Source organism: Micromonospora sp. LOL_013, assembly GCF_048060315.1.
Taxonomy (GTDB): domain Bacteria; phylum Actinomycetota; class Actinomycetes; order Mycobacteriales; family Micromonosporaceae; genus Micromonospora_E.
In genome coordinates, this window is the sequence record NZ_JBHMIQ010000037.1 from 1 (window position 1) to 57,671 (window position 57,671).

At 72.0% G+C, this 57,671-nt stretch carries 42 protein-coding genes (1 of these 42 running past the window's edge); 19 read left to right on the forward strand and 23 right to left on the reverse strand.

The genetic code is table 11. From position 1 onward, the window contains the following. Window positions 1–55: 55 nt before the first annotated feature. Genes ACFHWS_RS22380 through ACFHWS_RS22415 form a run of 8 tightly spaced genes read right to left on the reverse strand, consistent with a single transcriptional unit; the run spans window position 56 to window position 9,716 of the window. Complete coding sequence (locus ACFHWS_RS22380; RefSeq protein ID WP_416568951.1) at window positions 56–1,297, reverse strand: DUF1501 domain-containing protein; 1,242 nt, start codon at window positions 1,295–1,297, stop codon at window positions 56–58. Window position 1,298: 1 nt separating this feature from the next. After that, the gene (locus ACFHWS_RS22385) at window positions 1,299–2,570 is read right to left on the reverse strand and encodes a DUF1800 domain-containing protein (protein ID WP_416568952.1); all 1,272 of its coding nucleotides are present in this window, start codon (window positions 2,568–2,570) and stop codon (window positions 1,299–1,301) included. A gap of 41 nt (window positions 2,571–2,611) precedes the next feature. Continuing rightward, entirely contained in the window at window positions 2,612–4,048 is a 1,437-nt protein-coding gene (locus ACFHWS_RS22390; protein ID WP_416568953.1) for a Wzz/FepE/Etk N-terminal domain-containing protein, read from the reverse strand. Window positions 4,049–4,106: 58 nt separating this feature from the next. Next, entirely contained in the window at window positions 4,107–5,492 is a 1,386-nt protein-coding gene (locus ACFHWS_RS22395; RefSeq protein WP_416568954.1) for an O-antigen ligase family protein, read from the reverse strand. Beyond that, window positions 5,492–6,676: a glycosyltransferase gene (locus ACFHWS_RS22400; RefSeq protein ID WP_416568955.1), complete on the reverse strand. Its 1,185-nt coding sequence runs from the start codon at window positions 6,674–6,676 to the stop codon at window positions 5,492–5,494. Before ACFHWS_RS22400 ends, ACFHWS_RS22395 begins: the two co-directional genes overlap by 1 nt. 1 nt (window position 6,677) lies before the next feature. Continuing rightward, window positions 6,678–7,583: a glycosyltransferase family 2 protein gene (locus ACFHWS_RS22405; RefSeq protein WP_416557175.1), complete on the reverse strand. Its 906-nt coding sequence runs from the start codon at window positions 7,581–7,583 to the stop codon at window positions 6,678–6,680. Then, entirely contained in the window at window positions 7,576–8,835 is a 1,260-nt protein-coding gene (locus ACFHWS_RS22410) for a hypothetical protein (protein ID WP_416557174.1), read from the reverse strand. Before ACFHWS_RS22410 ends, ACFHWS_RS22405 begins: the two co-directional genes overlap by 8 nt. Then, entirely contained in the window at window positions 8,832–9,716 is an 885-nt protein-coding gene (locus tag ACFHWS_RS22415) for a hypothetical protein (RefSeq protein ID WP_416557173.1), read from the reverse strand. Before ACFHWS_RS22415 ends, ACFHWS_RS22410 begins: the two co-directional genes overlap by 4 nt. A gap of 460 nt (window positions 9,717–10,176) precedes the next feature. Here ACFHWS_RS22415 and eccB point away from each other — a divergent pair, with 460 nt between their 5' ends. Then, window positions 10,177–11,586 (forward strand): type VII secretion protein EccB, encoded by a 1,410-nt coding sequence (gene eccB / locus ACFHWS_RS22420; RefSeq protein ID WP_416568956.1) that lies wholly within the window; start codon window positions 10,177–10,179, stop codon window positions 11,584–11,586. Between the two features lie 130 nt (window positions 11,587–11,716). On the opposite strand, the gene ACFHWS_RS22425 is transcribed toward eccB, so the two are convergent. From ACFHWS_RS22425 to ACFHWS_RS22440, 4 genes are all read right to left on the reverse strand, one after another. Then, on the reverse strand, window positions 11,717–12,433 hold the full coding sequence (locus ACFHWS_RS22425; protein WP_416568957.1) for a hypothetical protein: 717 nt from the start codon (window positions 12,431–12,433) through the stop codon (window positions 11,717–11,719). Further along, window positions 12,418–12,624 carry an FCD domain-containing protein gene (locus ACFHWS_RS22430; RefSeq protein WP_416557170.1) on the reverse strand — a complete coding sequence of 69 codons (207 nt, stop codon included), beginning with the start codon at window positions 12,622–12,624 and terminating at the stop codon, window positions 12,418–12,420. Before ACFHWS_RS22430 ends, ACFHWS_RS22425 begins: the two co-directional genes overlap by 16 nt. Before the next feature lie 86 nt (window positions 12,625–12,710). Continuing rightward, window positions 12,711–12,905: a hypothetical protein gene (locus tag ACFHWS_RS22435; RefSeq protein ID WP_416557169.1), complete on the reverse strand. Its 195-nt coding sequence runs from the start codon at window positions 12,903–12,905 to the stop codon at window positions 12,711–12,713. A gap of 220 nt (window positions 12,906–13,125) precedes the next feature. Next, window positions 13,126–13,290 carry a hypothetical protein gene (locus ACFHWS_RS22440; RefSeq protein ID WP_416557168.1) on the reverse strand — a complete coding sequence of 55 codons (165 nt, stop codon included), beginning with the start codon at window positions 13,288–13,290 and terminating at the stop codon, window positions 13,126–13,128. 258 nt (window positions 13,291–13,548) lie between these two features. Between ACFHWS_RS22440 and ACFHWS_RS22445 the strand changes: the two genes are divergently transcribed. Continuing rightward, window positions 13,549–14,379 carry a siderophore-interacting protein gene (locus ACFHWS_RS22445; protein WP_416557167.1) on the forward strand — a complete coding sequence of 277 codons (831 nt, stop codon included), beginning with the start codon at window positions 13,549–13,551 and terminating at the stop codon, window positions 14,377–14,379. Between the two features lie 19 nt (window positions 14,380–14,398). On the opposite strand, the gene ACFHWS_RS22450 is transcribed toward ACFHWS_RS22445, so the two are convergent. From ACFHWS_RS22450 to ACFHWS_RS22460, 3 genes are all read right to left on the reverse strand, one after another. After that, window positions 14,399–15,394, reverse strand: coding sequence for a DNA polymerase domain-containing protein (locus ACFHWS_RS22450; protein ID WP_416557166.1), 996 nt, complete (start codon window positions 15,392–15,394; stop codon window positions 14,399–14,401). Window positions 15,395–15,563: 169 nt separating this feature from the next. After that, window positions 15,564–15,923 (reverse strand): hypothetical protein, encoded by a 360-nt coding sequence (locus tag ACFHWS_RS22455; RefSeq protein WP_416557165.1) that lies wholly within the window; start codon window positions 15,921–15,923, stop codon window positions 15,564–15,566. A 76-nt stretch (window positions 15,924–15,999) separates the two neighbouring features. Further along, a complete protein-coding gene (locus ACFHWS_RS22460; RefSeq protein WP_416568958.1) occupies window positions 16,000–16,701 on the reverse strand; it encodes a TetR/AcrR family transcriptional regulator in 702 nt (233 codons plus the stop codon). Window positions 16,702–16,968: 267 nt separating this feature from the next. On the opposite strand from ACFHWS_RS22460, the gene ACFHWS_RS22465 reads away from it, so the two are divergent. Both ACFHWS_RS22465 and ACFHWS_RS22470 read left to right on the forward strand, forming a co-directional pair. Next, window positions 16,969–18,528, forward strand: coding sequence for an MFS transporter (locus ACFHWS_RS22465; RefSeq protein WP_416568959.1), 1,560 nt, complete (start codon window positions 16,969–16,971; stop codon window positions 18,526–18,528). Window positions 18,529–18,673: 145 nt separating this feature from the next. Then, window positions 18,674–19,699, forward strand: coding sequence for a ketoacyl-ACP synthase III family protein (locus tag ACFHWS_RS22470; RefSeq protein WP_416568960.1), 1,026 nt, complete (start codon window positions 18,674–18,676; stop codon window positions 19,697–19,699). Window positions 19,700–19,778: 79 nt separating this feature from the next. Here the strand turns inward: ACFHWS_RS22470 and ACFHWS_RS22475 are convergent, their stop codons facing one another. From ACFHWS_RS22475 to ACFHWS_RS22490, 4 genes are all read right to left on the reverse strand, one after another. Continuing rightward, a complete protein-coding gene (locus tag ACFHWS_RS22475; protein ID WP_416568961.1) occupies window positions 19,779–20,402 on the reverse strand; it encodes a response regulator transcription factor in 624 nt (207 codons plus the stop codon). A 313-nt stretch (window positions 20,403–20,715) separates the two neighbouring features. After that, window positions 20,716–21,513 (reverse strand): AfsR/SARP family transcriptional regulator, encoded by a 798-nt coding sequence (locus ACFHWS_RS22480; RefSeq protein WP_416568962.1) that lies wholly within the window; start codon window positions 21,511–21,513, stop codon window positions 20,716–20,718. Window positions 21,514–21,597: 84 nt separating this feature from the next. Next, complete coding sequence (locus ACFHWS_RS22485) at window positions 21,598–22,392, reverse strand: thioesterase II family protein (protein ID WP_416568963.1); 795 nt, start codon at window positions 22,390–22,392, stop codon at window positions 21,598–21,600. After that, complete coding sequence (locus tag ACFHWS_RS22490) at window positions 22,389–24,836, reverse strand: beta-ketoacyl synthase N-terminal-like domain-containing protein (protein ID WP_416568964.1); 2,448 nt, start codon at window positions 24,834–24,836, stop codon at window positions 22,389–22,391. The genes ACFHWS_RS22485 and ACFHWS_RS22490 overlap by 4 nt, the downstream gene beginning before the upstream one ends. A gap of 274 nt (window positions 24,837–25,110) precedes the next feature. Here ACFHWS_RS22490 and sbnA point away from each other — a divergent pair, with 274 nt between their 5' ends. The 13 genes from sbnA to ACFHWS_RS22555 all read left to right on the forward strand — a co-directional run bounded on the left by sbnA (window position 25,111) and on the right by ACFHWS_RS22555 (window position 51,891). Beyond that, on the forward strand, window positions 25,111–26,097 hold the full coding sequence (sbnA, locus tag ACFHWS_RS22495) for a 2,3-diaminopropionate biosynthesis protein SbnA (protein WP_416568989.1): 987 nt from the start codon (window positions 25,111–25,113) through the stop codon (window positions 26,095–26,097). Window positions 26,098–26,114: 17 nt separating this feature from the next. Next, window positions 26,115–27,071, forward strand: coding sequence for a TauD/TfdA family dioxygenase (locus ACFHWS_RS22500; RefSeq protein ID WP_416568965.1), 957 nt, complete (start codon window positions 26,115–26,117; stop codon window positions 27,069–27,071). A 5-nt stretch (window positions 27,072–27,076) separates the two neighbouring features. Beyond that, on the forward strand, window positions 27,077–27,592 hold the full coding sequence (locus ACFHWS_RS22505; RefSeq protein ID WP_416568966.1) for a GNAT family N-acetyltransferase: 516 nt from the start codon (window positions 27,077–27,079) through the stop codon (window positions 27,590–27,592). Window positions 27,593–27,594: 2 nt separating this feature from the next. Continuing rightward, the gene (locus ACFHWS_RS22510) at window positions 27,595–28,125 is read left to right on the forward strand and encodes a hypothetical protein (protein ID WP_416568967.1); all 531 of its coding nucleotides are present in this window, start codon (window positions 27,595–27,597) and stop codon (window positions 28,123–28,125) included. Further along, window positions 28,122–29,966, forward strand: coding sequence for a non-ribosomal peptide synthetase (locus ACFHWS_RS22515; protein WP_416568968.1), 1,845 nt, complete (start codon window positions 28,122–28,124; stop codon window positions 29,964–29,966). The genes ACFHWS_RS22510 and ACFHWS_RS22515 overlap by 4 nt, the downstream gene beginning before the upstream one ends. Beyond that, window positions 29,963–30,175, forward strand: a complete 213-nt coding sequence (locus tag ACFHWS_RS22520; RefSeq protein ID WP_416568969.1) for an MbtH family protein — start codon at window positions 29,963–29,965, stop codon at window positions 30,173–30,175. The genes ACFHWS_RS22515 and ACFHWS_RS22520 overlap by 4 nt, the downstream gene beginning before the upstream one ends. A 101-nt stretch (window positions 30,176–30,276) precedes the next feature. Further along, the gene (gene sbnB, locus ACFHWS_RS22525) at window positions 30,277–31,302 is read left to right on the forward strand and encodes a 2,3-diaminopropionate biosynthesis protein SbnB (protein ID WP_416568970.1); all 1,026 of its coding nucleotides are present in this window, start codon (window positions 30,277–30,279) and stop codon (window positions 31,300–31,302) included. Between the two features lie 91 nt (window positions 31,303–31,393). Continuing rightward, entirely contained in the window at window positions 31,394–32,464 is a 1,071-nt protein-coding gene (locus ACFHWS_RS22530; protein ID WP_416568971.1) for a 3-oxoacyl-ACP synthase III family protein, read from the forward strand. After that, complete coding sequence (locus tag ACFHWS_RS22535) at window positions 32,454–34,481, forward strand: HAD-IIIC family phosphatase (RefSeq protein WP_416568972.1); 2,028 nt, start codon at window positions 32,454–32,456, stop codon at window positions 34,479–34,481. The genes ACFHWS_RS22530 and ACFHWS_RS22535 overlap by 11 nt, the downstream gene beginning before the upstream one ends. After that, entirely contained in the window at window positions 34,471–34,740 is a 270-nt protein-coding gene (locus tag ACFHWS_RS22540) for an acyl carrier protein (protein WP_416568973.1), read from the forward strand. The genes ACFHWS_RS22535 and ACFHWS_RS22540 overlap by 11 nt, the downstream gene beginning before the upstream one ends. Then, a complete protein-coding gene (locus tag ACFHWS_RS22545; protein ID WP_416568974.1) occupies window positions 34,737–35,999 on the forward strand; it encodes an FAD-dependent monooxygenase in 1,263 nt (420 codons plus the stop codon). Before ACFHWS_RS22540 ends, ACFHWS_RS22545 begins: the two co-directional genes overlap by 4 nt. A gap of 76 nt (window positions 36,000–36,075) precedes the next feature. After that, the gene (locus tag ACFHWS_RS22550) at window positions 36,076–42,444 is read left to right on the forward strand and encodes an SDR family NAD(P)-dependent oxidoreductase (protein ID WP_416568975.1); all 6,369 of its coding nucleotides are present in this window, start codon (window positions 36,076–36,078) and stop codon (window positions 42,442–42,444) included. A gap of 27 nt (window positions 42,445–42,471) precedes the next feature. Then, complete coding sequence (locus tag ACFHWS_RS22555; protein ID WP_416568976.1) at window positions 42,472–51,891, forward strand: SDR family NAD(P)-dependent oxidoreductase; 9,420 nt, start codon at window positions 42,472–42,474, stop codon at window positions 51,889–51,891. Between the two features lie 155 nt (window positions 51,892–52,046). Here ACFHWS_RS22555 and ACFHWS_RS22560 read toward each other — a convergent pair whose 3' ends face one another. Then, window positions 52,047–52,970 (reverse strand): alpha/beta fold hydrolase, encoded by a 924-nt coding sequence (locus ACFHWS_RS22560; RefSeq protein WP_416568977.1) that lies wholly within the window; start codon window positions 52,968–52,970, stop codon window positions 52,047–52,049. A 209-nt stretch (window positions 52,971–53,179) separates the two neighbouring features. On the opposite strand from ACFHWS_RS22560, the gene ACFHWS_RS22565 reads away from it, so the two are divergent. Beyond that, the gene (locus ACFHWS_RS22565) at window positions 53,180–53,428 is read left to right on the forward strand and encodes a DUF5988 family protein (protein ID WP_416568978.1); all 249 of its coding nucleotides are present in this window, start codon (window positions 53,180–53,182) and stop codon (window positions 53,426–53,428) included. Window positions 53,429–53,499: 71 nt separating this feature from the next. On the opposite strand, the gene ACFHWS_RS22570 is transcribed toward ACFHWS_RS22565, so the two are convergent. After that, window positions 53,500–54,648 (reverse strand): sensor histidine kinase, encoded by a 1,149-nt coding sequence (locus tag ACFHWS_RS22570; protein WP_416568979.1) that lies wholly within the window; start codon window positions 54,646–54,648, stop codon window positions 53,500–53,502. Between the two features lie 179 nt (window positions 54,649–54,827). After that, window positions 54,828–56,003, reverse strand: coding sequence for an FAD-dependent oxidoreductase (locus tag ACFHWS_RS22575; protein ID WP_416568980.1), 1,176 nt, complete (start codon window positions 56,001–56,003; stop codon window positions 54,828–54,830). A gap of 268 nt (window positions 56,004–56,271) precedes the next feature. On the opposite strand from ACFHWS_RS22575, the gene ACFHWS_RS22580 reads away from it, so the two are divergent. Next, window positions 56,272–57,333, forward strand: a complete 1,062-nt coding sequence (locus ACFHWS_RS22580) for a YihY/virulence factor BrkB family protein (RefSeq protein ID WP_416557161.1) — start codon at window positions 56,272–56,274, stop codon at window positions 57,331–57,333. A gap of 28 nt (window positions 57,334–57,361) precedes the next feature. Here ACFHWS_RS22580 and ACFHWS_RS22585 read toward each other — a convergent pair whose 3' ends face one another. Continuing rightward, window positions 57,362–57,671, reverse strand: partial view of a Clp protease N-terminal domain-containing protein gene (locus ACFHWS_RS22585; protein WP_416568981.1) — the 3' portion only. It continues 425 nt past the right edge of the window; 310 of the gene's 735 nt are visible here — the last part of the coding sequence; its start codon lies off the right edge, out of view; the stop codon is at window positions 57,362–57,364.

The following is a 57,671-nucleotide window of genomic DNA, read 5'->3' on the forward strand; positions in this document are numbered from 1 at the left end:
GCGCGTGTCACGCGCGGCGTGGCTGGAATCGCCGCCGATTAGGGCGGCGAGGATGTCAAAGCGCGAGCAGGGACAGTGGCTTCGGCTGGTACCCCTCCAGGTAGCGGGCCGGATCGGCGTGCAGTACGGAGGCGAGCAGTGTGCCGAAGACGTCCCGGAAGTCGGTCGTCGCCTTCAGGTCGCCGTCGTCGAGGTCGGTGAGGCTGGGCTGTTCGCCGTGAAAGCCCCCGACGACTCGGGGACCGAGTACGAAGACCGGTCCGGCGGTCCCGTGGTCGGTGCCGTCGGAGGCATTGGCGCGCACCCGGCGGCCGAACTCACTGTAGACAACGATTGTGACGTTGCGCCCGGCCGGGCTCGTCGCCAACCGGTCCATGAACAGTGTCAGCGCCCCGTCGACCTCCTTGAGCAGCCGCTCCTGCGCGGGCCGTTCGTCGGCGTGCGTGTCGAAGCCGCCCAGGCTGACCGAGTAGACCCGGGTGGGTACGCCTGCCTCGATGCACCGGTGCACGAGCGCGAGTTGGGTGGCCAGTGACGTCTCACCGCCCGTGCCGGTGGCCGGCAGGTGACCAGGCTCGCCGGCCCCGAACGGCTGATCGGACTCCCGTACCCGTCGGATCAGGCCGTCCACCCGCAGGAAATCGTGCAGCGCGGTCGCCGCCCGCGCCTGCAGGACGTCCTCGCCCCGCTGTTCGCGCCCGAGCGCGCGGACCATCTCCGCGCTGATCCCGGCGGGCAGTTGGGGTGCGCCGAGCGTGACGCTCGCTCCCGCCCGCGTCTCGCCCGCCAGCAGTGGCGGAAGCACCGGCTCGAAGCTGACAGCCGCTTCCGGCGATGCCTGGATCCCGTCGAGCCAGCGCCCCACCCAGCCGGATCGGACCGGTGCGTCGGGCGACGCCGTCTGCCAGATGTCCATCGACCGGAAGTGGCTGCGGTCCGGCCGGGGGTATCCGACGCCGAGGACGACTGCCAACCGCTTGTCGTCCCAGAGCCGCTTCAGTCCGCCCAGCGCGGGGTTGAGGCCGAGCACGCCGTCGAGGTGCAGTACCTCCTCGGGGGCGTAGGCAAGCTCCGGCCGGGCGGAGTGGTAGGCCGGGTCGGCGTACGGGATGACGGTGTTCAGCCCGTCGTTGCCTCCGTACAGCGTCACGATCACCAGCGTGTCGGCCGGTCCGGGCTCAGCGCCCTTGTCGCCTTTGGCGAGCAGCTCGGCGATGCCCAGGCCGGCTGCGGCGAGCGCACCGCCGCCGACCGCGCCGGAGGCCAGCAGGAACGTGCGTCGGGTCAGCGGATCCATGCTAGTTCACCAGGTACTCCGGGCTGGCCAGGCCAAGCGTGATCAGCTCTTGCGGTGTCGTCGCCTGTTTCAACGCCGCGTACGTGCGGTTGGTCCAGGTCGGAACCACGAGTACGTCGGCCAACCGCTCCACCGTGATCCAGGCACCACCGGCCAACTCGGCGAGTACGCCGGCGAGGCCCAGCCTTACCTGGGCTGCCGAGGAGGTCAGCCAGGCGGTCCCGCTCGGCCAGCCGGCTACACTCGGCGGCGCGAACGGCACCTGTCCAAGACCTTTGAGCCCGCTGACGACAGTGTGGAAGGCCTCGCCGGAGAGTCGCGCCGGGCGGATGCCGAGCTGCCGCATTGCCCCGATCAGCCACTCCATCGGCTGTTTCACCATCCGGTAGCGCCCCGAGCGGAACTGGTCGTCTTCGACCAGGGCGCGCAGCATCGAGATGCCCACCGGGAACGCCGCGACCATCTCCCCCCGGGTGGACTCCGGGATCGGTTCGGTGGCGGACGCGTACCGGAACCACAGCCGGTCCGCGATGAACCGGGGGCAGGCCGGCCGGGCGGCGAGGTGGTCCACCAGCGAAAGCGCGTCGAACTTCGCGGTGGCGCCGAGGATGGTCTTGGGCCTGGCATCGTGGTCCTTGGGCACGAAGATCGCCGTCGCAGGCACGCTCAGGTCGGTCTTCCAGCCGGTCAGTGCCCGGCCGGCCGCCTTGACGTCACGTTCGCTGTACTGCCCGATGCCGAGCATGAACAGTTCCATCAGCTCTCGGGCAAGATTCTCGTTCGGCGCCCGTCTGGTGTTCGTGTGCCCGTCGAGCCAGTAGACCAGCGCCGGGTCGGTGACCAGTTTGCGGGCCATTGTGGTGAACGCCGGCGAGCTCCGCATCTTCTGGTGTTGCGCCAGCATGAACTGCGGACTTCCGACCTTCCGTATCGAAGTCGCCCAGTGCCCGTGCCAGAAGAACAGCAGCTTCTCAGTGGCCTGGTGGTCGGCGACGGTCAGCCGGTCGAGCCACCACCGGATGATCGTGTCGGTCTGCTGGCGGCGGAGCGCCTCCGCGGCGGCGCGCCGCTCGGCGCCCGGGTCGGGCAGATCGTCGAACGCGTCGGGGCCAAGCTCCGGCATCGGCGCCGCCGCAGCACCCCGGTCCTGCTCTCCGGGATCCATCAGACGCGCCACGGTGGCCGCGTACCCGGCCTTCGACGCGGCGGCCAACTCGGACGAGGTCGGACCGAACCCCACACGTCGCAGGAGCAGTGCGACGCTATCGCTCATGTGGATTAACGTACGCGACTGTGCCGGCGACCGGGTACCGCCTAGCGCCCGCGCCGCATCGCCACCCCGCGCCGCGTCGCCACCAGGCCCACCAGGTTGACAGGTAGGGCACGCAGCACGTCGGCGGCGGCGGCCAGCTGATCAGCGCGGGTGGAGCCGACCCGGGCCACCAGCAGCGTCGCGTCGGTCGCGCCCGCCAGCAGCAGCGTCTCCGCATCGGACAGTAGCGACGGCGCGTCGACCACAACGAACCGGCCGCTGAGCCGCATCGACTCCAGCGCCGGGGCCAGCGCGTCCGAGGCCAGCAGTTGCTCGCTCGGCCCCGGCCCGGCCGGGCCGGCCGGCAGGACGTACAGCGGCAGGTCCGGGTGCCGGTGCGTGGCCTGTTCGGCCGCGACCTCGCCGCGCAGCACGCTGGTCAGGCCGACCGTGTTCGGCACGTCGAAGAGCCGGTGTACGCCGGGGTTCCGTACGTCCGCGTCGATCAGCACGACCGGCTCGCCGGCCCGGGCGAACGCGATGGCGATGTTCGCCGCAGTAGCCGTTCTTTCTTCCCCCGACACCGAGCCGGTGACCGTGAGGCTGGCGAACCGGCGCCCGGCCGCGCGCAGCCGCAGGTTGGCCCGGATCTGCCGGAACACCTCGACGCGCGGCTCCGTGTCGTCGCCGGTCGCCAGCGGCGGTCTCCCCCCGCCGGCGGCGACGGCACCGAGCAGGACGGTGCCGGCGACCTCGGCCGCGTGGCTCTCGTCGCGTACGGTGCGGTCACGCGCGTAGCGGACCACTGCGACGAGGACTCCGATCGCCAGGCCCCCGGCCGCGCCGAGCCCGGTGTCGGCCGCGACCTGCGGCGTGGCCGGGGCCGAGGGCGTCGTCGCCGGCCGGGTCACCGAGACCTTGACCGGTGACTCGTCGATGCCGGTCGGCTTCTCCAGGCGCGCGACGTATGCGGGAAACTCCGCCGCGATCGCGTTGGCGATGTCGCGGGCGCGTACCGGATCCGGGTCACGGACCTCGACGGTGAGCACCGCCGTGCCGGCCGCGCCGGTCACCGTGACCCGCTGCGTCAACTCCGAAGGCTGGTACGGCAGTCCGAGTCGCCGTACGACGGCTTCGGCCACCTCGGGGCTGTTGCCCACCTCGGCATACGAGCGCACCCGCTGCAGGATGTAGTTGCCGCCCTCGTTGAGTTGGCCGATGTCGCGGGTGGTGAAGTTCGGCGCGAAGAACAGTTGGGCGTCCGCCCGGTACATGGGTTCCTGCTGGGCGGACGCGAGACCCGCGCCCGCGCCGCCGAGCAGCACCAGCGCCAGCACCAGCCACCGCTGCGACCACACGGCTCGCAGATGGCGCTCGAGCGTGAGCTGCTGCCACTGCTGGTGCCACTGCTGGTGTACGGATGGCGCGCCGTCGCCCGGCCCGTCGGAGGCAGGCCGACTGAGCAGCCGAGCCGGGGCGAACCGCCCGGAAAGCTTCACGCTGAACCTCACACCCCGCCGGAATAGCGGCGCAATGTTAGCAGCAGGTCCGCTCCGCTCATCGTCGCAAGGCCGTCAGCGCCGGGTCGGGGAGCCTACAATCGACGGGTCGCAGCGACTCGGCGGCGCCGATGCCGACGGCGAGCAGCAGCACCCCTGCGGCGCCCGGCCACAGGTAGAAATCGAAGAACCAGATCTGTACGGCGAACCCGACGATGAGCATCCGTGCCGTCAGCGACCTGAGCTTGACCAGCACGACCGCCAGGATGGACACGAACACCAGCAGCGCGAGCACGCCGAAGTCGTACCAGAGGGTGAGGTAGCTGTTGTCGAACGCCTGTGCCTGCCCGTCGGAGATGCCGATCTGCTGGAAGAACCGCACGTGCGCCTCCGGGCCGAGGCCGAACAGTGCGCTGCCGGCACCGTCCGTGATGCCGGACCACGCCTCTTCCGTACGGCGGTAGCGCGCCGTCGCCGAACTCGACCCGCTGACGTTGGTGAGGCGGGCCCGGACGAGGTCCGTCAGGTCCCGCACCGGCTTGGGACCGACGGCCACCAGTACGGTGCCGGCGGCGGCGAACGCCGCGACCAAACCGACGCCGCGCCGGGTGAACTTGCGCGGCTGGGCCAGATACCAGATGCCGAGCGCGCAGGCCGTGCCGATCCACGCGCTGCGCGACCCGGACAGCAGCAGGCCGACCGCCCCTGCGGCGAACGGCACCTGCCAGAGCCGACCGCGCAGGCCAACGGCCACGCAGATCGCCAGCATGCCGTACGTGCCGTAGACGATCGGATGTCCCATGGTGCCGGCCGACCTGCCGGCTCCCGCCTGTGCCGTGAACGCGTTGCTGATGGCCAACTGGTCGAGAATCGGCCAGGTGCCGGACATCCGCTGGTAGACGGCCAGCAGGGTGACGGGTACGGCGACCCAGGCGAACGCCCGCGCCAGGCGGACCACCGGCGCACCGGCCCGCGCCTCGGCCACGACATGCCAGCCGACCAGCGCGTAGCAGGCCAGCGGCGCGACGGCGATCACAATGTCCTTCGGGCCGGTCCACCACATCAGGCCGGTGAGCACGCAGACCGCCGGGACCGCGAATCCCAGCATCCCGACGGACGGCAGCGGCGCGTACGGCTGGAAGCGCTGGATCCGGCCGAGCGCGGCGATTGCCGTCGCCGCCAGCAGCACTATCCATACCGGATCGACCGGGTATCCCGGATCGGCGGTGACCGGGACGAGCAGCAGGACCGCGAACAGCGTGTAGTTGAGCCGATCCGGGGTCCACAGCCCCCAGGCGAGCAGGCCGACCACGGCCACGGCGGCGAGCGCGACCGGCTGCCGGGCCGCCACCACCCCGACCGCGACGGCAGCCACCCCGGCGACGACCGCCACGGCCGGGTCCACCGGCCGGGACGCGCCGCGCAGCGTGGGCAGGTGCGACATCAGCTGACCGCGCCCAGCTCATCGAGGTACGCGACGAAGCGTGCGGCCGGGGACGGTTCGGTGGCGAGCTCCCGCCCGCGCCGTGACGCCTCGGCCGCGAGCCGCCCGAACGCTTCCTGGTCGGCGGCCAGATTCAGCAACGCCGAGGCGAGCGCACCGGCGTCGGGATCCACCAGCAGTCCGCCACCACCGGCGAGGATCTCTGTCGTGGCGCCCGCCCGGTAGCCGATCACCGGGGTGCCGGAGCGGAGCGACTCAAACGTCACCCGGCCGTAGGCCTCGTTGCGGGACAGCATCAGCGTCGCGTCCGCCCGCGCGTACAACGCGGCCGGGTCGTCCGTCCACGCGACGGTTTCGAGCTGCGTCTCGACGCCGTACCGGCGGGCCAGGTCGGCGAGGCCCCGCTGCGCTTCACCGTCGCCGACCCCGGCCAACGTAAGGGTGAACGCGCGGCCCTGGCGCGCGCAGATCGCCAGCGCCTCCACCGCGTCAACCTGGCCCTTCTCGGCGCTGTGCCGGCCCAGCAGCAGCAGCCGCTCCAGTGCGACCGGACGGTCCGCACCCGGCCCGGAAACACCGTCCGGCCCGGATACACCGTCCGGCCCGGACGGAGCGTCCGTGTCCGGCCCGGATTCGACCGGCGGCGGGATCACCCGCAGCTTCGTCCGCGCCGTCGGCACGGCGCTGGTGACCTGACCGGCGACGTACGCGGAAACCGCCACGACGCCGTCCGAGAGGCGCGCGATGAGCCGGGTGATCGCGGCCCGGGGCAGCACGGACCGCAGGCTCGGGTTACTGAGCAGGCTCTCCCGCACCACCCAGACGTGCGGCACCTGGGACATCCGCGCGGCGATCGCCCCGGCTGGTACCACCGCCGAGTTGGTGACCACCACGTCCGGCCGCGTTCGGTGCAGCAGACGCCGGTATCGGGGAACCGAGGCGAGCGCCTGGAGCAGCCGGACCGCGCCGACCGCAGGGCCGTACCGCCGGCCCATCCACAGCCGGGTCGGCAGCACGACCACGTCGGCGCCGGCCGCGGCGAGCTGCGCGCGCAGCGGCCCGTCCCCGGGCACCGTGACGGTCACCTGGTGCCCGCGCGCCCGCACCGCCTCGCCGACCAGGGCGAGCAACGAACGCTCCGCGCCCATGAGATCGGCGGAGTGGCTGACGAACAGGACGTGCACGCTAGAACCTCTCCGTCGGGCCGTGCACTCCACGCAGCCCGTCCCAGTAGCCGGCGAGGACGGCGATCGCCCGGTGCCGGTCGTTGCGGCCTCCGGCGACGAGGCGGAGCACCGACCTGGCCAGGTTCTTGTAGTGAACCGGCTCCCCGATCAGGATCCGCCGCAGCGGACGGGGGTAGTGCTTGCGTACATAGAGGATCTCGTTGCGGTGATGGTAGTACTGCGCGCGAGGACTCGAACCGGCCAGGCTGCCGCCCCGCCGGTGCCACACCTGCGAGGCGCATACCAGGCCGATCCGGCCACCCGCCGCGGCAATCCGCCGTACCAGGTCGAACTCCTCCTTGTAGTGGAAGAACCGCTCGTCGAACAGGCCGACCCGGACGGCCCAACCGACGCCGAGGAGGATGGCCGCGCCGGTCACCACGTCCACATCGTGCGCACCGACCTCGCACCCGGCGCAGCGCAACGGCCGTACCCGGCCGCCCGGCAGCGTCGCGGCGACGACGTACGGCTCCGGCCGGGGGTCGTCCGGTCGCGCGGACGTCGTCTGAGCCGATGTGGACACCGCGTACCGGTCCGCATGCGCCAACAGCGCCGACAACGTGTCCGGCCGGGGTACGCAGTCCGCGTTCAGCAGCCAGACGAAGGCCGCGTCGCGGTCGTGCGCGACCCTGATGCCGGCGTTCATCCCGCCGGCGTAGCCGAGGTTGGCGTCGAGCCGCACCAGCGTCACCGCGTCACCGAGCGCGCGCAGCTTGGCGATGGAGTCGTCGGTGGAGCCGTTGTCGACGACGACCACCTCCGGCACGACGCCGCCGGCGGCGACCGCCCGGACGCAGCGGATCGTGTCGTCCGCGCAGTTCCAGTTGAGCACCACCGCGACGACGCGGGTTCCGTCGCTATCCACGCCCACTGACCCTGTCCCCCGCCACCCGATGACCGGCCCCGGACCGGACGGCGAGGCCCAGCACCGTGCTGTGCGCGGCGAACAGAGCCACCGACAGCGCGGCGACGCCCCACGCCCCGTACGGCGCGGCGACGAGAGGATAGCCGACCACCGCGGCCAGCGCGGTACCGAGCGCGATCACGGCGGTGGTGCGCTCGCCGCCGAGGTTGACCAGGCGCGCGCTGAGGACCTTACCGACCGACACCGCGACGCTGCGCGGCACCAGCAGCGCGCCGAGCAGCACCGCCGCCGCGTACCCGCTGGTCAGCACCCCGATGCCGGCCAGCCCGACGAGCACCAGCACTCCCATGCCGACCGCCAGGTAGACGGCCCGGCGCAGCACCCTGCGCAGCCGGTCGGCCGAGCCTTCCTCGTGGTCGCGCAGCGTCCGCTGGGCTGCGACGACCGCGCCGGCCTGGGAGAATTCGATCGCCGCTACCGCCAGGGAGTAGATCGCCAGTGCGTCCGCGCCCTGGTAGCGGGCCAGCGCGAGTTGGTCGAAGCGGTACGTGAAGATCTGTGCCACCGCGCCGGTGTGGGTCAGGCCCAGCCGGGCGAGGCGTTCGGGCTCCGCCGAGGTGCGCCGCGCCATCGCGCCCAATGGTGCCCCGTGCGCCGCCCACATCGCGACGGCCATCACCGCCTGGCAGCCAAGCCAGGCCAGCAGCCAGACCGTCGCGTCGTCGACCGAGGCGAGGATGAGCACGAGGTAGAGCAGGGGCGCGGTGGCGGCGAACAGCGCGCGTTGGCGGTAGACGGCGACGAACCGTCCGAGGGTCAGGCCCGCCGCCGCGGGCATGGTGCCGGCCGCGACGCACGCCGCCCCAGCTGCCGCGAGTGCCGGCGCAGCCGCCTCCGCGTACCAGGCGAAGACCCAGCCCAGCGTGGCCGACAGCGGCACCGTGGCGGCGTAGACGGCGAGGCTGCGCCGCCCGGACCGCTCCCGTAGCCAGTCGCTGCCCTGCGCGAGCATGAACGTCTCCAGTGACAGGCCGCCGACCGCGACGCCGACGGTCGCGCTGGTCGTCGTCGCGACCAGCAGGCCGCGCTCTGCCGGCGGCAGCGCGACGCTCAGCAGGATGGCAAAACCGGACATGGCCAGCGCGGCCACGTACATCACCGTCGCGCTGCCGACCGCGCGCCGGATCGCGTACGCCGCTGGCCTGGGCCGGCCCGGACTGGACCGGCCCGGCCCCAGCTCTTGGCTCGTCATGCCCGCAGCCCGGCGACGGTGCCCCGGATGACGGCGGTCGCCGCGTCGGGGCGGCGGGCGAGCAGCGCCTTCGCGGCGTAGCCGAGCCGGGCCGCGGCGGCGAACGGCACCCGGTGCCGGTAGTGCTTGCGGAAGAAGACCATGCAGCTGCGGCTGGCGTGAAAGTACGCCGTGGTCGACTTGACCGTCATGTCCGCCGTCGCCCCGGTCGCCACGCCGCCGGTGTGCTCGACGGCCAGGTCCGGGACCGCTGTGGTCGGGATGACCAACCGGGCCGCGCGTAGCGCCATGTCAGCCTCCTCGTAGAACAGGAAGAAGTCCTCGGAGAACCCGCCCAGATCCTGCCACGCGCGGCGGGTGACGAGCAGCGAGTGGCCGGCCGCGTAGACCAGTTTGCTCGACCCTGCCACCCCGCTGGCGGGCGGTCGTCCGCTCTGGCCGGTCCACAGGTCGACCATGCCGAGGTCCGGCCCGCCGCCCGGCGCGGCGCTGGCCGTCGCGCCGATCGCGCGGTCGCCGGCGCGCAGCACGTCGAGGGCCGAGGCGAGCACGCCGCCCACGATCCGGGTGTCCGGGTTGAGCACCCAGATGACGTCGGCGCCCTCGGCCAGCAGCCAGGTGGCAGCGAGGTTGTTGCCGGCGGCGTACCCGACGTTGCCGTGCCCGGCGATCACCCGGACCGCCACGCCGGCACGCTCGGCGGACCCGGCGATCTCTGACAGTTCGGCGGCCTGGTCGCTGTTGTCGACTATCGCGATCGCGACGCGCGGACCGGTGGCCTGCGGACCGGCGGCCCGGCCGGCCACGATGGAACGGATGAGGCCGGCGGTGTCGGCCGCACTGCGGTAGTTGACGATCGAGATGCCGAGCAGACCACTCACCGTGCCCCCACCGCACCATCGCCCGCCGCACGCCCAGGACAGGAGTACGAAACAGCCTCCCGATCGACCTGTCAAGTGGCCTCGGAACCGACTCCTTCCTGGACCTGGTCGACCAACTCATCTGAATCATGCCGGCTCCACCGAACCCGACTCACTAATTTGGAGCAGGCGCATCTTGTCGGGCACGACTGGAGTCTTCGGGGTGATGGACGCGGGCAGTCACTCGCTACGATTCTCCAGCAAGGGGTACGGGGAGGAATCGATGGCGCGCGTACTTGTCGTCTCGACGCAGCGTTCGGGGCCTACCCGAGCATCCGCGATGCTCTGGAGGTCGCGGCCGGTGAGGCCGGCTCCGTGACGATCGACGCGAGCGACGGCACCGGACAGCAGCCAGAAGATGATCGGCCTACGCGGCCTGGTTCGCGTGTCGGCGCCCGCCCCGACGGGGGGTGACCCAGACATGGCCACGCGACGCGACCAACTCCACTCGTACCAGTTCCTCACCCAACGGGTCATCTCTGCCTTCGTGATGCGCGAGCCCGACCCGCAGCAGTCCCCGCTGCGCCGCGGTGTCGGCGCAATCTTCGGCGGCCTGATGATCGCCGTCCTGGTCGCCGCCGGGTTCGGCATCTACGGCATCATGACCAAGGCCGACAGCGACAGGTGGCAGGCCGACGGCGCGGTCGTGATCGAGAAGGAGACCGGCGCCAGCTTCATCTACCTCCAGGGCAAACTGCACCCGACGCTCAACTACGCGTCGGCGGTGCTGGCCTCCGGCCGCCCCGACGCGCCCGTGTTCCGGGTGCCTGGCAACTCGCTGGCCAGCACGCCCCGCGGCGTCACGATCGGTATTCCGGGCGCGCCCAACTCTCTGGCACCGGCCAGTAGGAACCTTGGCCTACCTTGGACGATCTGCTCGGCGCCCAGCGGGGATGACACCGGCCGAACCGTCGAAACCGTCTCCCTGGTCGTGTCTCGGGCACCGGTCGGCGGGCGGTCGCTGGCGGAGGAGGGCGTGCTGGTCCGCGACTCCCGGCAGGACACGACGCACCTCGTCTGGCACGGCCGCCGGTTCCTGATCCGCGACGCCCGCAACGTCGTACCCGCCCTCTTCGGAGAGGTCGACGCCGCACCGGTCGGCGCGGCGTGGCTCAACGCGCTGCCCGCCGGCAACGCCATCGAACGGGTCGCGTTCAGCGGCCGCAACCAGCCGTCCGGCGAAGTGGACGGCTGGGCGATCGGCGACGTGCTGGCCACGCAGACCGGCTCGGGGCCGCAGTACTACCTCGTCCTCGACGACGGGCTCGCTCCGATCACCGAGCTGCAGCAGAACATCCTGCGCGCCGAGTTCACCGTGGAGCCGGTCGAGATACCTGTGTCCCAGGCCACGTCGGCACCGATCAGCAGCCAGGTACGGCCAGCGGCCGGAGACAGTGCGCCGCCCGCGACGCCGCCCACGCTGATCCGACCGGCCACCGGCGACGCGCTGTGCGCGGTCACCAGCGACGCACGCGCCGTACCGACGATCACCTCTGTCGGCGGTACGGTGGCCGGCCTCGACGAGGCCGTACCGACCGGCTCGGTCACCCGCGCCGGCGTGATCCTCGCCGACTATGTGCTGGTGCCGCCGGGCCGGGTCGCCGTCGTGCGGGTGATTGGCGCGCCGACCGCCGATCCCGGCCCGTACTACGTCGTCACCGACGTCGGCATCAAGTTCCCGGTGCTCAACGCGACCGTCCTCGGGCAGCTCGGCTACTCGGCGGACCAGGCGACCGACGTGCCGACCACGCTGGTCTCGCGGATACCCACCGGACCGACGCTCGACCCGGTCGCGGCCACCCGCCCCGCCTCGGGGGCCCCCGCCGACTGACATCGGGGGCGCTCAATCGAAGAGCATCACTGGCTGGCCGGGTTCTTCGGACTCGTCCCGCCGTGGCGCCGCAGGAGCCACCGCCGAGCGCCGGGACCGCCACCGGACCCCGGCACCGCGACCGACAGTGTCAGCACGGTAAGCACCTGGTGACGCCCAGCGACGCGTTGGCCGGCACCGAGGAGCCCTTCGGTGGCGGCTGCGGTCGCCCGCAGCTCCTGGTTCCAGTGACACTGATCGCCACGGACAGCGGCATGAGCGCGCCCAGGCAGGTGCCGAGCAGGACCAGGGTCAGCGCGACGGCCACCACATCCAGCCCGGCGAACGCGCCCAGCACGAGCGCCGAGGCGGCGCCCATGCTGACGAACGCCTGCAGCATCGAGTAGCCCCGGTCGCGGGCCTTCGGGTCGCTGTGGGTCAGGTCGTCCATCAGCGCCTGACCGCAGAGCGCCACGGGGCCGCTGGCGAAGCCGGTGAGCAGCTGTCCGACGGTGAGTACGGCGTAGCTCTGGTACAGGCACAGCAGGATCGACACGACGGCGTTGACCGGCATCCCGGGGTGCAGGATCCGGCGGACCGGAACGAGGTCGAGCAGCGGGGGCACACCGGCGGCCGCCGGGACGGCCGGGACGTCAGTCGGTCGGCTGGTGTTCCAGCATGGCCAGCATCTCGTCGAAGGCAGGAGACGAGTGGTACGGAAAACGGCCTCCGCCGCGTCGAGGTCCCGGTCGCGGCAGGCCTTCAGGAAGCGCCGGTGCTCGTCGAGCCCGTCGAGTCGCCGCTCCTTGGACCGGGTGGACGCCACCGAGAGCATGCCGGGCGTCGACGACCTCAGCGACAGCAGCATCTGGGGGTGAGACGCGGCGAACGCGCCGCGTTGTACAGGAACACGTGGAACGTCCGGTTCAGCTCGACGTACTTGCCGAGATCCGGGTCGCGTTCCATCTCCTCCTGCATCCGTTCGGCCTCGGCCAGCTCCGCCTCGGTGATCCGCTCGGCGCACAGTCGGGCCGCCAGCGGGAGCGAGCTGTCCCGCACCGTGCAGGTCCTTGCCGTGGGTGGAGCCCACCGCGTCGGTGACGACGATCGGCGTCCACATCCGCCGCTTGGTGTTGATGATGTAGTCACCCGGCTTGGGCCCGCGGCTGCATGCCGCGCTCGACGAGCCGTTGGTAGATCATGACGTGGATGACCGGCAGCCCGAGCTCGCGGCCGGCGTACAGAAAGGCGGCGGCGTTCGGCAGGATCCGCTCGGCCACGTTCTGCGGGAACGACGACCAGTCCTTGTCAATCTGCCGTACGTGCATGTCGATCTGCACGACGGGGGTCTTCGCGAGTCGATCTCCAGGGCGTCGTTCAGCTTGCTGAGCGTCGCACTGCGGTCGATGATCTCGACGGCGTGGCTCTTGGGGGTGCACCTGGTTGTATGTCATGTCGTTCTCCTTGAGTCGCTGGCTCATCGCACTGGTCTTGGTCGTTCTGTCACTGCGGGTCGTGGCCCGCCGGCGAGCGGTCCGGGTGCAGCGCCACGTGGCGCGGCTAGCTCCGCACGTGCACCCGCCTGCCCAGTGCCGCGCCCGCGCCGCCGGTCACCCGGGCGGTGACGAGGTGACCGGGCTCCAGTTCGGCGAACAGGCCGAGGAAGGACGCCGAGCTCTCCAGCACCAGGATCCGTTCCGAGACCGCACTCTGCGTAGCGACCATCTCACTCTCGTCCCGATAGACTAGAGACGAGATTTGGTAGAGCTTGTTGCGGCGATGTCGCCCTGGCTGTTGCGGCGCGGTTAGCAAGCCATGTCGGAGCCGATACACGACGAGGTCGCCCCGGGTCACGCCGCACCGACGAGACGCCGGCCAAACGCGCTCGGCCGCGCTCGAGGTACCAGCCCTCGTCGCCACGCAGTGCGCTGCGAAGTAGGCTCGCCTAACCTAAGAAGGAGCAGCGAAGCGGAGGAACACGCGATGGCGACGACCCGGCGGAAGGCACCGAATCAGCACGTCCTCACGGTCGAGTCCACCGAGCGGCTGACGCCGCATCTGGTGCGGGTGGTTCTCGCCGGACCGTCGCTGGCTGAATTCAGCTACGCCGGCCACACCGACGCGTACGTGAAACTGCTGTTCGTCGACCCCACGCTCGGGCTGGAGCCCCCCTACGACCTCGCCGCGCTGCGAACCACCCTGCCGGCCGGGCAACGGCCGGTGACCCGTACCTACACGGTCCGCTGGTTCGACCAGGCCACCCGGCGGCTGGCGATCGACTTCGTGACCCACGGTGACGCCGGGGTGGCGGCCGTTTGGGCGGCCAAGGCCACGCCCGGCGACCGGCTGGTGCTGTCGGGTCCCGGCGGGGCGTACGCGCCCGACCCGGCGGTCGGCTGGCACGTGTTCGCCGGGGACCTGTCCGCGTTGCCAGCGATCGCCGCGTCCCTGCAGGCACTGCCGGAGCACGCGCGCGGCGTCGCGCACCTCGAGATCACCGAACCGGCCGACATCATCGACCTCGAACACCCCGCCCAGGTGACGGTGAACTGGCTGGTCAACACCGACGACGGCGACACCGTGTTCCTCGCCCGCGCGATGGAGGACTGGCCCTGGCCGCCCGCCGAGGACTCTCCCGGCGCCGTACAGGTCTTCGCCCACGGCGAGCGTGAGTCGATCAAGGCTGTCCGCAAGGTGCTCCAGGCACGGGGCATCCCCCGCGAGGCAATCTCCATCTCCGGCTACTGGGCCCGCGGCCGCACCGAGGACGTGTTCCAGGCCGAGAAGCGCGAGCCGCTCGGCCGAATCGACTGACCGTCGTACCCGGCCAGCGTCAGCCCGGCCCACCGTCGGGCTCCCGGGCCTCGCGTCTACGGCGTTCGGCGGCGCGGCGCTTGCCTTCGTGCATCGCGACCACCCGCGCGATCGGGATGCCGTGGCCCTGCTCGACCAGGCCGGAATCGAGGCGCTGCGGCGGCGGCATCAGCGCCGCCCACGGATCGCCGTCGCCGAGCAGGGACGGCACCGTACCGATGGTGTAGTCGGTCGGCACCGCCGCCTCCAGCCTTTCCCAGGCCAGCGGGAAGGAGACCGGCAGCCCCGGCCGCAGCCGTGGGCTGTACGGGGCGACCACGGTCGCGCCGCCGGCCCGGGTCGAGTCGAGGAAGACCTTGCCGTCCCGCTGCTCGACGATGAACGCCGTCGTCGCCAGCGCCGGGTCCAGGCGTTCGGCGCGGGCCGCGATCGCCCGGGTCGCCGCGGCGACGTCGGCATGGTCGGCGTCACCCGCCAGCGGCACGAACACGTGCGCGCCCTTGGCGCCGCTGGTCTTCACCGCCCCGGCCATGCCGCACGAGGTCAGCACCTCGCGGACTAGCAGGGCCGTCTGCGCCGCCGACCGGAACGCGCCGCCCGGCGGCGGGTCGAGGTCGAGGATAAGGTGCGTCGGGTACGCCCATTCGCCGGCTGTCGTCAACGTCGGATGGAACTCGACCGACCGCTGATTGGCGAACCAGAGCAGGGTCCGCCGGTCGTTACACAGGCCGTAGGTCAGCATCCGCCGGGAGCGGTCCGCCCACACCTCGGCGGTGGCGATCCAGTCCGGTGCGTACCCGGGCAGGTTTTTCTGCATGAACGGTGGCTGGCCGGGTCGGACCCGGACCACCGATAGCGGCCGGTCGCGCAGCGCGGGGACGATCCGGTCGTGCACCGCGTCGAGATAGTCGACGAGGTCGCGCTTTGTCGCACCGGCGCCGTCGAACAGCGGCTGGTCGAGGTTGGTCAACGGCACCCCGGCCCGCTCCTCGCCCGCCTTCGCACCTCGTGGCATCCGCCCATCGTTCCACGCCGATCACCAGTCGGGAATATTGTGCGGGTACCGGCCGGCCCGACCGGTGCGGTGGCCGCCGCGCCAACCGCGCCCGCTGGGGCCGCTTCGCCCACCGGCTCCGACTCGCGTCCGCTGCGGGCTGCGGGCTGCGGGCTGCGGGCTGCGGGCGTCAACGCATCAGCTGCAGTACCAGGACGACCACGCCGAGGGCGAAGAAGAGCGGGAAGTCGGGCGGCAGGATGCCGCCGAGATTGCGGTAGAAGCGCAGGATCAGCATCATGCCGAAGAAGGCCATCGTGTAGCCAGCGGCGATGGCGCCGATCTCCGGCCGCCAGATGCCGATCACCAGGCCGGCGGCGGCCAGGGTGTCGAGGACCGCTATCAGCAGGGTCAACGCCCGGCTGGGGCGGAATCCGAAGTGGTTCTGCAACGGCTGGATGCCTGCCTCCATGCCGATGTACATTGCGAGGCCGTGCAGGACGAACTCCATGATGAGCACGGCTGAGCAGATGATGACGATGATCCGCACGGACAGTCTCCAGTTATTTCGGGCGTGGTGTGCCACGGTGTTCCGGCGTGGCGGCGTTCGGGCGTGGTGTGGCGGGTCAGGTCGGCAGTCCGGCCAACTCGGCCAGGCGGGTCAGGGCCTGGTCGAACAGGGCTGCCCGGTCGTCGATGATGTTGTTGAAGTGACCGAACAGCTCCAGGTTGAGCATCCCGAACAGCCCGCTCCACGCGGCCAGCGCGGCGATGACGGATTCGTCGGGTACGGCTGGGAGCACGGCCGAGCGCACCCGCTCGAGATCACCGCCGAGCGACTCGGGCGTGGCCTGGGCGGTCGGCGGGGTACGCAGCTCTCCGGCTCGATACGCGTCGCTGATGATCCGGCCGAGCACCACCTTGTCCCGCATCGCCGCCTGCACAGTGGTCTCCGGGGCGTGGTAGCCGCGTACCGGTGATCCGTAGAGGAGTGCGTACTCGTGCGGGTGCTCGATCGCCCAGCTGCGCAGTGCCTGCCCGACCGATCGCCACCGGTCCACGAAGTCGTCGGCCGCCGCCGCCTCGTCGGCCTGCTCGACGGCGGTGCCGACGGAGTTGTAGCCGTCGGTGACCAGCGCGGTCAGCAGGTCGTCACGGCTCGGGAAGTAGCGGTAGACAGCTGAGGAGACCATGCCGAGATCCCGGGCGATCGCCCGCAGGGAGAGGTTCTCGGCACCCCGGTCGGCGAGCTGCGCCTTGGCGATCCCGACGATCTCGTCGGTCAGTTCCTTGCGGACGCGTTCCCGCAGCGCGCGTGCGGAAGCCAAGGCCTCTCCTCCTTCGAGCGGTCCCGTCGGTCCCGGCACCGGGCACCACCGCACCGATCGTGCAGGTCAGTACCGCCGAAGCTTACCCGACCGGGTACCACGAATTAGAGCATGGGTCGTACTCATGAGCAATAGTCTTGACAGAGAGCACCGCTCCTGTCAGCCTCGTATCGAACCTCACCACCCTCGCGGGTCGGCATCAACCGCCGTTCCTGCCAGCTCTGCGGCACAGCCATCCCCGAATCCATCTCAGGTCGAGAGGAAGCCATGACAAGCCAGGAACAGAAGGCCGCTGCGCCGGCCGGAGCGTCCGGCGGGCCCGTCCCCGACAGCCGGCGCTGGCTGGTGCTGGTCGTCGTCTCGGTCGGGCAGCTGATGATCGCGCTCGACACCACCGTGGCCAGCGTGATGGGCCCGGAGCTGCAGCGCGACCTCGGGTTGTCCCCGATCGGGCTGCAGTGGGTCTTCAACAACTACATCATCTTGTTCGGCGGTCTGCTGCTGCTCGGTGGCCGACTCAACGACGTGATCGGTCGGCGCCGGATGTTCCTCGGCAGCCTCGCCCTGTTCACCGCAGGGTCGCTGCTCGCCGCGATGGCGCAGACCGACGACCAGATCCTGATCGCCCGGGCCATCCAGGGTCTGGCCGCCGCCGGCCTCTCCCCCGCCTGCCTGAGCATCCTGGTCGTCTCGTTCCGGGACCCGGCCGAGCGAGCCAAGGCGTTCGGCGTCTGGGGCGCGGTCATCGGCGTCGGCGCCGGGCTGGGCACCCTGCTCGGCGGTGCCATCGTCGACGTCAACTGGCGGCTGGCGTTCTACATCAACATCCCGATCGCGGTGGTGCTCACCTTCGGCGCGTTGTGGCTGATCCGTGGTGGCGCGCCGACCGGGCCACGCCCCAAGGCCGACATCCTCGGTGGACTCACTGGCACCCTGGGCCTCGGTACGTTGGTCTTCGGCATCGTCAGCGTCACCGACCACGGCTGGACCGACGTCCGTACCCTGGCGGCGTTCCTGGTCGCGGCCGTGATGTTGCCGGCGTTCGTCGCCATCGAGCACCGGGCGGAGGCACCGCTGCTGCCGCTGCGGCTGTTCAAACTGCGCGGTGTGGTCGCCGGCAGCCTGGGTGAGTTCTTCACCGCGGGTCTGATGATCCCGTGCTTCATGCTGCTGCCGATCTACATGCAGACGATCCTCGGCTACTCGCCGCTGGAGACCGGGCTCGCGTACCTGCCGACGACCCTCGCGATGATGATCGTGGCCGGTCCGCTGTCCAAGGCGATCCCGAAGATCGGCGCGCAGATCCCGTACGTCGTCGGCACCGTGCTGCTGGCCGTCATGCTGGTCCTGCTGATGCGCACCCCGACCAGCGGGTCCTACTGGACGATCATGCTGCCGATCACCACGCTGCTCGGCGTCGGCCTGGTCCTCTGCCTGATCCCGACCCCGACGGTCGGGACCTCGATGGCCACCGAGGACGACGCCGGCACCACGTCGGCCGTGCTGAACGTCGCCACCCAGGTGGGCGGGGCGCTGGCCCTGGCCATCTCCGCGTCCGTGCTGCAGGGCCGGCTCACCGACCTCGCTGAGCAGGGCCAGGTCGGGCCGGAGGCGCTGAACGAGGCACTGCACCTCGGCATCGCCACCCTGTTCGTCTGGGTCGGGCTGAGCCTGCTGACCGGTCTGATCGGCTTCCGCGGTCTGCCGGCCGCACCGCCGCCGGCCGCCGGCACCTCCACCGACGGGTCTGCCACCGACGGTGCCGACGCGCCGACCGATGCCGGTGGCAGCGACGCCAAGCCGGTCGCGGCACCCGCCGCGTCCTGAGCCGACCGGACCGGGCCGGGCACCGCGTCGGTGCCCGGCCCGGTCCGACGTACCGGCTCAGGTTCCGTCCGGCGTACCGGCTCAAGGTCCGGTCGAGGGGCAGCCGGTTTGCTGTCGGTGGACCCATTTTGCCGAAGGAGGCACCGTGCGTTGGGACAACATCTATCTGGCCGGCACCGGGCTGTACCTGCCGGAGCAGCAGTACACCGCAGAGCAGGCGGTCGCCGACGGCGCCTATGACGCCTCCGCCGCGGAGACCAACGGCATCCGGGCGGTACGGGTGGCCAACGACGACGAGGCCGGCGTGGTGATGGCCGCCGCAGCCGGACGGCAGGCGATGTCCCGCTCCGGTCACGACTCGCAGGACATCGACCTGGTGTTGCACGGGTACGTGTCGCACCAGGGCCGGGAGATGTGGAGCCCGGCCCACTACGTCCAGCAGGAGACGGTCGGCGGCGGCCCCTCGGTCACCATCGAGATGCGGCAGGGCTGCAACGGTCTGCTCGCGGCGCTGGAGCTCGGCGCGTCCTACCTGGCCGCCCGGCCGGACACCACCGCCGCACTGCTGACCGCCGGGGACGCTTTCCGGCTGCCGTACATCGACCGTTGGAAGAGCGACGACCAGACCATCTTCGGCGACGCGGGCAGCGCCCTGGTGCTGTCCAAGCGGCAGGGCTTCGCCCGGCTGCTGGCGACGGCGAGCACCACCGAGCCGAGCCTGGAGCCGCTGTACCGGGGCGGTGGGCCGTGGACCTGGGCGCCGTTCGACACCGGCAAGCCGGTCGATCTGACCGCGCGCAAGGACGAGTGGCTGATGCGCTATGAGGACGCCTACGACGACGCCCTCGAGTTGGTCAACCAGAAGCTGACCAGTGTGCTCGACCAGGCAGTGACCGAGGCGGGGACCAGCGTCACCGAAGCCGACTGGTTCGTGCACGCCAACCTGATCCAGCCGATCGTCGAGTGGGGCTTCCACAAGTCACTCGGCCTCGACCCGGCCCGGACGACCTATGAGTGGGGGCGCGACCTCGGACACATGGGCAACAGCGACCAGGTCGGCGGGATCAACCACCTGGTCGAGACCAACCAGCCGAAGTCCGGCGACAAGCTGATCACCGTCGGCGCCGGCATCGGGTTTATGTGGACGGTTGCGGTGCTGGAGTTCGTCTGATCCGCGCCCGGTCCGGTCCCTGTCCGCAGGTACCGGGCCGGCCGGGGGCGTCCGGCCCGGCGTCGGGATGCCGGCCGGATCAGAGAATCCAGCCGGCATCCCGGGCGATCCGCACCGCGTCGACCCGGGTACGGGCATCGAGTTTGGTGGCGATGGAAGTCAGATGGTTACGGACGGTCCCCGCCGAGAGGTAGAGCATCGCGGCGATTTCCTTCGCCGAGTGCCCGTTCGCCGTCAGCTTGAGGATCTCGATCTCCCGGGGCGAGAGCGGGCTCGTGGACCGCTCGTTCAACGCGGCGAGGGCGATCTGCGAGTCGATCACCCGTCGCCCGGCGGCAACCTCGCGTACCGCCTCGGCGAGACTGGCGGGTGGGGCGTGCTTGAGCATCAGACCGGTCACCCCCGCTTCCAGGCTGCGCCGCAGCATCCCCGGCCGGTCGATGCCGGTGAGGATCAGCGTTCGGCAACTGGGAAGCTGGTCGTGCACCTGCATCGCCGCCGAGAGGCCGTCGATCCCGGGCAGGTTGACGTCGATGATCGCCACGTCCGGACGGTGGGTCAGCACGGCCGGTAGGATCGCGTCGCCCCGCTCGACCTGGGCGACAACCTGGATGTCCGGTTGCAGTTCGAGCAGGGCGACCAGCGCCCCACGGACCATGTGGACGTCCTCAGCCAGTAGGACCCGCAACGGGCACGTCTGCATGACTCGTTTCCCGCCTCCTGCACGACAGCTGCGTCACGGTCGACGACGCACCGTACTAATGCCGCGATCAAGCCGTGCGGGTGGGGCCACCGTTTCCGGCACACCGATTTCAGGCGCCACCGTAAAGGGCTGAAGACCCCATCCGCGCTTCCCTCTCAAAACCGACATCAGGTCTGCGTTATTGACCCGATCCGCCGACTCAACGACCGGCCACAGGATACCCTCTGCCTTCAAGCATTGCCGGGAACGGAAGCGGGCAAGGTCGGGATATACCAAATTTGCCCGGACCCATCGGTCGTAGTGGATCTACCGACTACGCCACGCCGACCATGTCACGCCCCGGCAACGGAACGCCTCCGCTGAGGATCACCTGCTGCAGCTCGTGCAGCCGACGCGCCGGCTCGACACCCAGCTCATCGACGAGCAGCGTACGGATCCGGCGGAACTCCCCGAGCGCCGTACCGACGTCACCGGACAGGTAGAGCGCCGCCATGTAGTGGGCGGCGAAGCTCTCGTTGAGCGGATGCTGCGCGGTGAGGGTACGCAGCTCCCCCAGCACCTCCAAGTGCCGGCCCAGCCGCAAGTCGGCCTCGATCCGCCGGTCCAGCGCGGCGAGCCGCAGATCACCGAGGGACAGCGCATGCATGGCCAACTGCGGTCCGAGCTGGATGTCCGACAGCATCGGTGCCCGCCACAGCGCGAGGGCGTCGCGGAGCCGGCTGCTCGCGGCGTGATAGTCACGCCGCTCGAACGCCTCACTGCCGGCCCGGCCCAACCGTTGGAACTCCTGCACGTCGGTGAGGCCGCCGGACACTCGCAGCGAATAGCCACCACGTTCGGTCACCAGAACGCCACGGGAATCACCCGACGGGTCGCCGGCCATCGCCACGCTGATCTGCCGCCGGAGCTGGTGAATGTAGGTGTGCAGGGTGGTCGTGGCGCTGTGTGGTGGGTTGTTCTCCCAGAGTTCTTCAAAGATCGCGAATTTGGTGACCAGCCGGTCGCCGTTCAGGGCCAACAGTGCCAGAATCTGGCACGGTTTGGCCGCAGAGGGCACGATCGACGTCTGGCCAATTATCGCCTGCAATGGTCCGAGCAGGTTGATTCGCATGACTCGTTCCCCAATTCGCCATCAGACTTGGCCACTCATTGAAAACAGTCTGCGACGGATCGGGGCACGGATCCAGTGACGCCATCACCTGCCGACCGTGAAGAACTCATGCCGTTGCTCGGTCGCGCCCCGCACGGCCGTCACCTCGGTACGGATCTCCCGGGCGAGGTGCGGGTACGCCGTACCGTGAAAGTAGAAGTGTCCACCTGGGAAGAAGCACTGACGCAGCTGGTGAGCGGTCTCCACCTGCCAGGCCGGCAGGCAGTCCAGCGGCGCCCAGGAGTCGGTCAGCCCGCTGAACACGGTCAGCGGGCAGGACAGCGGCGAGCGGTCCGCCTCGGGCCGGTACGAGTCGACCGCCTGCAGATCGGCACGCGCGACCCGGAGAAACTGCTCCCGCATCTCCGGCAGCTTGAGCAGCCGGTGTGGCGTGCCACCGAGGCCCAGCAGGACCTCCAGCAGCTCAGTGTCCGCCAGGTCGCCGAGCCGACCGAGACCGGGCACCGGCGGGGTGGGCGTCGTCGGGGCCGCCCGCCCGGACACCCCCACCCACAGCGGCGCCGCGCCGACCGTCGACAACCGGCGCCCGACCTCGACCGCGACGACCGCACCCATGCTGTGCCCGAACAGCACGTACGGTCGATCGGCGTGCGGTGACACCGCTCGGGTCGCCTCGTCGACGACGGCGGTCATCGCCCGCAGCAGCGGTTCGGCGTACCGCCGGCCCCGCCCCGGCAGATCCAGCAACAGCACCTCCCAGTCCGGCGGCAGTTCCCTGGCCAACGGGTGGTAGCCAGCGGCGGATCCACCGGCGTGGTGAAAGGCGATGAAACGCAGGGTGGCGTCACCGGCCGGGCGGGGCCGGACGAACCGGCTCATCCCCGCACCGCCGCGCTGGCGACGTCCCGGGCCAGGCCAGCGAGCAGCGCCGTGAGTGGCTCGTCCACGGCCAGCTCGGCGGTGGACCCGTCGAGCTGGTAGCACTCCTGCACCCGGCTGAGGAACAGCATCGCGGTGAACGAGTCGCCGCCCAGCTCGGCGAAGGTCAGCCGCAGGTCCAACTCGCCGTTCGCCTTCAGCACCTCGGCCAGCTCCGTACGTAGGAAGCGCTCCACCGCGGCCTGATCGGCGGCATCCGGGGCCGGGCCGGCGGCGTCCTGGGGCAGCGACCTGACTTCGTTGCGCGGTGCGGCGGCGCCGGTGTCGCGCGCGGATGGCGACGGCGCGACCGGCTCCGGCACCCAGCAGCGGCGTCGCTGGAACGGATAGGTCGGTAGGTCCCCGACGAACCGGGCGTCCGGTGCCCGCAGCCGGTCCATCCGCAGGTCGGCGCCGGCCCGGAACAACGCCGCCAGCGCGTCGAGGAACACGGCGGTCGCCCGGTCCGGATCGGCCGGCACCAACGCCACCCGCTGCCCGCCGAGGTCCAGCAGAGCAGGGTGGACATGGTCGGCCCCGGGGCCGGCAGCGTCCGCGTCCGGTTCCCGTACGACCGTCGGTACGCCGAGCAGGGCCAGCGCCCCGGTCAGCCAACCTGCCGGGTCGAGCTCCGGTGCCCGGCCCTCGTCGGTCAACAGCGGCAGCTCCGAGGCGATCGCCGCGACCCCCTTGACCAACGCGTCCGATGCCGACGGGCGCAGCACCAGGGCCGGACCGGGCAGTGGACCGGTCGGCTCCGGCGCGGCGTCGACAGCGAGACTGACCTTGCGGGCGAGGTCGCGCGCCGACGTCCCGGTCACCGCCAGCCGGTACGCCACCGGCGCCCGCCCGGCGCGCAGCGTGTGGCAGACCGAGGAGAGCCCGGCCGGTTCGCTGCGGAATAGGTAGGTGCCGACCGAGGCGGCGAGCGCCTGCAGCGCCTGCGGGCTGCGGGCGGACAGCACCAGCAGCTCCGGACGCCCCGGCTGGGCCGTCGGGTCCGACGGCCGGGCCGGGGCCGGGTCTGCCGCCTGGACGATCACGTGCGCGTTGGTGCCGCTCAGCCCGAACGCGCTGATCCCGGCGATCCGCCCGGCGCCGGACCAGTCGGCCGCCCGGCGCGGGATCTCGATCTGGCTGTCCGCCCACGACACGAGCGGATTCAGCGGCCCGTCGGCCTCCGGCACGTCGGCCACGATCCGCTCGTGACGCAGCATCAGCACCAGCTTGATCAGCCCGGCCAGGCCGGCTGCCGCCTCCAGGTGACCCAGTCGGGCCTTGACGCTGCTCACCAGCAGCCGGGGCCGGGCGTCGGACCGCCGCTGGCCGTACACCGCGTCGAGCGCGGCGACCTCGATCGGGTCACCCAACGCGGTGCCGGTGCCGTGCGCCTCGACGTAGCTCACGTCGGCCGGATCGGCCCCGGCGTCGCGCAGGGCGGCCCGGATCACCTCCTGCTGGGCCGGGCCGTTCGGCACGGTCAAGCCGGACGAGGCACCGTCGTGGTTGACCGCGCTGCCACGCACCACCGCCAGCACCGGCCGGCCCTCGGCGACCGCGTCGGCCAGCCGCATCAGCACCACCGTGGCGACACCCTCGCCGCGGCCGTAGCCGTCGGCGGCGGCGGTGAACGGCTTGGACCTGCCGTCCGGGGCGAGCGCCCGACTCTGGCACAGCGACACCATCAGCCTCGGCGAGAAGATCAGATTCGCCCCGCCGACCAGCGCGTACCGGCACTCTCCCGACCGTAGGCTGCGGGCTGCGGAGTGCAGCGCCACCAGCGACGACGAGCAGGCGGTGTCGAGGGTGACCGCCGGGCCGCGCAATCCCAGCGCGTAGCTGATCCGGCCGGCGGCGAAGCAGTGCCCGCCGCCGGTGCCGAAGTACGGGTCGAGCCGGTCCGGGTCGGCGTCGGTGAACCGTTCGCCGTACTCGGCGGCCATCAGGCCGACGAAGACGCCGGCGTCCAGCCGGTCGGCACGGCGGACTGCGACGCCGGCGCGTTCCAGCGCCTCCCACGAGGTCTCCAGCAACAGACGCTGCTGCGGGTCCAGTGACTCGGCCTCCCGTTGCGAGATACCGAAGAAGTCTGGGTCGAAGCTGGCCACGTCGTCCAGGAAGCCGGCCCGTTCCACGTAGGAACGACCGGGCCGGCCCACCTCCGGGTGGTGCACCGAGCGTAGGCCCGGTCGGTCGGTCGGGATCTGCTGCGGCCCGGACGTCGGGCCGGTGAGCAACTCCCAGTACTGCTCGGGGGTGGTCGCGCCGCCGGGGAAGCGCAGCGCCGTTCCGACGATGGCCAGGGGCGCCGCGCGCTCGGCTTCCAGTTCGCGGATCCTCGCCCGCAGCCGGTGCGACAGTCGCAGTTGCTCTTCGACAAGCGTACGCAGGTCTGTTGTCTCCACGTCGATCCTCGATGTCCGTTGGCGCGGGGATGGTGATCGAAGCTGGCCGAACGTAACCGGCGGCGCTTGAGCGGACCTTGGGACCGCCGGCCGCACCGCCGGCCTGCGAGAGCGTCAAGGTTCACTCAAGCATCCCCGGCAAGACTCGTTGCCGTTCACGCCTGAACCGCAATGCGTACGCGGTCCGAGGCGACCGGTCGGCACGAATGGCGCGACCAGAGGGGGCAACGTGACCCAACGCACCGAGCAACGGGTTCAACGCAGCGTGCAAGGGATTCTCGGATGTATCGGGGATACGCCGCTGGTCGAGCTGAACGGCCTGCTGCGGGATATTCCGGCGCGAGTGTTCGCGAAACTGGAGTTGGCGAATCCGGGCGGCAGCATCAAGGACCGCACCGCATTGAACATGCTGCTCCACAAGATCCACGCGGCGGAACTGGTGCCGAACCGTTCGGTGGTCATCGAATCCAGCTCCGGCAACCTGGCGATCGGCATCGCCCAGGTCTGCCGCTACTTCGGACTGCGCTTCATCTGCGTGGTCGACGCCAAGACGACTGCGCAGAACATCGCGATCCTCCGGGCGTTCCAGGCCGAAATCGAGATCATCGACCGGCCCGACCCGGTCACCGGCGAGTACTTGCCGGAACGCATCCGCCGGGTCCGCGAACTGCTGGCCGAACATCCGGAAGGTTACTGGCCGAACCAGTACGCCAACCCGCGCAACCCGGCCGCGCACCACCGGACGATGCGGGAAATCGTCGCCGCTCTGCCGGCCCCGCCGGACTTCATCTTCTGTGCCACCAGCACCTGTGGGACGTTGACCGGGGTTCTCGACTACGTCCGGGAGCAGGCGCTGTCCACCCGGGTGGTCGCCGTCGACGCGGTCGGCAGTGCGATCTTCGGTGACGAGAGCCGGCACCGGCTGATCCCGGGCCACGGGGCGGCGGCCCGGCCGCCGCTGCTGGCCGCCGCCGAGACCTACCCGGTGGTGCACGTTTCCGACCTCGACTGCGTCGTCGGGTGCCGCCGGCTGATGGCCCGGGAGGCAATTCTCGCCGGCGGATCCTCCGGCGGGGTCATCTCAGCGTTGGAACGGTTCCGCGACCGCATTCCGGCCGGTGCGACCTGCGTCCTCGTCTTCCCCGACCGCGGGGAACGCTACCTCAACACCATCTATTCCGACCAGTGGGTTCAACAGAACTTCGGCGACGTGTCACACCTGTGGAAAGAGTCCGGGATCGCCGCCGCCGGCCGGCACTGATCAGCAAAGGGGAAACCATGTTGGTAACCACACTGCCGGGGCAGAGCCTCCCCGCAATCATCGAACCGGACAACGGCCTGTCGATTCTCGACGTCATCAAGGAGAACCGGGCGGAGATCCGTTCGCTCATCACCCGTACCGGGGCGGCGATGTTCCGTGGCTTCGAGGTGGGTGGCGTCGACGGACTGCACGACGTGGTCCGAGCGCTGTCCGGCGCTCCGCTGGACTACACCGAGCGGACGTCGCCGCGCAGCAGCCTCTCCGGCAACGTCTTCACCTCGACCGACTACCCGCCGACCGAGGAGATCTTCCTGCACAACGAGTGCTCCTACCAGGCGCAGTGGCCGATGAAGGTGTTCTTCTACTGTCTGCAGCCGGCCGAGACCCAGGGCGCCACCCCGTTCGCCGACGTCCGTGAGGTCTATCGGCACATCGACCCGTCGGTGGCCGAGGAGTTCATCCGGCGCAAGTGGATGTACGTGCGGACGTTCAGTGAGATGGGCGGCAGCTGGCAGTACTTCTACGACACCGAGGACCGCTCGCAGGTCGAGCGGTACTGCCGGAGCCAGGGCATCGACGTCGAATGGGTCGGCACCGACGGGCTGCGTACCCGGGCGGTCCGCGAGCCCGTGCACCCGCACCCGGTGACCGGCGAACCGGTCTGGTTCAACCACGCCACGTTCTTCCACATCAGCACCCTGCCGCAGGTCTACCAGGAGGAGATGCTGGAGATGTACGGCGAAGAGAACCTGCCGACGAACAGCTACTACGGCGACGGCGCGCGGATCCCCGACGACGTGATGAAGCATCTGCAGGAGGCGTACCGCGCGGCGCTGACCCGGTTCGACTGGCGGGCCGACGACCTCGTGGTGATCGACAACATGCTCACCGCGCACGGTCGGGAGCCGTTCACCGGTGGCCGCCGGATCGCCATCGCGATGGCGGAGGCCTCCGACGCTCCGGTCGAGCCGTAACCGCCGTGGCACCCCCCACGACGGATGTCCCGACCGAGTTCGGCGTCCGGCCGGCCACCGTCTACGAACTCGACGCGCTGGTCGGGATCGAGCAGGGGCCGGAGACGACCCGGTACCTCGGCATCACCGGCCTGGCCTACCACGAGCGGGCCTACGCCGATCCGGACCAGGAACAGATCGTCGCCGAGGCCGGCACCTCGGTGGTGGGTTTCGTCGTGCTGGCCGGGCTGCGCCGGCCGGACCGCGTCGTCGAACTGCGCCGCATCGTGGTGTCGCACCGGCACCGGGGCGCGGGATACGGGCGCCGGCTGTTCCGCGCCGCCGTGGACCGGGCCTACCGGGTCCACGGCGCCCGCCAGGTCTGGCTGGACGTCAAGCCGGACAACACCAAGGGCCGGACGCTGTACGCGTCCGAGGGCTTCATGCCGGACGGGACGATCCCCGACCCGATGTGCCCCGACGGGGTGCTGCTGCTGATGCGGCACACCCCGCAACCGCCGACCACACCGAGACAGGAGTAACGATGCGAGAGAAGCTCGCGGTTATCGATCCGCAGGCGGCGCCGCTGGCCGGTGCGGCCGCCCCGCAGACCGCGTTCACCGCCGGCCAGGCCGGTGACGCGGGATGCCCCAGCTGTGTCGCCGAGCTGACCGTCGCCGGCGAGGAGTTCGACCGGGCGTTCGCCGAGCGGGACTACGACAAGTTCATCTCGTTCTTCATCAACGAGAACGCCACCGGGCTCGGCGCCGACGGGACCGTCGGGATGAACCGGGACGCGTGGGGGCGCATTCTGCGCGAGTACTTCGACGAGCCGACCTGGACGCTGCACGTCACGCCGATCAAGTCGGTGGTGCAGAACTGCATCAGCGGCCAGATCCTCGAGGTGGTCCGCTTCGACTCGGCCGACACCACCATCACCTTCGTGCACGTCACCTGCTGGCTGCGCGACCACGACCGGTGGCGGGTGGTGCTGCAGACCGAGGCCGGTCCGCTGCAGGACACCGAGGCGCTGCTGGCGCAGGTCGCCGCGCAGCAGGAGGCGGCCACCCGATGACCCGGACAGTTCAAGCGCGCACCGCGGTGCCCGCTGACCGGCGCGGCCGGCCGGAATGGCACGGGTCGGCGATCGCCGCGTTCCAGGAGGTGGTCGCCGCCCACCCGGACCGGGACGCGGTGATCGCCACCGACGGCCGGCTCAGCTACGCGCAGCTCGACGACCGCAGTGACCGACTCGCCGGCATCCTGGCCGGTCGGGGCGCCGGCCCGGAACGCGCCGTCGGGGTGCTGCTGCCCCGGTCGGTCGACCTGCTGGTGGCGATCCTCGGCATCCTGAAGGCCGGTGCCGTCTACGTTCCGTTCGACCCGGAGCAGCCGGCGCAGCGGCTGGCCCGCATCGCCCGGGACGCGGACCTGGTCACCACGATCACCCACGCCGACCTGATCGGGTCGGTGCCGGACACCGGCGTCGGCGACCCGGTGGTCCTCGACCGGATCGGCTGGGACGCGCATCCGCGTACCGCGCCGGTGCCGCTGCATCCGGACAACCTGGCGTACGTCATCTTCACCTCGGGGTCGACCGGCCGGCCCAAGGGAGTGGAAATCTCCCACCGGGCGCTGGTCAGCTTCCTCAACGGCATGGAGCAGGGCGGCTTCTTCGGCCCGCCCGGTGCCCGGTTGGCCTGGAACGCCTCGGTGGCCTTCGACGCGTCGGTGCAGGAGTGGGTCCGGGTGTTGCGGGGCGACACGGTCGGTGTGCTCACCGACGACATGCGCCGCGACGCGGAGGAGTTCGCGGAGTTCATGGTCGAGCACCGGCTCAGCGAGGCCGACATGACCCCGTCGCACGCCCAGATGCTGATCGAGGAGCTGGCCACGGTGGCCGCCAGGGACCGGTTCCTCCGGCTGTTCATCGCCGGTGAGGCGGTGCCGCCGCCGTTGTGGGCCACCCTGGAGCAGTTGATCTCCGACGGGGTGCTGACGGCAATGAACCTGTACGGCCCAACCGAGGCCGCGGTGAACGTGGCCGGCACCCCGATCGTGCCGGGCGAGGCACCGCACATCGGTCGCCCGCTGGCCGGGGTGCAGGCCCGGATCGTCGACGCGACGCTGTCGCCGGTGCCCGACGGCACCCCCGGCGAGCTGTGCGTCGCCGGCCCGTACCTGGCCCGCGGCTACTCGGGACGGCCGGGCCTGACCGCGGCGAAGTTCGTCCCGGATTCGCGCGCCGACGACGGTGCCCGGATGTACCGCACCGGTGACCGGGTGGTCCGCCAGCCGGACGGCACGCTGCGCTACATCGGTCGCACCGACGACCAGATCAAGATCCGGGGACACCGGGTGGAGCTGGGTGAGATCGAGGCGGTGATCGCCGACCATCCGGGGGTCGCCCGCGCGGTGGTGCTGTACCACCCGGAGGTGGACAGCGGCCAACTGTCCGCCGTGGTCCGGCTGCGCCCGGGTGCCGGCCTGGCCGCGGTACGCGAACACGCCGCCAGCCAGCTGCCGTCCTGGATGCGCCCGGGCAACTACACGGTGGTCGACACGATCCCGTTGACCGTCGGCGGCAAGGCCGACCGGGGCGCACTGATCAACCGCCTGACGTCCGGTCCGGACGGACCAGGACCCGACAACGACGAGGAGCCTCCGATGCCAGTTGACGCCGCCGAGACGGTACGCACCGTCTGGTGCGAGATTCTGAAGATCGACACGATCAGCGACACCGATGACTTCTTCGACATCGGCGGTCACTCGCTGAGCGCGATGCAGGTCGCCAGCCGGCTGCGGGCCGAACTGGGTGGCGTCAAGGTGCCCACCCAGTTGCTGTTCCGCAACCCGACCTTCGCCGGTTTCACCGAGGCGGTCAACGAACGGCTCAACCAGGTGGCCCCGGCATGAGTGGCGAACCCGTCGAGCGGTGGGCCGTGCTGGTCAACGACGAGGAGCAGTACGGGCTCTTCCCTGCCGCCCGACCGGCACCCGGCGGGTGGCGACCGGCCGGATTCGAGGGCACCGAGGACGAGTGCACGGCACACGTCGACGAGACCTGGACCGATCTGCGCCCGGCCGGTCTGCGCCGGGCGATGGCGGCGCGCTCGACCGACTGACCGGACCCGACGACCGGCCGGGTGCCCGACCCGGCCGGTCGTACGCCGACGACCGCCGCCCACGACGCGGCGGTCCCGAAACGACGGAGCACACCACCCCCATGGCAGAGATTCCGCCCTTCGCCGTCATCTCCGGCGCCCAGGTGCACGACACGATCAGTGGACGTGAGCCGGAGGTCACCGAGCTGATTGAGTCCGCGTACCGGTTGCACGGAGCCCGGGAAACCACCAACCCGGACTCGTACTTCCTGCGGTTCCCGGACCGCCCGAACAGCCGGATCATCGCGCTGCCCGCTTCGGTACGGGGCAAGGTCGAGGTGCACGGCATGAAGTGGATCTCCAGCTTCCCGGACAACGTCGCCGGCGGGATCCCCCGGGCCTCGGCCGTGCTGGTGCTCAACGACTACGAGACCGGGTATCCGATCGCCTGCCTGGAGTCGTCGATCATCAGCGCGACCCGGACCGCCGCGTCCGCCGCGTCCGCCGCGCTGCGGCTGTCCGCCGCCCGCGGCGGGGTGCCGCGCCGGGTCGGCTTCGTCGGCACCGGCCTGATCGCCCGCTACATCCACACCTACCTGGTCGGCAACGGGTGCGAGTTCGACAGCGTCGGGCTGTACGACCTGTCCGCCGAGCACGCCGGCGGGTTCCGCGACCATCTGGTCCGCGGCGGGCACGACGACGTCCAGCTGTACGGCAGCGCCGAAGAGCTGGTCCGGTCGTACCCGCTGATCGTCTTCGCCACCGTCGCCGGCCGGCCCCACCTGTCCGATCCGCAGCTGCTCGCCCACAATCCGCTGGTGCTGCACGTCTCGCTGCGTGACCTGTCCCCGGAGCTGATCCTCGCCTCGACGAACGTGGTCGACGACGTCGAGCACTGCATGAAGGCGGACACCTCGGTGCACCTGACCGAGCAGCGGGTGGGGCACCGCCGGTTCGTCGCCGGCACGCTGGACGACGTGCTGACCGGGCGGATCGACGTACCCGCCGACCAGCCGGTGATCTTCTCCCCGTTCGGGCTCGGAGTGCTGGACCTGGTGCTCGCCAAGCACGTCTACGACAGCATCGCGGCGGCCGGCGGACTGCACAGCGTGCCCGGCTTCTTCCACGACGTCAGCCGGTACGGCTGACCCGGCCCCGGCGCCGTAGCCGGCAGATTGCAACCTGACCCGCCGGCAACCCGATCCCCGTACCCGCATGAACCGACGTAAGGACGCAGCCGTGCGACTGGTATCCCTCAGTGAGGTACTTCCCGGCGAGCCGGTCACCAACGCGGACATGGCCGCCCGGTTCGGCCTGCACGAACGGTGGCTGGACGCGATGACCGGCAACCGCACCCGATACTTCTGTCGGCCGGACGGCCCGCCCGGGGTGCCCCGGTCCACCAGCGACCTGGCCACCGCCGCCGGCGAGCAGGCCCTGCTGCGGTCCGGTCTGGACCCGGCCAGCCTCGACTTCGTCATCCTGACCACCGCGTCGCCCGACCACCTGATGCCGGCCACCGTCAACCTGGTCGCCGACCGGCTCGGACTCAACGACATCCCGACCTTCCAGCTCACCTCGGGATGCGCCGGCGCCCTGCAGGGCCTCTACACGGCACGTGCCCTGCTCGCCGCCGGAGAGCTGCGGCGCGGCCTGGTCATCGGGGCCGACACCTGCCGCAACCTGTGGCCGTCGGACGGTGCGATCGCCCAGCTGCGGCCGGCCGAGATGGTGAGCTTCGCGCTGTTCGGCGACGGCGCTGGCGCGGCGGTGGTGGACGCCGGCACCGACGGGCCGGGACTGGTCGTCGAGCACCTGTTCACCCGGACCGTCGGCAAGGGCCGGTCGCCGGCGCAGGTCGTCCGCTGGTACGGCGCGGAGGGCGCGCCGACGGTCGCCGGTCCGCGCGGCGAACCGGTCCGCGAAGCAATGTCCGAGGAGGACTACAAGGCGATCGAGCAGCACGTGCCGGAGGCCGCCCGGGCGATCCTCGACGAGCTGGTCGCGGTCACCGGCTGGCCCGTCGACGACGTCGAACACCTGCTGATCCCCCAGCTCAACGGGGTGATGACCGAGAAGATCCGGCGCTACCTCGGGGTTCGGCCCGAGCAGGCGGTCAGCTGCGTCGCCGACACCGGCAACAACGGCAACGCGCTGCCGTTCATCCAGCTCAACCGGGCGATGCGGCGGATCGCTTCGGGCACCGGCGTCGGCGGGCGGCTGCTGGTCACCACCGTCGAGTCGTCCAAGTGGGTGCTGACCGGAATGGCGCTGCGGCACCGGCCCGAGGAGGCCGACGATGTCCGTTGACAGTGTCTCCGCGCCGACGTCGGCCGGCCCGCCGCTGGCCGAGCTGCGGGCGCTGATCCGGGCCGGGTCGGCCGGCGACGTCCGGCGGCTACGGCCGCTCCTGGACCGGCTCACCGACCCGCTCGACCTGGAGGCCGCCGGCTCGCTGCTGCGCGGCCGCCGGGCCGCTGACCAGCTGCGCGCCGAGCTGGCGCCGACCCGGATCGCGCTGCTCGGCAGCGCCACGCTCGACCCGCTGCCGGCGCTGCTCACCGCAGCCGGCGCGCGGTACGCGATGCTGCCCGAGATCCGCACCGCCGGCTTCGACCAGTGGCGGCTGGAGGTTGCCGCCGGCGCGCCGGAGCTCGCCGAGCTGCAGCCCCGGATCGTCGCCCTGCTGCTCGACGACTCCGCCGTACTGTCCGGGCTGGCCGACCCGGTCGACGTCGACGAGATCGCCGCCCGGTGCGCCGCGTTCCCGGCCGAGCTGGCGTCCTGGCTTACCGCGTGCCGGCAGGTGCTCGGCGGGCTGACCGTGCTCGGCACCGTACCGCTGCATCCGCTGCGCCGGCACCGGCTGATCAGCTACGCCGCCCAGGCCCGGCTCGACGCGGTCTGGTCGCGGATGAACGCCGCGATCGCCGAACTCGCCGCCGACCATCCGGCGACGGTCGTCCTGTCAACGGCGGACCTGGCCGAACGGGCCGGGAGCACGTTCGCCGACGACCGGATGCGCCACGTCGCCGGTCACGCGTACTCCCCCGGCTATCTGTCGGCCTTCGCCCACGAGCTGGCCCGGATCGCCGCCGCTGACCTCGGCCGGGCCGCCAAGTGCCTGGTGCTCGACCTCGACGAGACGCTGTGGAGCGGGGTGGTCGGTGACATCGGCCCGGACGCCGTCACGGTGGGTGGCGGCTACCCCGGTTCGGCGCACACCGAACTGCAGGAGCTGGCCCGGGACCTGGCGGCGCAGGGCGTACTGCTCGCCGTCGCCTCGAAGAACGACCACGACGTCGCGGTAGAGGCGCTGGCCCGGCACCCCGAGATGGTGCTCCGGCCGGACGCCTTCGTGGCCACCCGGATCAACTGGGAGCCGAAGCCGGACAACCTGCGGGCGATCGCCGAGGAGCTCAACATCGGTCTCGACGCGCTGGTGTTCGTCGACGACAACCCGGCCGAGCGGGACCTGATGCACCGGCTCGCACCGCAGGTCGGCACCGTCGACCTGCCGGGCGAGCCGGCCGGGTACGCCCACCGCCTCGCCGCCCGGGGCGACTTCACCGTGCTCAGCCTCACCGACGAGGACCGGCAGCGGGTCGCGATGTACCAGGCCAGCGCCCGCCGACGGGAGCTGGTCCGGGATGCCGGCAGCCTGGACGACTACCTGGCCGGGCTGGAGTCCCGGCTCACCGTGCAGCCGCTGGACCGGCACAACGCGGGCCGGATCGCCCAGCTGTTCGCCAAGACCAACCAGTTCAACCTGACCGGGATCCGGTACGGCACCGCCGAGCTGGGCGACGGCGGTGGTGACGTATCCGACGGTGGTGAGGTACCCGACGGCGGCAGCGCGCCCGGCAGCGACGACACGCCCGGCGGTGCCACGGCCTTCTACGGTGCCCGGTTGACCGACCGGTTCGGTGACAACGGGCTGATCGCGGCGCTGGCCCTGACCCGACGCACCGACGGTGCCTGGAGCATCGACAACCTTGTCCTCAGCTGCCGGGTCTTCTCCCGGGACGTGGAAGCAGCGATCGTCGGCCTGGTGCTGCGCAGCGCGCTCGCCCGGGGGGTGCCGGCCGTGCACGGCAGCTTCCGCCGCACCGAGCGCAACGCCCGGTTCGCCGACTTCTACCCACGGCTCGGCTTCCACCCCGTGGACCCGACCGACCCGACCGACCGCACCGCCGACGCCGACCGCACCGCCGACGCCACCGAGCCGGCGGGTGCCGCCGAGTTCCGCCACGAACTGGGCGACCTCGTCGAGCTGCCCGGCTGGATCGAGATCACCAACAACGAGGAGCCCTTCGATGTCCGCTGACCGGCCTGACTCCGGCGTCGATCTGATCGCCGACATCCTCGCGGACCTGCTGGACCTGGAGTCCGAGCAGGTCACCGCCGACACCCCGCTGACCGCGATCGACGGCTGGGACTCCGTGAACGCCCTGCGGGTGCTGGTCTACCTGGAGCGCAGCAGCGGCGCGTCGGTGGACTACGAACGGTTCACCGCCGCCACCACCGTTGCCGACCTGGCGGCGCTGGTCGCACCGGTCCCGGCGGTCGAAGGGCCGGTCCGGTGAGCGACCAGACGATGCAGACCGACGTCCTGATCGTCGGCGGCGGACCGGCCGGCGCGCTGCTCGGTCACCTGTTGGCCCGGCGCGGGATCGACGTGCTGGTGGCCGAGCGGCAGACCAGCCTGGAGCGCGAGTTCCGCGGCGAGACGATCGCCGCCCCGTCGGTGGTGACCCTGCGCCGGCTGGGCTTCGGCCCGGCGCTGGACGGCCACGGCTACCTGCCGACCGAGGGCGTCACCATGCGGATGGAGGGGCGGCGGGTGATGCACGTCGACTACCGCCGCTTCGGCCTCGGCGAGGTGCCGATCGACATTCCGCAGCCCGCCCTGATCAAGATCTTCATTGACGCCGGGCAGCAGCATCGCGGGTTCGACTACCAGTTCGGGACCACCTTCACCCGGCTGATCGAGCAGGACGGTGCGATCCGCGGTGCCTGGCTGCGCCGCCGCGACGGCTCGTCGGTCGAGGTCCGGGCCCGGCTGGTGGTGGGCGCCGACGGGCGGTTCTCCAAGGTACGGCACGCCGCCGGGCTCACCGCCGACGTGCAGCAGATGGCCCGCGACTTCCTGTCGTTCCGGCTGCCCCGGCCACCGCAGTGGGGGCAACAGGCCGAGCTGGTGATCAACCGGGACCGGCACCTGGTGGTGCTGCCCACCTTCCCCGACTCGCTGCGGATCGGCACCAACCTGCCGAAACGCAGCCTCGGCGCGCTGCGCAAGGCCGGCTTCGACGCGTTCCGTTCGGTGGTGGCCGCCCTCGACCCCCGGCTCGCTCCGCTTGTCCAGCAACACCTGCGGACCTGGGACGACACCTCGTTCCTGGAGATCTTCACCGCCGAGGTGCCGCAGTGGAGCCGAGACGGGCTGATCCTGGTCGGCGACGCCTCGCACACCTGCACACCGATCCTCGGCCAGGGCGTGAACGTGGCCATCCAGGACGCCGTCTGCCTCACCCCGGTGATCGCCGCCGCGCTGGCAGCGGACCGCGGCCCGGTCGTCACCGCCGCCGACACCGCCGACTTCGTCACGCAACGGCAGCGGCACAAGGCGTTCGTCACCCGGTTCCAACGGATCCAGGAGTCCGCTCTGGCTCAGGGCGGCACCGTCGGCGTGCTGCTGCGTCGGGCCCGCTACCGGACCCTCGACGTGCTGCCGCTGAAGTACCGGATCTTCGGCAGCGTGCTCAACGCGCCGCACCAGATCGACCCGGCGGATCTCGCCGAGGACGTCCGGACCGGACCCGCAGTGGGCACCGGCGACTGACCTCACCCGGCCCGTACCCGTACCACATCAGACCCGAACCTGCTCCCGCACCCCTGTCTCCCGAGGCGGTCTCGCTATGTTCGACAACGACGGTACCGACCCGACCCAGCTCATCGCGGTCGTCGGCATGGCCGGCCGGTTTCCCCAGGCACCGGACGTGGACAGCTTCTGGCGGCTGCTCCGCGACCGGGGCGACGCGATCGCCCCGGTGCCCGGCGACCGGTGGGACGCCAGCGCCCAGCTCGACCCGGAACGGCACGTCCAGGACGTCGGCGGATTCGTCGACGGGGTCGACCTGTTCGACCCCGGCTTCTTCGGGATCTCCCCCCGGGAGGCCGAGGACATCGACCCGCAGCAGCGGCTGATGCTGGAAACCGTCTGGCGGACGCTGGAGGACGCCGGTCAGCCCGCGGCCGGGCTGCGCGGCTCCCGTACCGGGGTCTATGTCGGAGCCTCCTGGCACGACTACGAGATCCTGCGCAAGGAACGCGGCCTGGGGGCCACCACGCACAGCGCGGTCGGCAACGCTCTGGACGTGATCGCCGCCCGGGTCTCGTACTTCCTGCGGCTGACCGGGCCGTCACTGGTCGTCGAGACCGGGTGCTCGTCGTCACTGGTGGCGTTGCACCTGGCCGGTCAGGCGTTGCGCGCCGGCGAGACCGACGCGGCGCTGGTCGGCGGGGTCAACCTGATCCTCGCCCCCGACGTGTCGATCGGGCTGACCGCCTTCGGCGGGCTCTCCCCGGAAGGTCGGTGCAAGGCGTTCGCGGCCACCGCCGACGGGTTCGTCCGGGCCGAGTGCGTCGCGGCGCTGATGCTGAAGCGGCTCGACCGGGCGATCGCCGACGGCGACCGGATCCGCGGCGTCATCGTGCGCACCGTGGTGAACAACGACGGCGGTGGGGAGAGCCTGGTCACCCCGAACCCGGCCGGCCAGGAGGACCTGCTGCGCCGGGCGTACCAGGGGCTGGACGGCGTGGTCGACCGGCTGCGCTACGTCGAGGCGCACGGCACCGGCACCGGCCGGGGCGACCCGATCGAGGCCGGCGCCATCGGCCGGGTCCTCGGCCGGGCCGGTGTCCGCGCCGGTGACGGTGACGGTGGTCAGGTGGGTACTCCGTTGGCCATCGGTTCGGTGAAGACCAACATCGGGCACGCCGAGGCAGCCGCCGGGCTCGCCGGCCTGGTCAAGGTGCTGCTCGCCCTCGAACACCGGGTGGTGCCGCCCAGCCTGCACTCCGCCGAGCTCAACCCCGCCATCGACTTCACCGGCCTCAACCTGCAGCTGGTCCGCGAACCGCTGCCGCTGCCCGTCGACGAGGCGGTCTGCCTCGGCGTCAACTCGTTCGGCTGGGGAGGCACGAACGCCCACGTCGTGGTCGCCGACCCCCCGGGCGGCACGAACCGCCGCCCGGAGCCGGCCACCGCCGCGCCCGGTCCGGGGACGCCGGCCGTCCTGCCGGTCTCCGCGCACACCAACCAGGCCCTGACCCAGCGCCTGCGTGACCTGCGTGACCGGCTCGCCGCCGGGGCCGAGCCGCAGCGGCTCGCCGGCACGCTGGCGCACCGCCGCGACCACTTCCCACTGCGTACCGCCGTGGTCGCTGCCGACGCCGAGTCGGCTGTGACGCTGATCGACGCCCATCTGGACGACCCACAGGCGGACCTCGCCGGGATCGCCGCCGGCCGGGCCGACACCACCGGCCGGACCGCGTTCGTCTTCCCCGGGCAGGGTGCGCAATGGGCGGCCATGGGACAGCGGCTCTACGCCGAGGTGCCAACGTTCGCGAAGGTCATCGACCGGTGCGCCGACGCGCTGCGGCCGTACGTCGACTGGGACCTCACCCAGGTGGTCTCGGGTGCCGCCGGGGACGGCTGGCTGTCCCGGGTGGACATGCTGCAGCCGACCCTGTGGGCCACCTCGGTCGGGCTGGCCGAGCTGTGGCGGGCCAACGGTGTCGTGCCGGACGTGGTCGTCGGGCACAGCCAGGGCGAGGTCGCCGCCGCCACGGTAGCCGGCATCCTCAGCTACTCCGACGCCGCAATGGTGGTGGCCCGGCGCAGCGCACTGGCACTGCGTACCTCCGGTAACGGCCGGATGCTCGCCGTCTCGCTGGACCGGGAAGCGGCGCTCGACGCGCTCGCCGGCTTCGAGGAGCTGGTCTCCCTGGCGGTGCACAACGGTCCCAGCTCGTGCGTACTGTCCGGCGAGACCGAGGCGGTGCTCACCCTCAAGGAGCTGCTCGACGCCGACGAGGTCTTCTGCCGGCTGGTCGACGTCGACTACGCCTCACACAGCCCGCAGATGGACGCGCTCACCCACGACCTGCTCGCCGCGCTGCACGAGCTGCGGCCCGGTCAGGGCGAGGTCGAGCTGATGTCCACGGTCCGGGTCGCCCCGCTGGCCGGGCCGGAGATGGACGCCCGCTACTGGGTGGACAACCTGCGCCAGCCCGTGCAGTTCCACGACACGATGGGCCGACTGTTCGACGACGGCGTCACCCACGTCGTGGAGATCAGCCCGCACCCGGTGCTGGTACCGGCGCTGGAGCAGCTCGCGGCGGCCCGGCCGGAGCCGCCACGGGTGCTGTCCACCCTGCGCCGAGACCAGGGCACCCCGGCCGACCTGGCTGCCGCGTTCGGCCGCAGCTACGTCGCCGGGCTGGCCCCGTTCGCCGGGCTGCCCGACGGGTTCGGCGTCGACCTGCCCGGCTACCCGTGGCAGCGGTCGACGCACTGGCCGCCGGCCGCCCGACGGCGCTCCCGTACCGCCGGAACCGAGATCACCCTGGTGCCGTCCCCGTCGGAGACCGACCTGTGGCAGGCGGAACTGGAACTCGGCATCGACGACCAGCCCTGGCTCGATGACCACCGGGTGCACGACGCGGTCGTGGTGCCCGGTGCCGCGATGATCGTGCTCGGCCTCGGCGCCGGCCGGGCCCGTACCGGCCGGCTGCCGGCCAGCCTGCACCGAACCACCTTCCACAGTAATTCGACGCTGGCCGACGGACCGGCCCGGCTCGGCCTGCTGTGGCGCGACGACGTGACCGAGGGCGGTTCGTTCGTGCTGCAGTCGCTCGGCTCCGACGGCACCAGCTGGTTCCGGCACGCCACCGCCCAGGTCCGGCACGCGACCGGGGCGGCGGGCCCGGTGGAGTTCCCCGGGCAGCGGCTCGCCGACCCGGCGACCGAGGTCGACCCGGAGACCTTCTACGCCGGCTGCCACCAGCGCGGACTGCGCTACGGGCCGGCCTTCCAGGGGATCCGGCGGCTACGCCACGGCGCCGACTGGGCACTCGCCGAGCTGGCGCTGCCCGCCCGGTGCCGGGCCGGGGCGGCGGCGTACCCGCTGCACCCGGCGCTGCTGGACGCGGCGCTGCAGGTCAGTCTGGCACTGCACGCCGGCCCGGCGACCGTGGTACCGACCGGGGTGGACCGGATCGATGTGCACGGCGAACTCGCCGAGCCGACCGTCGCGGCCTGGTCGTACGTGTTCCGTCACGACGACGGCCGGTACGACGTGCACCTCTACGACGCAGATCGGACCCCGCTGCTCAGCCTGCACCGGCTGACGTTGCAGGAGCTGGACGTGTCCGGGCCGGCCGATCCCGACGGCGGGCTGCTGCACCAACTGCGGTTCCTGCCACGACCGGTGCAGCAGCCGGGTGCGCCCGACGGCCGCTGGCTGATCGTCGGCTCCGGTGACACCGCCGCCGGCACCACCCCCGGCGACAGCCCCGCCGCCGGCCTCGTCGCCGACATCGCGGCCGAGCTACGCCGGGTCGGCGCCGAGGTGGGCGTGCCGTCCGCCGACGACGTCGACGCGGTACGCGACGGCGACCTGACCGGCCTGGTCTATCTGGCACCGCCCGCCTCGGCCGGCCTGGACCGCCAGCGGCAGGCCCTCGTCGGGCTGGCGGACCTGGTCCGGGCCTGCCTGACCCGCCCGGCGCCGCCCCGACTGGTGCTGGTCACCGTGGACGCCCAGACCGCGACGGCGACCGACCAGCCGGACCCGGGCGCCGCCCTGTTCTGGGGTTTCGCCCGGGTGCTGCGTCGGGAGCACCCGGAGCTTGCCGCGACCGTCATCGATCTACCCGGAACGGCCGGCACCGCAGGTTCCGCCGGCACTCAGCCGACCGACACCGCCGCCGCGCTGGTCGCCGAGCTCGGTGCGGCCGACGGCGACGACCAGGTGGTGCTGCGCCCCGACGGCCGGTACGTCGGCCGCATCCTGGCCACCGGCCGGGCCAACCTGGACGGGGTCGCCGTTGGTACGCGGCCGCGCTGGCGTACCCCGCGTCAGCCGTTCCGGCTCATCCCGGCCCGCGCAGGCGGCTGGGACGGCCTGGAGTTCCGCCCACTACGCCGCCGCCGCCCCGGCCCCGGTGAGGTCGAGGTCGAGGTCACCGCTGCGGCGCTGAACTTCATCGACGTGATGAAGGCCGTCGGCACCTACCCCGACCCAGTCGGGGCCGGGCTGCTCGGCGGCGAGTGTGCCGGCCGGGTCACCGCAGTGGGTGCCGGGGTGACCGGCCTCGCCGTCGGGAACCGGGTGGTCGCCTGCGTCTTCGGTGCCCTGGCCTCGCACGTCACCGTCAACATCGGCCGGGTCCGGCTGATCCCGCCGGAGCTGTCCGACGAGGACGCGGCGGCGCTGCCACTGGTCGGGGTGACCGCCTGGTACGGGCTCGCCGAGCTGGGCCGAACCGGCCCCGGCGACGCCGTCCTGGTGCACTCGGCCGCTGGCGGGCTGGGGTTGGCCGCGATCGCCGTCGCCCGGCACCTTGGTGCCGAGGTGATCGCCACCGCCGGCACCGAGAGCAAACGGGAACACCTGCGCCGGCTCGGCATCCGGCACGTGTTCGACTCCCGCGACCTGTCCTGGGCCGAGCAGGTTTTAACCGCGACCGACGGACGCGGCTGCGACGTGATCCTCAACTCGCTGACCGGGGCGGCGCTCACCCGTGGCCTGGACGTGCTGGCCGAGGATGGCCGGTTCATCGAGGTCGGCAAAATGGACATCTACGCCGACCGCACCATCTCGTTGAGCGCGTTCCGCAAGGGAATCTCGCTTGCCTCGGTCGACGTGGCCGGTCTGATGCAACGCCGGCCGGCCCGGTTCTCCGAACAGTTCGGGCAGGTGTGGGAGCTGGTCCGCACCGGCCAGCTCGGCCGGCTTCCGGTGATCGACTACCCGTTCGACCAGGCCGCCGAGGCGCTCCGGGAAATGTCGCAGGGGCGGCACATCGGCAAGTTCGTGCTCAGCCGGCCGGACAGCGTCGCGTCGGTGGCGCCCGAGCCGCTGCCCGACGGCCGGTTCCGCGACGACGGCACCTACCTGATCACCGGTGGCCTCGGCGCGCTGGGGCTGTCCCTGGCGGAGTTCGTCGCCGCCGCCGGCGGCGGGGCGATCGCGCTGCTCGGCCGCTCAGCCCCGGACGCCGACGCCGCCGCGCGCATCGACGCGGTCCGGCACGGCGGCGTCCAGGTACGCACCTATCAGGTCGACGTCGCCGACCAGACCGCGCTGGCCGACGTGCTCGCCCAGGTACGCGCCGACCTGCCGCCGCTACGCGGGGTGGTACACGCAGCCGGCGTGCTGGACGACGCCACCATCGCCACGCTGCACAGCGGACAGCTCGACCGGGTACTCGCTCCCAAGGTCGACGGGGCCCGGCACCTGAACGCCCTCACCGGCACCGATTCGCTGGACCTGTTCGTCCTGTTCAGTTCGGCCGCCGCGCTGGTCGGCAACGCCGGGCAGGCAGCGTACGCGGCCGCGAACGCGTACCTCGACGGGCTCGCTGAGTACCGTCGCCGACGCGGGCTCGCCGCGTTGTCGGTGCAGTGGGGGCCGTTCGCCGGGGTCGGGCTCGCCGCCCGGAACGGCAACCGGGGTGACCGGCTGGCAGAACGCGGCATGGGCAGCTTCCCCGCCGAGCAGGCCTGGCCGGCGTTGACCCGACTGCTGACCACCGACGCCACGGTCGTCGGCTACCTGCCGCTCAATCTGCGGCAGTGGTTCGACGCCTACCCGGACACCGCTGCGCTGCCCAGCTGGCAGGAGCTGCGTGCTGGCCGGGCAGCGGCAGTGGCCGGCGGTGATGGCGGGCAGTTCCTCGACCAGCTGCGCAACACCCCGGCCGACGACCGGGCCCCGCTGGTCGAGGCCAAGGTACGGGAACTCACCGGCCGGGTGCTGCGGATCGACCCGACGGTGATTGACCGGGACACCCCGTTCAAGGCGCTCGGCTTGGACTCGCTGATGAGTCTGGAACTGCGCAACCGACTGGAGGCGGCCTTCGACCTGAAGCTGTCGCCGACCCTGCTGTGGACGTACGGCACGTCGGGCGCGCTGACCGGCATGCTCTGCGACCGGCTGCCCGCCGGCGACGACGAGCGGCCGGTGCCGGCACCCGACGCCGTGCCCGCCACCGAGTAGCGACCTGCGACCTGCGGAGGAACCGCTGTGACGACCACCTCGAACGGCACGACGCCGTCCGCGCCGACGCCGCTGTCGCGCGCTCTCGACACGATCCGCAAGCTGCGGGCGCAGCTGGAGGCAAGTGGCGACAACCCGCCGATCGCGGTGATCGGTCTCGGGCTGCGCCTGCCCGGCGGGATCGACACCCTCGACGGGTTCTGGCAGGCCCTGGCGCAGCGCCGGGACCTGATCGGGCTGCTGCCGGCCGCCCGGCGGGCCCCGTTCGAGCTGGAGTGGGCACAGCTGCCCCAGCTCGGCGGGTTCCTCGACGAGGTCCTCGACTTCGACGCGGCGTTCTTCGGAATCAGCCCACGGGAGGCCAGGGCTCTCGATCCGCAGCACCGGCTGCTGCTGGAGGTCTGCCACGAGGCGCTGGAGCATTCGGCCCGGCCGGCGGAGCAGCTACGCGACACCCGTACCGGCTTCTTCGTCGGCATCACCCACCAGGACTACCGGGACTGGGAGCCGCACGGCGCCGACGCCTACTGGGCCACCGGGAACGGGCACTGCTTCGCGGCCGGGCGAGTGGCGTACGCGCTCGGGCTGACCGGCCCGGCGGTCGCCGTCGACACCGCCTGCTCGTCGTCGCTGGTCGCGATCCACCAGGCCAGTTCGGCGCTGCGGCGCGGCGAGTGCGAGGTAGCGCTGGCCGGCGGCGTCAACCTGATCATGTCGCCCCGCTCCACCCGGTTGCTCGGGCCGCAGATGGGTGCGCTCTCTCCAAACGGGCGGTGCAAGGCGTTCGACGCCCGGGCGAACGGGTTCATCCGGGGCGAGGGCTGCGCCGTGCTGGTGCTCAAGCGGCTGGACGCCGCCCGGCGCGACGGTGACGTGGTGCACGCCGTCCTGAACGGATCCGCGGTCAACCAGGACGGGCGGTCGTCCGGGTTCACCGCGCCGAACGTGCTGGCCCAGTCCGCACTGATCGGGGCGGCGCTGGCCGACGCCCGGCTCACCCCGGCCGACATTGGGCTGATCGAGACCCATGGCACCGGCACCGCGCTGGGCGACCCGATCGAGATGGAGGCAGTCACGACGGCTCTGGGCCGGCCCACCGGGGCCGACGACCCGTTGTACGTCGGCGCCGCCAAGACCAACGTCGGTCACCTGGAGGCGGCCGCCGGCGTGGTCGGTGTGGTGAAGGCGATCCTGTCGCTGCGGTACGGCGCCGTACCGCCGCTGGTGCACTTCTCCACCCTGAACCCCCGGATCGACCTGGCCGGCACCCGGGTGCGGATGCCCACCGAGCTACTGCCCTGGACGGGCCGGCCGGGCGGGCTCCGGCATGCCGGCGTCAGCTCGTTCGGGATGAGCGGCACCAACGCGCACGTCATCGTCGGCGAACCGGAGCCGGCCGAGGCACCGGCCGGACCGCCCGGCTCCACGCCAGGCCGCCACCAGCCGGTCGCGGGTGACGCCGTGCCGGTCACCGGGTTCGAGATCTCCGCCGGCAGCCGGCCGGCGCTGCGGGAACTCGCCGACCGGTACGGCCGGCGGCTGGCCGAATTGCGGCCGGAGCAGTACGCCGCATTCGCGTACACCGTCACCGCTGGCCGGACCCGGCACGCCGTCCGCGCCCGGGTCACCGCCGCCGATCCGGCGGCGGCCGCCGCCGCGCTGGCCGCGCTGGCCGACGGCACCGACGCCCCGACGGTGCAGGTCCACGAGGGGGACCTGCCGACGGCACTGCCCGACCTGCCGCGACAGGTGGTGGAGCTGCCGCACTACCCGTGGCAGCGGCAGCGGCACGCCCCACCGGTCGAGTCCGGACCCGCGTCTTCCGGCGTGGCGTCACCGACGGCACCTTTGTACAAACTGGACTGGCAGCCGATCGCCGGTCGGGACCCGGACGGCTGCACGCTGGTGCTCGCCGGTGACGACGGCGAGCTGCTGACCGCGCTGGCCGACGTGGCCCGGACAGATGGTTGGCCGACGGTCGTCCTCGGCCCGGCCGGGCTGCCGGCCGCGACCGAGCCGCTGCCGGCCGACGGCCAGCAGTGGCAGCCGTTCTGGCAGCGGCGTGACCCGGCCGAGAAGGTGCTGGTGCTACTCGCCATGGCCGCCGAAGCGCTCCCCGCCGAGCCGACTCCCGCCGAGCCGACTCCCGCCGAGCTCGTCAGCACAGACGACGGTGGGCTGGCCGGTGCCGGCGCGGCGCTGTGCGCGGCGGTGACCACCGCCGTACGGGCGCTACCCGGTGGTGCGCCCGACCGGCGGGTGGTGGTGCTGACCCAGGGTTCCCGACGGATCAGTGCCGACGATCCGGTCCGGGCCAGCACCCACGGCCTGCTGCACGGGCTGGCCCCGGTGCTCGGCCTGGAGCTGCCGGCCTGGGGCGGCCTGGTCGACCTGCCGGTCGACCCCGGGCCGGCGGACCTGCGGGCGGCGCTACGGGCACTGCCCGGCGCCGGCGAGGAGGACCTGCTCGCCGTCCGCCAGGGCACGGCGGCAACGGCCCGGCTGCGACCGGTGCCCGCCGACTACGCCCCGCAGCTGCCGATCGACCCGGACGGCAGTTACCTGGTCACCGGTGGGCTCGGCGGCGTCGGCCGCTGCCTGGTCCGCGACCTGGTCCGCCGGGGCGCCCGTCGGCTGCTGCTGACCGGCCGCCGGGCCGCCGACGACATCGCGCCGGCCGCTGCCGAACTGCTCGCCGAGCTGGCCGACGCCGGCGTCGAGGTGCACTACCGTACGGCGGACTGCGACGACCCGGCGGCGCTGACCCGAGCGCTCGCCGACGACCTGCCGCAGCTGCGCGGCGTCGTACACGCCGCCGGGCAGCTCACCCGTACGCCGCTGGCGGACGCCGACCGGGCTGCCTTCGAGCAGACCCTTCGCGGCAAGTTCACCGGCGCCTGGTGGCTGCATCTGCTGCTGCGGGACCACCCGCTGGACTTCTTCCTGATGGTCTCGTCGGTGTCGGCGCACTGGGGAGCCGACGGCTACGGCGGTTACGCCGCCGCCAACGGTGGGATCGACATGATCGCCAACCACCGGGTGTCCGCCGGCCTGACCGCGACGAGCATCGCCTTCGGACCGTGGACGGTCGACGGCTTGGTGGACGCGACCGATCTGGCCGAGCTGGCCCGCAGCGGTGTCGACCCGGTCACCGCGCAGACCGGTGCTGCCAGCTTGACCGCCCGCACGGCCAGGCCGGACGCGGTGCTGCTCTGCTGCCCGGTCCGGTGGGACCGGTTCGCCGCAGTGATGTCGGCCCGTCGGCCCCGGGCGCTGTACCGGGACCTGACCGCCGGATCCGCCGCCGGTGGCAACATCCTCTACTCCCCGGCCGGGCCGGCGTCGGGACCTGCCGACCCGGCCGGGGCCCGCGCCGCCGAGCCGCCCGCCGGTACCGGCGCGGCGGGACGCGAGCGTCTGCTGGACCTGCCCGTGCTGGCCCGACCAGCGGCGCTGCGCGACCAGGTCGGTGCGGTCGTCGCCCGGATCCTCGGTCACCCGGACGGCGAGCAGGTCCGCCAGGATCAGGGATTCTTCGATCTCGGCCTGGACTCGATGATGGCGGTCGATCTGGTCGACGCCCTGGCCGGCGAGTACGGCGTACCGCTGCAGGTGGCCGACGTCTTCGACCACCCGACGGTCTCCGACCTGGCCGCACTGATGCTGGGTCGGGTCGACTCCGGCGCCGTACCACCGGCCGGCGGGCAACGGCAGCATCCGACGGACCGACCGGCCGAGCCGGGCACCCCGGAGCCGACCCGGCCACCGGTCCCAGCCCCGGCCCCGGCACTCGCTCCGCAGCCGGCCGGCATCGGGACCGGCACCAGGACCGATGCCGATGCCCACCGTCACCCGGTGGCCGACGCCGCCGCCCCGGCCGGGGAGCCGATCGCGATCATCGGAATGGCCGGCCGGTTCCCCGGTGCCGACTCCATCGACGAGTTCTGGCAACTGCTGGTCGACGGCCGCGACGGAGTGGGCCCGGTGCCGCCACAACGGTGGAACGGTGCCGCGCTGCACGACAGCGACCCGATGAGGACCGGCACGATCACCACCGACCAGGGCGGCTTCCTCAGCGACGTCGACCGGTTCGACGCCGGGTTCTTCGGGATCCCCGCCCGGGAGGCACAGAGCCTGGATCCGCAGCACCGACTGCTGCTCGAGTGTGCCTGGCACGCGCTGGAGGACGCCGACGTCGACCCCACCGGCCTGGCCGGCGGCCGGACCGGTGTGTACATCGGCATCTCCAACTCCGACTACGCCCGACTACTGCAACGTGGCGGGCTCGACCAACTGGACGCGTACTTCGGCACCGGCACCTCGCTCAACGCGGCTGCCGGCCGGATCGCGTACCTGCTCGGTCTGCACGGGCCGGCGATCGCGGTCGACACCGCCTGCTCCTCGGCCCTGGTCGCGCTGCATCTGGCGATCCGCTCGCTGCGCAGCGGTGAGACCGACACGGCTCTGGTCGGCGGGGTGAACGTGATCATCTCGCCGGAGGCGTCGGTCGCGGTCAGCCGGGCCCACATGCTCTCCCCCACCGGCCGATGCAAGACGTTCGCCGCCGACGCCGACGGCTTCGTCCGTTCCGAGGCCGCCGCGGTGGTGCTACTCAAACCGCTGTCGGCCGCGCTGCGTGACGGCGACCGGGTGCTGGCCGTGGTACGCGGCAGCGCGGTCAACTCCGACGGGGCGTCGTCCGGCCTGACCGCGCCGAACGGGACCGCGCAGCAGGCGGTGCTGCGCGCCGCGCTCGCAGACGCCGGAGCGTCCGGCCCGCAGGTGTCCTACCTGGAGGCACACGGTACCGGCACCGCGCTGGGCGACCCGGTCGAGGTCCGGGCCGCCTGGCAGGTGCTCGGCGTCGGCCGGGCACCTGGTGAGCCGCTGCACCTCGGGTCGGTGAAGAGCAACGTCGGCCACTGCGAGTCGGCTTCCGGCATCGTGTCGGTGGTCAAGACCGTCCTGGCGTTGCGGCACGGCCGGCTGCCGGCCAACCTGCACTGTGCCGAGCTGAACCCGCAGATCGGCTGGGCGGAAATGAACGTCCGGGTGCTGGACGAGCCGGTACGGTGGCGCCCCGGCGGCCGGCCCCGCCTCGCCGGGGTGTCAAGCTTCGGCTTCTCCGGCACCAACGCGCACGTCGTACTCGCCGAGGCACCGCCGCAGGAGCCGGCCGGCGACGGGCCCGGCGGCCCGTGGCTGCTGCCGCTGTCCGCGCCGGACGAGTCCGGGCTGGACCGGTCGGTGTCGGCCTGGGACGAAGTGCTCGCCGGCAGCACTGACGCAGACCTGCCTGCGCTGGTCGGCAGCGCCGGTGCGGGCCGGGCCCACCTGCCGGTCCGCCGGGCCGCGCTCGCTTCGTCCGTCGAGGAGCTGCGCCGCGCACTGGCCCAGCCCGCAGGGGCCGCAGGGGGCGGCCGACCACCCCGGGCGGCTTTCCTCTTTTCCGGTCAGGGCAGTCAGTACTTCGGAATGGGCGCCGAACTGCACCGGACCGAACCGGTGTTCCGGGAGACCTTCGACGCCTGCGACGAGATCCTGGCCCCACGACTGGGCAGCTCGCTGCCCGAGCTGATGTGGCACGGCGCACGGCCGGAGCTGCTCGACCAGACCTGGGCGACCCAGCCGGCGCTGGTCGCGCTGGAGCTGTCCCTCGCCGCCCTCTGGGCGAGCTGGGGGGTCCACGCGTCGGCGGTGATCGGCCACAGCGTCGGGGAGATCGCGGCCGCGATCCACGCCGGCGTGCTCGACCTCGCCGACGGACTGGCGCTGGTGGCTCGGCGGGCGCGGCTGATGCAGGACACTCGGCCGGGCGCGATGCTGGCCGTCGCCGCCGAGCCGGACCAGGTCACCGAGTGGCTGGGCGGCACCACGTTGGACGTCGCCGCGATCAACGGCCCTCGCGCGGTCGTGGTGGCCGGAGTCGCCGAGGAGATCGCCGACTTTGCCGCCGGCCGCCGGGCCGAGGGGGTCCGTTGCCAGCAGCTGGTGGTGTCGCACGCGTTCCACAGCAGGCTGATGGAGCCGATGCTCCCCGACTTCGGGCAGGCCCTGGCGTCGCTGCCGAGCCGCCCGCCGGCGCTGCCGATCGTGGCGAACCTGACCGGGCAGCTCGCCGGGCCGGACACCTACCTCGGCGACTACTGGTGCCGGCACGTACGTCAGCCGGTCCGCTTCCACGACGGCATCGGCCAGCTGCGCCAGCTGGGCATCGACGTCTTCCTGGAGATCGGGCCGGGACGTACGCTGGCCGGTCTGGTCACCGCAGGAGGGTCGGCACCGGACGGCGGGGTGGTGACTTCGCTACGGCGGGGCGCCGCCGACCGGGCCACGCTGCTGGACGCCGTGCGCAGCCTCTACCTCGCCGGACAGCCGGTCCGGTGGGCGGCGGTACAGCCGCCGCGACCACGATCGGCCGGGCAGCGGGCAGCGCGGTACCCGTTCGCCAACACCCGGTACTGGACACCGCTGGCCGACCCGTCGCCGTCATCGTCGGCTACGGCTACGGCTACGGTGGACGGGTCGACGACGGGACGGCCGCCGGCAGCGCCGACCGGGCAGCCGACCCAGTCGCATGTCGGGCGGGAACTGCGTTCGCCGGCGTTCCGTGGTCGTGTCTTCGAGTTCAGCCGCAGCGCCGCGTTCCCCGCCTACCTGACCGATCACCGGCTCTACGGCACGGTGGTCACTCCAGCCGCGTCACATCTGGCCACCCTGGTGCAGGCGTTGGCACCGGACGGCAGCCCGGTGACGCTGACCGATCTGGTCTGCCCCCGGGCGCTGGTGATCACCGAGCAGGAACGGTACGACGTCCAGCTGACCGTCGACCGGGCCGGCGGCCGGCTCGCGGTGAGCAGTCTGGTCGACGCCGACCGGGACCTCTGGCAGGAGCATCTGGCGGCCCGGGTACGGCCTACGGCGACGACGACAGGCCCGGCGGCACCGAATCCTGCGGTGGCGGACCTGACGCCACCGGACCCAGCTGCCGACCGGGCGGCCTTCATCGCCTCGGCACAGCGGCACGTCACCGGCGCACAGTTCTACGCGTACTTCCGCGACCTCGGCTACACCCTCGGTCCGTCGTTCCGGTGGATCGCTGACATCTGGCTGGGCCGGGACGAGGCGCTGGTCCGCTACGTTCAGCCGCCGCTGCCCGACGACCCGACGGACTACCAGCTGTATCCGGGGCTGATCGACTCCTGTTTCCAGAGCATTGCCGGTTTCCTCGTCGACGAGGTCGCCGAGGAGGCTCCCGCGCTGGCCATCCCGTTCGCCGCGGCCCGACTGGAGTTCCCGGCCCGGGACCGGATCGACGGGGAGCTGTGGGGACGGGTCCGGGTCCGCGACGCCGAGCCGCTGCCCCGTGGCCGCAGCCGGGTCACCGCCGCCGATCTGCGGCTGGCCACGCCGGACGGGGCGACGCTGCTCGCGGTCGACGACTTCCGGGTCCGGCACGCGCCCCGGGAGCTGCTACGCCGGAGCCTGCGCGATGACCCGGCGGGCCTCTACACGGTGCGGTGGCAGCCGGCCGACGACGGCCGAATCCCGGACACCGACCTGGCGGGTGCCGGCGGGCGCGACACGACCACACCGGCGGGTGCAGCCCGGCCGGGCGGGTCCCGGTCGGTGCTGCTGGTTGGCCCGGCGACCGACTTCGCCGAGGCGCTGGCGGCTGGGCTACGCGACCTCGGACACCCGGTGGACGTCGCCCGGTCCGGACCCACCTCCGGGGCGGACCTCGTGGTCGACCTCAGATTCCTGGCCCTGGCCGGTCCCGGCACGGACCCGACCGGCACGGACCCGACCGGCGACGCCGCCGGGCCGGTGCCCGCTCCGGTGCTCGCGCTCGGCGAGTCGCTACGGGGCCGGTCCACGTCCACGCCGTACGTGGTGGTTTGCCCGGCCGACGACAATGCCGCACCCGACCGGGAGGCGCTCTGGGGAATGCTGGCCGCCGTCGAAGCGGAGGAGTCACAGCGGCGGCTGCTGCGGGTCGACCTGGTCGAGCCGGCCCCGCCGGCAGCGGCCCGGCTGAGCCGACAGCTCGACGCGGTGCTGGCCGGTGGCGTCACCGAGCCCCGGCTGCGGCTGCACTCTGACGGGGTCGAGGTGCCCCGGCTGGCCGCCGTCGAACCCGGTCCGGTGTCGAGTTGGCCGGACGGTGTCCTGATCAGTGGCGGTCTGGGCGCGCTGGGGTTGAGCGTCGCGCGAATCCTGGCCGACGGTGGCACCCGGACGGTCACTCTGGTCGGCCGGTCGGCCCCGGGTGCCGATGCCCGGGCCGCCATCGACGAGCTGGTCGCCCGGGGGGTACGGGTCGAGGTCGTCGCTGCGGATGTCGCCGATCCGGCCGGCTGTGCCACGGCCGTCGCCGCGGCGGGCCGGCTCGGTCCGCTGCAGGCCGTCCTGCACCTGGCCGGCACGACCGACGACGGCGCTTTCGCGACGCTGCCTTGGCCGGCGTACGAGAAGGTCTTTGCCGGCAAGGTGGGCGGTGCACGGGCACTGGCCGACGCGGTACGCGGCCTTGACCTGACCGCCTTCGTGCTCTTCTCGTCGGTGTCGAGTGTGTTCGGGTCTGCCGGTCAGGTGAACTACGCGGCCGCCAACGGTTATCTGGACGGGCTGGCGACGGCGCTGCGCGCCGACGGCGTACCGGCGGTCAGTGTCAACTGGGGCCCCTGGGAACCGGCGGGCGGCAGCGGCCTGGCTGCGACGGACGCGGTCCGACGGGCTGCCGGGCAACTGGGCGTGCGTGCCCTCACCGACGCGGAAGCGGCACCGCTGCTGGCCGCCGCGCTCGGCGCGCAGCGCACCCGGCTGGTCGCGATCGCCGCGGACCTGGCCCGGTACGCCGGGCGGGCCCCCGGGCACCCCCGGGCTGCGCTGGTCCGCGAGCTGGTCGCCAACGCCTCCGCTACGGTCCACGACCGGTCGGCGGGCGACCGGCCCACGGACCAACCGGTGGAGGCCGGCCGGCCGGCGGGTTGGCTGCGCGGCATGCTGCTCGGGCTGGCCGGCCCGGACCGGCAGGATCGGCTGCGTTCGGCGATCGCGGACCTGGTGGGTGAGACGATCGGCGACACCGGACGGATCGACGACAGTCGCGGCTTCGCCGAGCTGGGCCTCGATTCGATCATGGCGATCGACCTGCGTGCCCGGCTGTCACACGCGCTCGACGTCGAGTTGCCGGCGACCGCCGCGCTGGACCACCCGACGGTGCGGGCAATGACCGCCTTCGTGGACAGCCGGCTCCCGGCGGCGAACCAGCCGGGCGGCGCACCGGGGCCAGCGGAGCTGGCAGAACCCGCGCGGCCGGAGTCGGCGGTTCCGGAAGCACCCGCGCCGCCGGTGGAGTCGGCGGTGGACATCGCTGACCTGACCTCGCTCTCCCTCGACGACCTGATTGAGGCGGCCCGGGCCGATCTCGCCGCCGGACCCTGACGACCACGCCGGTGGTGTGGTGCCACGGCGTGGCACCACACCACCGGCGGCGACGGTCGCGGCCGCACGGCCGGGTGTTCGTCGGCTGCCGGTCCAGGCCGGGTCAGGCCGAGTCAGGCCGGGACCAGGCCGAGTCAGCCCGGGACCAGGCCGAGTCAGGCCGGGACCAGCTGGCGAATGTGGTCGATCACGTCATTCCACAGATCGCGGGGCAGGATGCCGTGCCCGAGTCCTGGATAGGTAACGAGCTGGGCACCGGGAATCGCCGCTGCCGTCGCCTCGCCGCCGGGCAGCCGCCATATCCGGTCCACCTCGCCGTGCACCACCAACGCCGGGATGCGCAGCTTTGCCAGGCCGGCCCGACGGTCCCGGGACGCCATCAGAGCCGCCTCGTGCCGTAGCCGCCCGGCCTGGTCGTAGCCGCGGTCGAAGGCCCGCCGGCCCATTTCGCGCAGCCAGTCCACGTCCATGTCATAGCCGGGCGAACCGATGAACTCGTACAGGTCCACCATCAGTTGACCAGCGTCGTCGCGGTCGGTGACTGGCTGGTCCTGCATCCGCTGCAGCTTCATCGCGGTACGCATCGAAAGCCGGCCGATCCGGGGTGTCGCGGTCGCGGCGATCGACGTGAGGCTGAGCAGCCGGTCCGGATGTTCGATCGCCAACTGCTGGGCGACCATCGCGCCGAGGGAGATGCCCACCACGTGCGCCCGCTGCCAGCCGAGCGCGTCGAGCACGGCGAGCGCGTCGCCCGCCATGTCCTCGAGGCGGTACGTCGCGGCACCCGGTCGAAGCATCATCCGCAGGATGGTCGGTCGCCCGTCGGCGTGCAGATGGGTGGAAGCGCCGACGTCGCGGTGGTCGAATCTGGCCACGGCGAAGCCCCGCTCGGTCAGCGCCGAGCAGAAGTCGTCGTGCCACATGATCATTTGCATGCCGAGGCCCATGATGAGCAGCAACGGGTCACCCTGCGGGTCACCGAGACGCTGGTACGCGATCTCAATCTCCTCGGGACGCGTCGCGCTCACCCGCGACGTCGCCGTACCCGTCACCTGAGCAGGTCCTGGTCCAATCGTCATGCGTCGAGCGTGCTGCGCCGCCCTTGAGCACCGGTTGATCCGGCCGCCGCCAGCCGGTGCCACCGGTGCCGGCGCTGCTCCCACGCTGCTCAAGGGCTTCTCTAGCGCCGATCGTTAGCGTCACAGCAACAGCCACGGACCACCGCAGCCGGGTCGGACGCCAGGTAGCGATCGGCCGGCAGGTGACTCGCAGAAATCCGGAGGTGCCGATGTCCGACCACCCCAACCCGGTCCACCCGGCCGGAGTGGACCCCGCGATGGTGACGGCCGTCCTGCACGGCGGTCCGGCGAGTCTCACCGCTGAGCAGCGCCGCCGGCTGGTGACTCCCGGACAGCGGAAAATCAAGATTCCATGGCTCGGCGGCTATGAGCACTTCGAGCGCGAACTCGTCACCGGCGTCGACCACGGAACGGCCGTGGTCTTCCAGTGGACGACCCGAACCCGGGTAGCAGAGTAACCGTCAGGCCCGATTGACCATCAGGACCGGCCGACGCGAGTACCCACCGCCTCCGGCCGGGGCGGAGCCGGTCAGCCCCGGACCATCGGCGCCACGGTCTGTGGCAGCTCGGCACGCAGCACGAACCAGCCGTCGCGGGGACCGACGCACAGGTCCCCGCCGATGAGCTGCACCCGTTCGGCCAGGCCGGTCAGCCCGGTACCGGACGGCGGCGCGCAGGTCAGCCCCGCGCCCACCCCGTCGTCGTGCACCTCCAGGATGAACCGTCCCTCGCGGCGGGTCACCGCGATCGCACAGCGACGCGCGTGGGCGTGCCGGACGATGTTCGTGGCGGCCTCCCGGATCAGCCAGGCCGCGCACTCCTCGATCGGCTCCGGCAGTTCGTCGAGGGTGCCACGGACACTGACCACGACACCCGACGCCTGCAGCAACGCCTCGGCGGACTGTGCCTCCACCGCCAGCGAGACTTTCCGGTAACCGGAGACAGCTGCCCGTACCTCGGCCAGCGCGTCCCGCGCCACCTCGGCCACCTCGGCCATCTCGGTCACCGCCCGGTCCGGCGCCGAGTCCACCATCCGGGCGGCGAGATCGGCCTTGAGGGTCACCGCGGACAGCCGCTGGCCGAGGATGTCATGCAGGTCACGGGCGATCCGGAGGCGTTCCCGGGCCACCGCCAACTGGGTCAGCTCGGCCCGCGCCTGCAACAACTGCATCGAGGTGTCGATCTGGTTGTAGATTGCCACCTGCACGCCGCTGGTGATGGCGATCAACAGGATCAGGATCACGACCGAGTCGGCGCTGACCCGCAGCAGGCCCACCGCGATGGCCACGAAGACCACGGTGTGGCCGACCACCAGCGCCGGCCACCACCGTAACGGGCAGTTGATCAGTAGCATCACCAGGCTGAAGAAGGCCAGCCCGGACAGCCAGTCGTAGCGCAGTTGTGGCACCATCGCCAGGCCACAGATCAACGTCACGGCGACCGTCACCGGCGCACGGTTGGTGTGCAACTGGGGAGTGTTGTGGACGACCACCCGGGCGTACCCGAGCACGAACAGTGCAAGTCCTACGTAGAGTGCCTGGTTGCGGTCATGCACGACGCTCAACGGAAAGGCGAGAAACGCCAGGCAGGACAGGGCGAACAGGCGTACCTGGATACCGCGTCGACGGAGCCAGAATTCCCGTCCAGGAAAGACCTTCGCCTCCGCAACGGCGCTCATGCTGGCAATTCAACCACGCGACGTCCAGAGAATCCGCCAGCTGATCGTCCAGCGTCGATCGAGACCAAACGGTTCGATCGACGCCGAACGGGCGGCGGCCCGTATCGGTCGTTGCGGCCACCCGACGGTGGTCAGTCGGACAGTGATCCGACCACCGACACCGGTCGGACCGACGCTGGTCAGACGCGGACCTGGCGGTGCCACTCCACGTCGTACGCCAGCAGCCAGGAGGATGCCCCACCCCAGAAGTACCGGCGGTAGAGCGGAGCGAGAGCGACGTCGAGCCAGCCGCGGCCGGGCAGATTGCGGAACCGGCCGTACCGCGTGCCGGCGCGCAGCGCCCGCTCCGTCCGGGACCGACGCATCGATTCGTACGCGGTCAGCGCCACCGGCACATCGTCGATGTCGCGCAGACAGCGACCGAGCACCACGGCGTCCTCCAGGGCGAGACCGGCACCGAGCCCGTACCCGACGGGGTGGGCGGCGTCACCGAGCACCACCATCCGGCCCCGCCGCCAGTGCGCCAACCGCTGCGGCAGGTGGAGCGGCACCGGGCGGCCCAGCGCGGTGCACTGCGCGATCAGTGTGGCGCACGGGGTGTCGCCCTGGCCGTACTGCGCGGACAGCCGGCTCCGCCAGCCCTGCTCGCTGATGCCGGCCAGTTCCGCCGGGTCAAGGTCGCCGGTGGGCACCAGCGCGTTCCACCAGACGGTGCCGTCCGGCTTGGCGGTGTACTGGAAGCAGCCCTGTCGGCTGACCACCAGATGCAACGTCCCGGCCGCGATGCCCGGCAGCCGAGTCACCCCGTCGATCGCGCAGTGTCCGCCGTACTCGGGCGGTGGCGCCGCGTTGCTGATCACCCGGCGCACCCGCGAATGCGTCCCATCGGCACCGACGAGCACGTCGCACTCCACCCGGGCCCCGTCGATGAACTGCGCGGTCACTCCACCAGTGCTGCTGGTGGCACCGGCCAGCCAGCGGCCGGTATGGACCTCCGCTCCGGCCCGGACCGCTTCGTCGCGAAGTACGGACACCAGGTCGCCACGCATGATCGACAAATTCATCGGCCGGTTGGCCAGGCGATGGGCCCGGGACAGTCGACCCAGCAGCCGGCCTTCGCTGTTCCACAGGCACAGCCGGTTCACCACGATCCCGCGTGCCTGTATCTGCTCCAGACAGCCGACCGATTGCAGCGCTCCAAGCGCGTTGGCGGTCAGGTTGAGAAAGCCTCCGGTCGTCCCGGCTGGATCGAGGTACGCCTCGTAGACGGAGGTTCCGATGCCGGAACGGGCCAACGCGACTGCGGTCAGCGATCCGGCGAGCCCGGCACCGACGATCGTGGCACGAAGTGTCATCCGGATTCCTTCCGTCGTGTATGTCACGCGCCCAGAAGTGTGCCGCCAGGTACTGCAGCGCCCCTTGAGATGCGGTCGGCGACAACCGGCTGCCGACGGCCGACGTTCATCGTCGCATCCGGCCCCGGGTACATGTCCGACCCGAATTGGCATACCAGGGCGTGCCCTGGAAGTCGATTGGCCCGTCCGGCGCAGGCCGGCGCCCGAGGATTGGCCGGGACGGCGGTTGGGCAGGATCCTCGTACCGTACCGATCGGAGGTCGCCACGATGTCGACAGCGGGTACCACAGGGACTCAGCCGGACCGGGACGGGCCGGCGACCAACCGCCGTGACCCGGACGATCCCGGCCGGCCGCCGGTGGGGCCGGACGACGGGCCGGCCAGTCCTGCCCGGCTGTCAACTGCGTCGCTGTGGGCGGCCGCTCGGCGTACGGTCCGCGAGGTCACCGCCGACGCGGTGCCCGACCTGGCGGCCGGGCTCACTTACTACGGCGTACTGTCGATCTTTCCTGGTCTGTTGGTGCTGGTGTCGGTGCTCGGGCTGCTCGGCGGCGGCGCTACCGATGACGTCCAGGGTGTGATCGGTGGTCTCGCGCCCGGCGAGATCGGCGGCTTTCTCGACCAGTCGATCGCCCAGGTCCGGGAAAACTCCGATACGGCCGGCCTGGTGGCCGTCGTCGGTCTACTCGCCGCCTTCTGGTCGGCGTCCAGCTACATCGGGGCCTTCATGCGGGCCGCGAACGCCATCTACGACGTGCCGGAAGGTCGCCCGATCTGGAAGACGTTGCCGATCCGGCTGGGCGTCACCGCAGTCATCGGGCTGATGCTGATCGCCAGCGCGCTGATCGTGGTCTTCACCGGGGAGTTGGCCGCCCGGACTGGGGAACTGCTGGGCGTCGGGCCGGAGGCGGTCGCCGCCTGGGACATCGCCAAGTGGCCGGTGCTGGTGGTTCTGGTCAGCCTGATGTTCTCGATCCTGTACTGGGCCACGCCGAACGCCCGACAGGGCGGGTTCCGGTGGGTGAGCCCGGGCAGCGTCCTGGCGGTGCTGCTCTGGCTGCTGGTCTCCGCCGGCTTCGCGTTCTACGTCGCCAACTTCGGGTCGTACAACGAGACCTACGGTGCCATCGCCAGCGTGATCGTCTTCCTCGTCTGGTTGTGGCTGACCAACATCGCGATCCTGCTCGGCGGCGAGTTGGACGCCGAACTGGAGCGGGGCCGGGCGATCGCGGCCGGGCATCCGGACGGCCGCGAGCCGTACCTTCAGCTGCGGGACACCCGGAAGTTGCCCGCCAACCGCCAACCGCCTGCCGCCGAGACCGACGGCTGACGGCTGACGGCTGACGGCTGACGGTCGATCAGGCCGCCGGCAGGTCCTCCCGGGAGGCCGCAGAGCGGAGGTACGTCTCGACGTCGGGTTTGGTGACTCCCAGATCGGCCAGCGGGCCGGCCCCGGCGGCGTACTCCAGCAGGGCGAGCAGGATGTGGGCCGTCCCGACCATCCGGTCGTCGAACCGTAGCGCCTCGCGGAAGGTCAGCTCCAGCACCTTGCGCACCTGGGCGTCGAACGGGACGAGCTCCGGCACGTGGTCGACTGCCGGCGGCAGGGCCGCCGCCGCCACCTGACGAATCCGATCCGGGTCGCCCACCCGATCGGCCAGAACCCGG

Coding starts and splice junctions, on each gene's coding strand:
- ACFHWS_RS22560 (WP_416568977.1), bottom strand. CDS start 52,970: ATGACGATTGGACCAGGACCTGCTCAGGTGACGGGTACGGCGACGTCG.
- ACFHWS_RS22565 (WP_416568978.1), top strand. CDS start 53,180: ATGTCCGACCACCCCAACCCGGTCCACCCGGCCGGAGTGGACCCCGCG.
- ACFHWS_RS22385 (WP_416568952.1), bottom strand. CDS start 2,570: ATGAGCGATAGCGTCGCACTGCTCCTGCGACGTGTGGGGTTCGGTCCG.
- ACFHWS_RS22575 (WP_416568980.1), bottom strand. CDS start 56,003: ATGACACTTCGTGCCACGATCGTCGGTGCCGGGCTCGCCGGATCGCTG.
- ACFHWS_RS22395 (WP_416568954.1), bottom strand. CDS start 5,492: ATGTCGCACCTGCCCACGCTGCGCGGCGCGTCCCGGCCGGTGGACCCG.
- ACFHWS_RS22515 (WP_416568968.1), top strand. CDS start 28,122: ATGACCCGGACAGTTCAAGCGCGCACCGCGGTGCCCGCTGACCGGCGC.
- ACFHWS_RS22570 (WP_416568979.1), bottom strand. CDS start 54,648: ATGAGCGCCGTTGCGGAGGCGAAGGTCTTTCCTGGACGGGAATTCTGG.
- ACFHWS_RS22540 (WP_416568973.1), top strand. CDS start 34,471: ATGTCCGCTGACCGGCCTGACTCCGGCGTCGATCTGATCGCCGACATC.
- ACFHWS_RS22475 (WP_416568961.1), bottom strand. CDS start 20,402: ATGCAGACGTGCCCGTTGCGGGTCCTACTGGCTGAGGACGTCCACATG.
- ACFHWS_RS22450 (WP_416557166.1), bottom strand. CDS start 15,394: ATGCCACGAGGTGCGAAGGCGGGCGAGGAGCGGGCCGGGGTGCCGTTG.
- ACFHWS_RS22510 (WP_416568967.1), top strand. CDS start 27,595: ATGCGAGAGAAGCTCGCGGTTATCGATCCGCAGGCGGCGCCGCTGGCC.
- ACFHWS_RS22480 (WP_416568962.1), bottom strand. CDS start 21,513: ATGCGAATCAACCTGCTCGGACCATTGCAGGCGATAATTGGCCAGACG.
- eccB (WP_416568956.1), top strand. CDS start 10,177: ATGGCCACGCGACGCGACCAACTCCACTCGTACCAGTTCCTCACCCAA.
- ACFHWS_RS22465 (WP_416568959.1), top strand. CDS start 16,969: ATGACAAGCCAGGAACAGAAGGCCGCTGCGCCGGCCGGAGCGTCCGGC.
- sbnB (WP_416568970.1), top strand. CDS start 30,277: ATGGCAGAGATTCCGCCCTTCGCCGTCATCTCCGGCGCCCAGGTGCAC.
- ACFHWS_RS22580 (WP_416557161.1), top strand. CDS start 56,272: ATGTCGACAGCGGGTACCACAGGGACTCAGCCGGACCGGGACGGGCCG.
- ACFHWS_RS22485 (WP_416568963.1), bottom strand. CDS start 22,392: ATGAGCCGGTTCGTCCGGCCCCGCCCGGCCGGTGACGCCACCCTGCGT.
- ACFHWS_RS22425 (WP_416568957.1), bottom strand. CDS start 12,433: ATGCTGCTGTCGCTGAGGTCGTCGACGCCCGGCATGCTCTCGGTGGCG.
- ACFHWS_RS22535 (WP_416568972.1), top strand. CDS start 32,454: ATGTCCGTTGACAGTGTCTCCGCGCCGACGTCGGCCGGCCCGCCGCTG.
- ACFHWS_RS22445 (WP_416557167.1), top strand. CDS start 13,549: ATGGCGACGACCCGGCGGAAGGCACCGAATCAGCACGTCCTCACGGTC.
- ACFHWS_RS22380 (WP_416568951.1), bottom strand. CDS start 1,297: ATGGATCCGCTGACCCGACGCACGTTCCTGCTGGCCTCCGGCGCGGTC.
- ACFHWS_RS22520 (WP_416568969.1), top strand. CDS start 29,963: ATGAGTGGCGAACCCGTCGAGCGGTGGGCCGTGCTGGTCAACGACGAG.
- ACFHWS_RS22550 (WP_416568975.1), top strand. CDS start 36,076: ATGTTCGACAACGACGGTACCGACCCGACCCAGCTCATCGCGGTCGTC.
- ACFHWS_RS22500 (WP_416568965.1), top strand. CDS start 26,115: ATGTTGGTAACCACACTGCCGGGGCAGAGCCTCCCCGCAATCATCGAA.
- ACFHWS_RS22410 (WP_416557174.1), bottom strand. CDS start 8,835: ATGACGAGCCAAGAGCTGGGGCCGGGCCGGTCCAGTCCGGGCCGGCCC.
- ACFHWS_RS22440 (WP_416557168.1), bottom strand. CDS start 13,290: ATGGTCGCTACGCAGAGTGCGGTCTCGGAACGGATCCTGGTGCTGGAG.